The following is a 57,671-nucleotide window of genomic DNA, read 5'->3' as shown; positions in this document are numbered from 1 at the left end:
CTGGTCAACGCCGGCATGGGCCTGGCCCTGGTGCCCCGCTGCGCCAGCAGTGTGGTGTTCAAGAACGTGGTGTTCCGCGACATCGACCTGGGCGAAGGCGCGCAGAGCGAGTTGCACCTGATCTGGCGCGAAGACAATGACAATCCGGCGTTTGGGATGTTGCTGGAGGGGATTCGCAATGCGGTGCGCGAGGGGTGGGGTTGAGTGGCGATGACCGACACGCCATGGCGATCATTGCTGGCACTTGGTCATGATTTGTAAAGGGCCAGCAAGGCGCGTCCCTTTTAATTGCAGGACGTTTCCGAGACAATCCCCGCCGCCTTGCGCCTGCTGAAATCGGTGGCTAGTCTGCGGCCCGTCACTGCTTATCGGTGATCGGGTTTAGTCGCCCGTATTCTGAACAGGCGCATGCTCCCATGAGGCTTTATGGTAGCTGTGCGCAGGGCGCCCTCGGGCGCGCCGGGTTCCTGTTCTGACCGGTCGACTAACCTGCGTACAGCCGCCACCTTCGTTTAGTCGCGAAAAGTGTCGGCTCCTTGATATTCAGACAGGAGCTACACCATGAACAAAGTCCTACCCGACCCACCTATCGATCCCGCCAAAGACCGCGCCGCCTTCAACCGCGCCATCGACCATTACCTGCCCACCCAAGGCTTTCACACCGTCAACGAAGACCTGAGCTTCGAAGACGCGCTGCTCTACACCGCCAGCTTGCTGGAAAGTGCTTCGGCCACCGCGCTCGATTGCGGTGAGCACTTGGCAAGCCCCGAGCGGGCGAAGATCCTGGCGGTGTGGCATTTGCTGGAAATCGCCAAGACCACGGTGGATCGCTCCATCGAGTGTAGGAACACTTCAAACGTCACTGCCTGAACGAGCTCAAAACGGTGGGAGGGGCTTGTTCCCGAGGGGGGTCAGTTAATACCTCTGTGGCTGCCCCATCGGGGGCAAGTCGAATCGTCGCACCGCCCCTCCCACATTTGGATCGCGAGCCATCAGCCAGATACGCGCAAGCAAGCCCGCCCACCACACTGGCAGCGGAGCACCAAAGCCCCGATGCAGTCACCCAATCCTGTCGAATCCTTGCCTGATCCTCTGGACTTGAGGCCAATCGGATAGATACCCCTTGCGCGGTGGTCTAGAGTTCGACGATGGGCGACCTGCGGTCGCACCCCCTATAAGAAACGTGCACCACCCACCGATGATCAGCAGGTAAGCCTCCCATGGAATTACGTATCAACAATAAGGCCTATCAGGTCGATGCCGACGCGGACACGCCCTTGCTGTGGGTGATTCGCGATGATCTGGGCCTGACCGGCACCAAGTACGGCTGTGGCCTGGCCCAGTGCGGCGCGTGTTCCGTGCTGGTGGACGGCAATGTGGTGCGTTCGTGCGTGACCCCGGTAGCCGGCGTGGTTGGGCGCGAAATCACCACCATTGAAGCCATCGAGGCCGATGAGGTGGGCAAACGCGTGGTCAGCGCCTGGGTCGAGCACCAAGTGGCGCAATGCGGTTATTGCCAGTCCGGGCAGGTGATGGCGGCCACCGCGCTGCTCAAGCACACCCCCGCCCCCACCAAGGACCAGATCGACGCGGCGATGGTCAACCTGTGCCGTTGCGGCACCTACAACGCCATCCATACCGCCATGTATGACCTGGCAGCCGGGAAGGAGACCGCCTGATGAACACGCCTGAACTCATCCCTGGCGTGCCGTTGGGCGAGCCGATCAACCTGTCCCGTCGACGTTTCCTGGCCAGCACCGCCGTGGGTGCGCTGGTCATCGGTTTTGGTCTGCCGCTCGGCTCCGGCCGGGTACAGGCGGCCACCACCGCAGAGCGCGGCACCCAAGTGCCGGCATTTTTGGAGATCCGCCCCGACGGCACCGTACGCCTGCTCAGCCCCTTCATGGAAGGCGGCCAGGGCACCCACACCGCCATGGCGCAGATCGTCGGCGAAGAGCTGGATGCCGACCCCGCCACGTTTATCGTCGAAGCCGCGCCGCCGGGTGATGCCTACGTGGTGATGGACAACGGCATGCGCATCACCGGCGGCAGCATGTCGGTGCGCATGAGCTACCCGACCATGCGCCGCCTGGGCGCCCTCGCCCGCGCCATGTTGCTGCAGGCCGGTGCCGAACAGCTCGGCGTGCCAGTGAGCGAACTGACCACCCAACCGGGTCGCGTGGTGCACACCGTGTCCGGGCGTTCACTGGGGTATGGCGAGCTGGCCGGCCGCGCCCTGGACATGCCAGTGCCGGATGCCGCGAGCATTACCCTGCGCGACCCGAGCCAGTTCCGCTGGATCGGCAAGCCGGTCAAACGTGTGGACGCTTACGACAAATCCACCGGCAAGGCGCTGTACAGCATCGACCTGAAAGTCGACGACATGCTCCACGCCGCCGTGCAGCACGCGCCGCGCCTGGGCATGACCGTGGGCAGCCTGCGCAATCAGGCCCAGGTCGAAGCCATGAAAGGCGTGCATTCGGTGCACACATTGCCCGGCGCAGTGGCCGTGGTGGCCGAACGCTGGTGGCATGCCAAGCGCGCGGTAGAGGCGATCCAGGTCGACTGGCAGGAGCCCAGCGCCGATTCGAACGTACGCGTCATGCCCGCTGACTTTTCCAGCGATGGCTTTCGCGACTTTCTCGCGGCCCAGCAAGGCCCGGCCCGTGACGACGAAAACGAAGGCGATGTGGCGGCCGCGCTCAAAGGCGCCAAAACCCAGGTCGAAGCCAGCTACCACAACCAATACGTCAACCATGCGCAACTGGAGCCGCCGTCGGCCCTGGCGCGCTTCAACCCTGACGGCACACTGGACATCTGGTTACCCAACCAGGCCCCGGACATGTTCCGCGCCGACATCGCCAAACGCACCGGCCTGGCCCTTGAGCGCATCAACCTGCACTCGCCGTTGCTCGGCGGTTTTTTCGGCCGGCATTTCCTGTACGACTCGGCCAGTCCGTACCCGCAGGCCATCGCGCTGGCCAAGGCAGTGGGGCGTCCGGTCAAGTTGATCTGGAGCCGTGAAGAAGAGTTCCTGCGCGACGTGCTGCGCCCGGTAGCCGTGGTGAAGTTCCGCGCGGCACTGGATGCCGACGGCCTGCCGGTGGCCATCGAAGCGGTGAGCGCCACCGAAGGCCCCACCGAAGCCATCGCCGGTAAACAGGGCGATAAAATCGACCCGACCGCCCTTGAAGGGTTGTCAGGCAAGAGCTACGCGATCCCCAACAAACGCATCGCGCAGATCTACGTCAAAGGCCCGGCCATGCTCGGTTACTGGCGTTCGGTGGGCAATTCGCTCAATGACTTTTTCTATGAAGCGTTCCTCGACGAGTTGGCGGACAAGGGCGGTCGCGATCCCTACGAGCTGCGCCTGCACCTGCTGCGCGACAACCCGCGCCTGAGCACCTTGCTCAAGGCGGTGGGCGAGTTGTCCGGCGGCTGGAAGCGTGGCCCCTATACCGCCGAAGACGGCACACGGCGCGCCCGTGGCGTGGCCATGGCCTCGCCGTTCGGCTCCCACGCGGCGGTGATCGCCGAAGTGTCGATTGAACACGGCCAGGTCAAGGTGCATCACATCTGGGAGGCCATCGACCCCGGCAGCATCGTCAACCCGGCGATTGTCGAGGCGCAGGTCAATGGCGCCGTGGCCTTGGGCTTATCGCAAACCTTGTTGGAAGAAGCGGTGTACGTGGACGGCAAACCAAGGGCGCGCAACTACGACCTTTACCCGATCCTGCCGCCATCACGCATGGCACAGGTGCACGTAAAAATCGTCGAGAGTGGCGAAAAGATGGGCGGTATTGGTGAGCCGCCGCTGCCCGCCGTGGCGCCGGCGGTGGTCAATGCAGTGGCGCAGTTGACCGGCCAGCGTATTCGTAGCCTGCCCCTGAGCCGACACACTTTCAGCTAACCGAGCGAGACCGCCCATGAACACCCGTCGATTCGCAAGAACCGCAGGCTGGCTCGCGCTGCCCTGCGTGGTCGCCGCAGGCCTGCTGGCCTGGTACGTCACCCGTCAACCCGGCACACCGTTCGAACAGCAACAGGCCGCTTTCGACCCGGCCCTGGTCAGTCGCGGCGAATACGTCGCGCGCCTCAGCGACTGCGTGGCCTGTCACAGCCTGCCAGGCAAGGCACCGTTTGCCGGCGGGCTGGAGATGGCCACGCCGCTGGGGGCGATCCACGCCACCAACGTCACCCCGGACCACAGCACCGGCATCGGCGCCTACAGCCTGGCCGACTTTGACCGCGCGGTGCGCCATGGCGTGGCACCGGGCGGACGCCGGCTCTACCCGGCCATGCCCTACCCGTCCTACGCCAAGCTCAGCGATGACGATATACGGGCGATGTACGCGTTTTTCATGAAAGGCGTGCAGGCGGCCAACCAGCCCAACATCCCCAGCGACATCCCGTGGCCGCTGAATATGCGCTGGCCCATCGCGCTGTGGAACGGCGTGTTCGCGCCGACCACCACTTACGCCGCCGACCCCAACAGAGACGCGCTGTGGAACCGTGGCGCCTACATCGTCCAAGGCCCCGGCCACTGCGGCAGTTGCCATACGCCGCGCGGCCTGGCGTTCAACGAGAAAGCCCTGGATGAATCCGGCAAGCCGTTCCTCGCCGGCGCCCTGCTCGACGGCTGGTATGCACCCAGCCTGCGCCAGGACCCCAACACTGGCCTGGGTCGCTGGAGCGAGCCGGAGATTGCGCAGTTCCTCAAGACCGGGCGTAACAAACACGCGGTGGTCTACGGCTCGATGACCGAGGCGTTCAACAACTCCACCCAGTTCATGGCCGACGACGACCTGGCCGCCATCGCCCGCTACCTCAAGTCACTGCCCGGCGACCCGCAGCGTGACGGTACCCCCTGGCAATACGTGAGCGCCGAGGTGCGCCAGGACAGCCCCGGCGCCCACACCTACGCCACCCGCTGCGCCTCTTGCCATGGCGCGGACGGCAAGGGTCAGCCCGAATGGATGCCACCGCTGGCCGGCGCCACCTCGGCCCTGGCCAAGGAAACCGCGTCGGCGATCAACATCACCCTCAACGGCTCCCAGCGCGTGGTGGCGGCGGGTGTGCCCGACGCGTATCGCATGCCGGCGTTCCGTGAGCAACTGTCCGACCGGGAGATCGCCGAGGTGCTGACGTTTGTGCGCAGCACCTGGGGCAATCAAGCTGGCGCGGTGGACGCGAAGGCGGTGGGCACGTTGCGTGGGCACACCGACCCGGCCAGCAGCAGCCCGATCATCCTGCATATGCGCTGACCCCTAGCTGCGCAGGGCGGTCAGGATCTCTGCGCGGCACACGTCAAGGATTTCGTCGGCCAACGGCGAATCGTCCGGGCAGGCCCGCGACAGCATGATCGCGCCGACGGCATGCGCCAGGGTGTCGAGCATTTTGGCGCGCACGTCTTGCGCGGACTCATCGGCACTCGCCGGGCAGTTCGCCACAAGCTTGGCCAGCGTGCCTTCCACGCCGTCGGCAAAGGTCGCCTTCAACGCATCGGACTGGCGCGCCGCGTCGGCGCACAACGCGGCCAGGGTGCAACCGTTGCCCCTGTCGTCGCGGTGTTCCCTGGACACATACCGGGTGATGAACTGCTCCGCGTCGACCCCTTCGGCAAGCGTCTGGGAGTGCGCCAGGCTGTTTTGCGCCGCCTCCGCCATCAAATCCGCCTTGGACCCGAAGTGCTTGTAAAAGCCGCCCTGGGTGAAACCGGCGGTGGCCATCAACTCGGCTACCCCCACCCCGTCATAGCCTCGCTCGCGAAACAGCTCGGCCGCCGTGTGCACGATATGCGCGCGGTTGGCAGCCGATTGCGCCTTGGTGATTTTCATGGACTGTCCCTCTGCCGCTTGAAACAAAGGCCTGAGCATACTCTGATTACGATCATAATCATAACCGTTGACAGTTTTGATTATGACCGACATCATAAAACTGTCGACGCAAATCATTTGCCGGCACGGCGCAGATCGCCCGCATCCCTAACGAGGTTTACTTCTATGAGCAGCTCCAAGACCGTTCTTATCACTGGCGCCTCCACTGGCATCGGCGCCACCTACGCCGCGCGGTTTGCCCAGCGTGGCCACAACCTGGTGCTGGTGGCTCGCGACAAAGGTCGGCTCGACGCATTGGCCACCCGGTTACGCGAGCAACACAACGTCAACGTCGATGTGATCCAGGCCGACCTGACCCAAACCCGCGACCTGAAGACCGTGGAAACCCGCCTGCGCGATGACGCCGCCATCGGCATCCTGATCAACAACGCAGGCGCCGCGCAATCCGGCAGCTTTGTCGAGCAATCCACCGACAGCGTGGCGCAGTTGGTCGCGCTCAACACCACCGCCCTGGTGCGCCTGGCCAGCGCCATTGCCCCACGTCTGGCCCAGGCCGGCGACGGCGCGATTATCAACATCGGCTCGGTGGTGGGCCTGGCGCCGGAGTTCGGCATGACGGTCTACGGCGCGACCAAGGCATTTGTGCTGTTCCTGTCCCAGGGCTTGAGCCTGGAACTGGCGCCCAAAGGCGTCTATGTGCAAGCGGTGCTGCCGGCCGCCACGCGCACCGAGATCTGGGACCGCGCGGGCATCGACATCAATACCCTCAGTGACGTCATGGAAGTGGGCGACCTGGTCGACGCGGCACTGGTCGGCTTCGACCGTCGCGAGCCGGTGACCATTCCACCACTGCAGGACGGCGCCCGTTGGGATGCCCTGCAGGGCGCGCGCCAGGGCCTGCTTTCGCAGATCAAGCAATCCGACGTGGCCGAGCGTTATCTGGTCAACGTGTAATCCCCACCGCCCTCACCGCGACGTCCTGAGAGTTGAATCACCATGAAGGCATTTTTGATCGACCGTTACGGCAAGCACCCCGGACGCATTGGCGAGGTTCCCGCGCCGTTGGTGGGTGAGCGTGATGTACTGGTCCAGGTGCAGGCCGCCAGCGTCAACCTGCTCGATGCGAAAATCCGCAGCGGCGCGTTCAAGCTGATCTTGCCGTACACCTTCCCACTGGTATTGGGCAATGACCTGGCCGGCGTGGTGGTACAGGTGGGCGCTGCGGTAAGCGGCTTCAAACCCGGTGACGAGGTGTACGCCCGCGTGCCCGATAACCGCATCGGCACTTTCGCCGAGCGGATCGCGGTGCGGGAAGACGCGCTGGCGTTGAAACCCGAGAACCTCAGCCAGGAACAAGCCGCCGCCCTGCCCTTGGTCGCACTGACGGCCTGGCAGGTGCTGGTGGACACCGCCAAGCTGAAAAAAGGCCAGAAGGTGTTTATCCAGGCCGGCTCCGGTGGCGTCGGCAGCATCGCTATCCAGCTTGCCAAACACCTGGGGGCTTTCGTCGCCACCAGCACCAGCACCGCCAATGTGCAATGGGTCAAGGCGTTGGGCGCGGACGTGGTCATCGACTACACACAGCAGGACGTCTACCGCGTTCTGCAGGACTACGACGTGGTCCTGAACAGCCTGGGCGCCGATGAACTGGAAAAATCCCTGGGCATTCTCAAACCGGGGGGCCGCCTCATTTCCATCTCGGGCCCACCGACGCCGCAGTTTGCCCACACGCAAAAGCTGCCTTGGGTGCTCGGCATGGTCATGCGCCTGCTGAGCAGTGGAATCCGCCGCAAGGCGCGTAGAAAATCGGTCGAGTATGACTTCGTGTTCATGCGTGACAGCGGTGCTCAACTGAGCCAGATCAAAACGCTGGTGGAAGCCGGCGTCATCACCCCGGTAATCGACCGCGTGTTTGCCTTCGACGCGACCGCCGATGCGTTGAGCTATGTAGAACAGGGGCGATCGAAGGGCAAGGTGATCGTCCGGCTGAGCTGATCACGTCTCACGTTGCGAGGTTTATTCGGATAGCGAGCCACGCCCATTCAGCGCTGCGGCGAAATGGCGCACACCGGCGGTTTTACTCCGCGCCCCGATTGCGGCTAAATGTGCGCCCCCTTCGCGTCGGCGTCCGTCATGGCTTCGTTCAAACGCATCAGCCCCTGGGTCGCCTGCCTGGCCCTGCTGCTGAACATGCTGGCAATGCCGCTGAGCCGCGCCATGCAGACGCCGGACATCAGCTTGATGCTGTGGGGCGGCTTTTGCTCCGGTGGCACGTCACAGATACTGCCGCCCGGCTTCGACAAGCTGATCGACCCGCTCAAATCCGGCCCGTCCAGCTCCGCGATGAAACATGGCGATTGCTGCTGCGGCCATGGGGGGCTGGCGGCGCTGCCGTCCGACCATTACCGGCACTTCCTGCCGCGCTACACCGCCGATACCGCCTTCGACAACCCTGTGTTGCCCACGCTGCACCCCAGGGTTCGCTGGCCGAGCCTCAGCCCGCGCGCCTCCCCTGTCGCCTGATCGCCTCTAAACCCTGTGTTTTCGCCATTCCGTCGAGGGTGGCTAAACGTCCTTGAAGTTTTTCGGTCATCAGGAAACGTGTCCTATGCCTGCTCCATTTACGCTGCCTCGCGCAAAGCGCGCGGCTGTGCCCTGCTCATTGTTATCGCTGCTGTGGGTGTTCAACCCGCTGGCCCATGGGGCCGAAGACTCGGCCCTGACCCTCGGTACCGTGTCCGTCAGCGGCAGCTCCGACGCCAGCGGCCCCTTGAGCACCAGCGCCGTGCTCAGTTCGGTGGATATCCTCGGTGCCGACATCCTCGAAAAGATGCCGGTCAACTACAGCTGGGAGCTGTTCAGCCGTGCGCCGGGGGTAATGCTCACCGAGTTCAACCAAGGCACCACCTCCGGCAAGATCTCCTTTCGCGGCTTCAACGGCGAAGGCGAAGTCAATGCGGTGAAACTGCTGATCGACGGCATCCCCAGCAACAGCAACGACGGCAACATGCCGTTCATGGACATGATTTTCCCCCTGGAACTGGACAGCATCGAAGTGGTGCGCGGCACCAGCGATGCGCGCTACGGCCTGAACAATATCGCCGGCAACGTCAATATGCTCACGCGCACCGGCGGCGAGTACACCAAGGCGCGGGTGCGTTACGGCAGCTACAGCACTCAGGAGACGCAACTGGCCAAAGGCATCGAGGGCAGCAACTGGACGCAGAACTACTTCTTCGCTTATCAGAAGTCCGACGGCTACCGCGATCACGCCACGGCTGACAAATTCTCGATGTCCGGCAAGTGGTTCTACACCCCGGACGACAATCGCTACCGCATCGGCCTGATCGCCCGCCACTACGAAACCGAGGCTCAGGAGCCCGGCTACCTGAGTGAAGACGACGCACGCCACCACCCCACCCTGACCAACCGCTACAACGCCACCGACAAAGGCACGCGGCGCATGAATCAGGTCAGCCTGCACCTGGACACCGACGTGACCGAGACCCTGGCGTGGTCGGCCAAAACCTACGTCAACACCTTCGACGATCGCCGCTGGACCCAGTACTGGCGCACCAGCGCCCAGCAGGAACGCGATGCCTATGAAACCCAGTACGGCGCCCTCACCTCCCTGACCTGGCGCCCGCAAGTCAGCTGGCTGTATGACTTCGCCCTGGAAGGCGGCACGGACATGCAGCAGCAGCAAAACAACAGCGAGCGTTACCGCACGCAGCAGCGCGCGCGCCTGGCGCAAACCCGCGACCAGCGCTTTGACTTCGACACGTACGGCGCCTACGTCCAGGCCGAAATCAAACCGTTTGAAACCTTGAAGATCATCCCGGCGTACCGGGTGGACAAGATCCAGGGCGACTTCACCAACCAAATGACCGGCCAGGATTACGCCATCAATGACTATGGGCTGATCAAACAACCCAAGCTCAGCGTGGTGTATTCACCCTGGACGGTCGCCAGTGTCTATGCCAACTGGGGCCGCACCTTCCAGGTAGGCACAGGCGCTGCGGCCTATAAGGTTCCACCCCGGGACACCGACCTGGCCCCCTCCCTCAACGAAGGCTGGGAAACCGGCATCAAGTTCACCCCCGCCGAGTGGCTCGACGGCCGCGTGGCCTACTGGCAACAGGAAGCCAGCGGCGAAGTCAGCCGTCGACTCAACGACCCGAGCGGCGAGTCGGATAACGTCGGCCAGACCCGGCGCTGGGGCTATGACGCACAACTGAACCTGCACCCCAATGAACGCACCGAGATCTGGATGGCCTACGCCTGGCAATACTCGAAAATCCTCGCGCCCAGCTCAACCCTGCCCAACAGCAAAGGCCAGGAAATCGACCACATTCCCCATCACCTCTACAACGCCGGCGTGAGCTACCAGGCCACGCCCGCCCTGCAAGTGACGGCCTGGATGAACGGCCAGACGAACTACTACCTGGAGCGCGAGAACACCAAGGGCACTTACGGCGGCTACGTGTTGATGAACCTCGGCGCGACGTATCAAGTGACCGAGTCCGTCAGTGTCGACGTGCAACTGAAGAACCTCACCAACCGCTACTACGAGTACGTCTGGTACGACCCGGACGGTGCCAAGGCCTCGTTGCATGCACCGGGTGATGGTCGAGCGTTGTATACGGGGGTGACGCTGGATTTCTAAGCCCCATAGCCGCTCAAGCGCAAGGGCTTGAGCGGCACCACGGCCAAATGACAATCCTCACGCTATACACACCAGCGCATCGAGCAACACTCAGGCTGCACGTGCTCTGCCGGCAACGGCTGCCGACGCGGCCACCATCGCCCGCAACAACACGGCACACCCCGCCGCCAGGTCATCCGGGGCGGCGTTTTCGATTTCGTTGTGGCTGATGCCGCCTTCGCAGGGCACGAAAATCATCCCCGCCGGGCCCAGCTCAGCGACGAAGATCGCGTCGTGCCCCGCCCCGCTGACGATATCCATGTTCGACAGGCCCAAACCATTCGCCGCGTCGCGCACCGCCTCCACACAGACTTTGTCGAAATACAGCGGCGGAAAATCAGCGGTGGGTTGCATCTCAAAGCTCAAGCCATGCTTGGCGCAGGTGTCATCGATCACCTTTCGCACCTGGGCGATCATCGAATCCAAGCGAGCCGGCTCCAAATGACGGAAATCCAGCGTCATGCGCACCTCGCCTGGAATGACGTTGCGCGAACCGGGATACGCCTGCAGGCAACCGACCGTGCCACACGCATGGGGTTGATGCCCCAACGCCGCCGCATTCACCGCCGCCACCACCGCCGCCGCGCCCACCAGGGCGTCCTTGCGCAGGTGCATCGGCGTGGGCCCGGCATGGGCTTCGACGCCGCGCAGGGTCAGGTCGAACCATTTTTGCCCCAGGGCGCCGAGGACCACGCCGATGGTTTTCTTCTCATCCTCAAGAATCGGGCCTTGCTCGATGTGTGCCTCGAAATAGGCGCCGACCTTGTGCCCGCTCTCGGCACGGGTGCCCGCGTACCCAATGGCATTGAGTGCTTCACCAACGCTGACGCCATCGGCATCGACCTTGGCCAGGGTATCGGCCAGGGTGAATTTCTCGGCGAACACCCCTGAGCCCATCATGCAGGGCGGAAAACGCGAGCCCTCTTCGTTGGTCCACACCACCACTTCCAACGGCGCCTCGGTTTCGATGTTCAAGTCATTGAGTGTGCGCAGCACCTCCACACCGGCCAATACGCCGAAGCAACCGTCGAACTTGCCGCCCGTGGGCTGAGTGTCGATATGGCTGCCGGTCATCACCGGCGGCAGGTCGGGGTTGCGCCCTGGGCGGCGCGCGAAGATGTTGCCAATGCCGTCGACGGTCACGCTGCAGCCGGCGGCCTCGCACCATTGCACAAACAGGTCACGCGCCTTGCGGTCGAGGTCGGTAAGGGCCAGGCGGCACACACCGCCCTTGGGCGTGGCGCCGAGTTTGGCCAGGTCCATCAGCGACTGCCACAGGCGGTCGCGGTTGATGTGCTGATGGGTCGATTGCAGAACGTCGAGGGCAGCGTTCATGGAGTTCTCCTCAGGCAATGTTTCTTATGAATTGACTTTGACGACCACCGGGCTGGCCCCGTGCCTGGCGCTCAGGCCGTAATAAAGCACGCCACCCAGGGCCGAACCGGTAAACCAGCCATAGCTGTAGAACCAGCTGAACGCATCACTGCCCAGGGACAGCAAGGTCAGCACCACCGGCACACCGAAGGCAAGAAACCCCTTCCAGTTCCATGCCGGGTACACGTCATCGCGGTACAGACCGGCGAGGTCCAGTTGCTGTTTGCGGGTGATGAAGTAGTCCACCACCATGATCCCGGCGATGGGCCCCAGCAGGCTTGAATAGCCCAGCAGCCAGTTGGAATACACCGTTTCCAGGCTCACGTCCGAGACGATCAGCCCAAGTTTTTTCAGCAACTCGTGCCCCATCAACAGCAGCCCCACAAGGCCGGTGAGGATCACTGCGGTGGTGCGGTTGATCAGCTTGGGCGCAATGTTCTGGAAATCGTTGGTGGGCGAGACGATGTTCGCCGCCGTATTGGTCGACAGGGTGGCGATGATGATCAGCGCCATGGCGACGGCCACCCACACCGGGCTCTGGATATGGCCGATCAGAGTCACCGGGTCGGACACACTCACGCCCACCAGTTTCACCGACGCGGCGGTCATGATCACGCCGAGGGCGGCGAACAGGAACATGGTCAGCGGCAGGCCGAAAATCTGCCCGAGAATCTGATCCTTCTGGCTTTTGGCGTAACGGCTGAAGTCAGGAATGTTCAGCGACAACGTGGCCCAGAACCCCACCATCGCCGTGAGGCCGGCCATGAAGTAGCCGGTGAGGCTCGCACCTTCGGGACGCTTGGGCGGGATCGCCATCAGCTCGCTGATCGACACATTGGGCATCGCCCACACCAGCAGACCGATCCCGACCGCCACCAGCAACGGTGCCGACAGGGTTTCCAGGCGCTTGATCGACTCGGCACCCCGCAACACCACCCACAGATTGAGGGTCCAGAACAGCATGAACCCGATGACTTCACCGGTGCCGCCGAGGGCCTTCCACCCTTCAAAAATCGAGCCCAGGAACAGGTGAATCGCCAGCCCGCCAAACATCGTCTGAATACCAAACCAGCCGCACGCCACCAGAGCGCGAATCAGGCACGGTACGTTGGAGCCAAGAATGCCGAACGACGAACGCAGCAACACCGGAAACGGAATACCGTACTTGGTGCCGGGGAAAGCGTTGAGGGTCAACGGGATCAGCACCACGATATTGGCCAGCAGAATCGCCACCAGCGCTTCGCCCACCGACAATCCAAAGTAGGCGGTCAGCACCCCGCCCAGCGTGTAGGTGGGCACGCAAATCGACATGCCGACCCACAGTGCGGTGATATGCCATTTGTTCCAGGTCCGTTCATGCACCTTGGTCGGTGCCATGTCGTGGTTGTAGCGAGGGCTGTCGAGGACGTCGGGGCCGGCGTCGAGTTCGTACAGGCCGTTGCGTTCAATGACTTGCGATCTGTTCTGTTGCATGGCCGCTCCACGGTTTTTCGAATTATTTTTGCTCACCTGCAGGGTTGATGCAGGTGGCCGGAGTACCTCGTAAACAACATGACATCACGGGCCCGGCCAGCCGTCACTGCACTCAATAACCGTGCCGAAAACTGCCGCCACACCCAAACCGCTTATATAACGTGCTGATGTTAATCAGCTTTCCGACTGACCCTGCGGTACTTGCCACGCGACTCAGGCTGGATAACGTGGAAGTTGCCCGAACTGTCAGGACTCAATCTGGTGCAACACCATTATTTTTATTTAGCCGGCGCGTCAAGGGGCATATCTCAAGCGCCTGATTTGCAATAAGAAATGTTGCTCATATTGGGAACCTGTCAAGTGCGTCAAAATGGTGAGCGCTCGCTACATTTTGGTGATTTTTATGTTTTATCCTTATAAATCAATAAGATACAAACAATATAAGCTTATAAAAAATCTACTTGCCCAATCGAAAAACTCGGGCTAGTTTCTATTCCTGTCACCGATGACAGGAATTAACCACACCTCGGTGAGCCGCATTACAACACTTAGAACTGGCACCAGCCGGTCAAGCCTGTGAGGAACTCGACATGTCGCTGTTGATCCGTGGCGCCACCGTTATTACCCATGATGAAAGTTACCTGGCCGATGTGTTTTGCGCAGACGGTCTGATCCGCGCTATTGGCACCGACCTGGATATTCCCGCCGGCACCGAGATACTCGATGGCAGCGGCCAATACCTGATGCCCGGCGGCATCGACCCCCATACCCATATGCAATTGCCCTTCATGGGCACCGTGGCCAGTGAAGACTTTTTCAGTGGCACGGCGGCGGGCTTGGCGGGCGGCACCACGTCGATCATCGACTTTGTGATTCCCAACCCGCAGCAGTCGTTGATGGAAGCGTTCCACCAGTGGCGTGGCTGGGCCGAAAAATCGGCGTCCGACTATGGTTTTCACGTGGCGATCACCTGGTGGAGCGAGCAGGTGCGCGAGGAAATGGCCGAGCTGGTCAGCCATCACGGCATCAACAGCTTCAAGCATTTCATGGCCTACAAGAACGCGATCATGGCGGCGGACGACACCCTGGTCGCCAGCTTCGAGCGCTGCCTGGAACTGGGCGCGGTGCCCACCGTGCATGCGGAAAACGGCGAGTTGGTGTACCACTTGCAGCGCAAACTCATGGCCCAGGGCCTCACCGGGCCGGAAGCGCACCCGCTGTCACGCCCCTCCCAAGTGGAAGGTGAAGCGGCCAGCCGCGCGATCCGTATCGCCGAAACCATCGGCACGCCGTTGTACCTGGTGCACGTGTCTACCAAAGAGGCGCTGGATGAAATCACCTATGCCCGCGGCAAAGGCCAGCCGGTGTACGGCGAAGTGCTCGCCGGTCATCTGTTGCTCGACGACAGCGTGTATCAACACCCGGACTGGCAGACCGCCGCCGGCTACGTGATGAGCCCGCCGTTTCGCCCGCTTGGCCACCAGCAAGCCCTGTGGCACGGCCTGCAATCGGGCAACCTGCACACCACCGCCACCGACCACTGCTGCTTCTGCGCCGATCAAAAAGCCGCCGGCCGTGACGACTTCAGCAAGATCCCCAACGGCACCGCCGGGATCGAAGACCGTATGGCGCTGTTGTGGCACGAAGGCGTCAACAGTGGGCGCCTGTCGATGCAGGCATTCGTCGCGCTGACCTCCACCAACACCGCCAAAATTTTCAACCTCTACCCACGCAAAGGCGCGATCCGCGTCGGTGCCGACGCCGACTTGGTGCTGTGGGACCCGCAGGGTACGCGGACCATTTCCGCGGCGACGCACCACCAGCAGGTCGACTTCAACATCTTCGAAGGCAAGACCGTACGTGGCGTGCCGAGCCATACCATCAGCCAGGGCAAGCTGGTCTGGGCCGATGGCGACCTGCGCGCCGAGCGCGGTGCAGGGCGCTATGTGCAGCGGCCGGCGTACCCGTCGGTGTTTGAGCAGTTGAGCAAGCGGGCCGAGCATTCCCGGCCGGTTGCTGTGAAGCGCTGAAGCAGCCGAAGAGGCCAGCCCAGGCCACAAAAAACCAATGCCCGCCAGAGGCAAAAAACCGTGAGGCCACCACCGTGATCCAGACCCTGACCCACCTCCCCCATCCGCGCGAGGATGGCGCCACCCTCGCCAGCCATTTCACCGACCTGGCGCCGCCCCTCAACGCTCGCCAGGCCACACTGGAAGCCTCGCGCTGCCTGTATTGCTACGACGCGCCGTGTGTGAACGCGTGCCCCAGCGAGATCGATATCCCGTCGTTCATCCGCAATATCCACACCGAAAACGTGCAAGGCGCGGCGCAAAAAATCCTTTCGGCCAACATCCTCGGCGGCAGTTGCGCGCGGGTCTGCCCTACAGAAATCCTTTGCCAGCAGGCGTGCGTGCGCAACAACGCCGAAGAGTGCGCGCCAGTGCTGATCGGCCTGCTGCAACGCTACGCCGTGGACAATGCGCAATTCACTGAACACCCGTTCCAGCGTGCCGCGCCGACCGGCAAACGCATCGCGGTCGTGGGCGCCGGGCCTGCGGGTTTGGCCTGCGCCCATAGGAGCGCGCTGCACGGCCACGACGTGGTGATCTTCGAAGCGCGGGAAAAGGCCGGCGGTCTCAATGAATACGGGATCGCCAAGTACAAACTGGTGGATGACTTCGCCCAGAAGGAGCTGGATTTCCTCCTGCAAATCGGTGGCATCGAGATCCGTCACGGCCAGCGCCTGGGTGACAACCTCACCCTGAGCGAGCTGCACCAGCAATTCGATGCGGTATTCCTTGGCCTCGGCCTCGCCGCGAGCAAACACCTGGGGCTGCCCCACGAAGATGCCCCCGGCCTGCTCGCCGCCACCGACTACATCCGCGAACTGCGCCAGGCCGAGGACTTGACCCAACTGCCGCTGGCCGACCGCTGCATCGTGCTCGGCGCGGGCAATACCGCCATCGACATGGCTGTGCAAATGGCCCGTCTCGGCGCGCGTGACGTGAACCTGGTGTACCGCCGCGGCCTGGCGGACATGGGCGCTACCCAGCATGAACAGGACATCGCCAAGGCCAATCAGGTGCGCCTGCTGACGTGGGCACAACCGGAGGCCGTCCTGCTTGACGACCAAGGTCACGTGCGCGGCATGCGCTTTGCCCGCACCCATCTGCAAAATGGCCGCCTGCTGCCCACCGGCGAAACGTTCGAACTGGCCGCCGATGCGATCTTCAAGGCCATCGGCCAAGGCTTTGACGGCTCGGCGCTGCACGACCCTCTGGCCGCGCAACTGGCGCGCGTGGGCGAGCGGATTTTCGTCGACGAACAGCTGCGCACCAGTATTCCCGGGGTCTACGCCGGCGGTGATTGCGTCAGCCTCGGCCAGGACCTCACCGTGCAAGCGGTGCAACACGGCAAGCTGGCGGCCGAAGCCATGCACGCCCAACTCATGCTGAATGTGGAGGCTGCGTAATGGCCGATCTCTCGATTGTCTTCGCCGGTATCAAAGCCCCCAACCCTTTCTGGCTGGCCTCCGCGCCCCCCACCGACAAGGCCTACAACGTGGTTCGCGCGTTTGAAGCCGGCTGGGGCGGCGTGGTGTGGAAGACCCTGGGTGAAGACCCGGCGGCGGTCAACGTGTCATCGCGTTACTCGGCGCACTACGGCGCCAACCGCGAAGTGCTGGGCATCAACAACATTGAGCTGATCACCGACCGCTCTCTGGAGATCAACCTGCGGGAAATCACCCAGGTCAAAAAGGACTGGCCCGACCGTGCGCTGATCGTGTCGCTGATGGTGCCGTGCGTGGAGGACGCCTGGAAAAACATTCTGCCCCTGGTCGAGGCCACCGGCTGCGACGGCATCGAGCTCAACTTCGGCTGCCCCCACGGCATGCCCGAGCGCGGCATGGGGGCGGCGGTGGGCCAGGTGCCGGAGTATGTGGAACAGGTGACGCGCTGGTGCAAGACCTATTGCTCGCTGCCGGTGATCGTCAAGCTCACGCCGAACATCACCGACATCCGCGTGGCGGCACGCGCGGCGTATCGCGGCGGTGCGGATGCGGTGTCGCTGATCAACACCATCAACTCCATCACCAGCGTGGACCTGGAGCGCATGGTCGCCCTGCCCACGGTCGGCAGCCAAAGCACCCACGGTGGTTACTGCGGCTCGGCGGTCAAGCCGATTGCGTTGAATATGGTCGCGGAAATTGCCCGCGACCCGCAGACCCACGGCCTGCCGATCTGCGGCATCGGCGGCATCGGCAACTGGCGCGACGCTGCGGAATTCGTCGCCCTGGGCTGCGGTGCGGTGCAGGTGTGTACGGCAGCGATGCTGCATGGGTTTCGCATCGTAGAAGAAATGAAGGACGGGCTGTCGCGCTGGATGGACAGTCAGGGTTACACCAGCCTGCAGGACTTTTCCGGGCGCGCGGTGGGCAACACCACCGATTGGAAATACCTGGACATCAACTACCAGGTGATCGCCAGGATCGATCAAGCGGCGTGCATTGGCTGTGGCCGTTGCCATATCGCCTGTGAGGACACCTCGCACCAGGCCATCGCCAGCTTGAAGCAGGCGGACGGCACGCATAAGTACGAGGTGATCGATGACGAGTGCGTGGGCTGCAACCTGTGTCAGATCACCTGCCCGGTGGCCGATTGCATCGAGATGGTGCCCATTGATACAGGCAAGCCGTTTTTGAATTGGACGCAGGATCCGCGCAACCCCTACCGGGAGGCGGTGTAGGTCGGCAGACCGCAAGCGGGGCCCTGAGCCTCACCACGACACTCAGGGTTCCAATCCAATCCCGCGCAAAATCACTGCCGTCACGGTCTGGATCGCCTTCTCGAACTGCATGTCCGACAACGGCTGGTGATCGTTCAGGATCTTCACCTGATGATCAAAGTCGGCGTAGTGCTGGGTCGACGCCCAGATCATGTACAGCAGGCTCGACGGTTCCACCGGCAGGATGCGTTTGTCTTCCACCCATTGTCGAATTTTCGCTTCTTTCATCTTGGCCCAGTCGTACAGGCTTTCATCCAGCGCCTCACCCAGGGTGGGCGCGCCGTGGATGATTTCGTTGGCCCAGACCTTCGAGCCATACGGCCGCGTGCGCGAGCGCTGCATCTTGGCGCGGATGTAGCTGCTGAGCACCACCCGCGGATCATCGAAGGTTTCGAAACTCAGGGCGTCCTGCTTCCACACCTCCAACAGGTCGAACAGCACTGCGCTGTACAGCTCGCTCTTGGTGGTGAAGTAGTAATGCAGGTTGGAACGCGGCAGTTGCGCCTGTTCGGCGATGTCGGCCATGGCGGTGCTGCCATAGCCTTTTTCGGCGAAGACTTTCTCCGCCGCCAGCAGGATTTTTTCGACGTTGACCCGACGAATTCCGATCTTGTGATTGCCCATAAGGGCTCCCTGACAACTACTTGGCTCGAAGACTACCACCCGCTCTAGATCGGGGCGACAGGCGCAGTCGAAACTTCGTACACTGCCCGCCCCACATCGTTGATTGGTATTGAACAATGTTGATCAAAAAATCCCTCACCACCGTTGCCCTGCTCGTTTCCCTGCTGGGGGCCTCGGCAGCGTTTGCTCATGCTCACCTCAAAAACTCGGAACCGGCCGCCGACAGCAGCGTCGCGGCGCCCAAAGACCTTCGCCTGACCTTCAGCGAAGGCATCGAAGCCACGTTCACCAAGGTTTCCCTGAGCAAGGACGGCACCGAAATCGCCATCAAGGGCCTGGAAACCCAGGGCGCCGACAAGAAGGTGCTGATCGTCACCCCGGCCGCACCGTTGGCCGCCGGCAATTACAAAGTGGTGTGGAACGCAGTGTCGGTCGACACCCATAAGAGCAACGGCGAATACAGCTTCAAGGTCGGCCAATAAACGATGGCGACACTGTTGGTGCTGTGCCGCTTCGTGCATTTCAGCGTGGTGTTACTGATGTTCGGGGCCTGTGTCTTCAGGCCCTGGCTGTTGGGCACAACGCCGCAGCCACGGCTCGACCGCAACCTGCTGCGCGTAACCCGCGTGCTGGCCTGGACGGGCCTGGTTTCCGGGGTGGCGTGGTTGCTGCTGATCACCGCGAGCATGGCCGGCAGTTGGGAGGCCGCGCTGCAACCGGCCACGGTGCAGCTGGTGCTCGGCAAGACGTTCTTTGGCCAGGTATGGCGCTGGCATGTGCTGCTGAACCTGCTGCTGGTGATCGCACTGATCAGACCCTGGCCCGCCTTGCGCTTGCCAGTGCTCGGGCTGTTGCTGGCGACCTTGGCCCCGGTCGGCCATGGCGCCATGCTCGATGGGCTCAGCGGGCGCTTGTTGATCCTCAACCAAGTGGTGCATCTGGCGTGCGTCGGCGCGTGGCTGGGGGGATTGTTGTTGCTGATGTTGATTCTGCGGCAAACGCCGGGGCCTGCGCTGGAGCCGATCCTGCGGCGCTTCAGTGGCGTGGGCTATGGCTTGGTCGCGGGCCTGCTGATCAGCGGCATGATCAACGTGCGCGTACTCACCGGGCAGTTGTGGCCCACGCCTTTGTTCAGCGGGTTTGCGCTGGTTCTGTTGATCAAGGTGATGCTGGTGCTGGGCATGCTGGCCTTGGCACTCCTGAACCGATTGCGCCTTGATAGCTGCGAACAGCGCCTGGGCAGCTTGAAGGCCAGCGTGATACTCGAATGGTCACTGGGTGTTTGCGCAGTCGCCGCCGTTTCACTCCTGGGCACCTTGCCTCCGATGGTTGTTGCCGGCTAATCCTGGCGATCTCAAGTTCGAATGCGGGCCACTGTAGGACGGGCCGTGGCCACTTTTGAGCGTTGATCACCAAGTCATCGTATAACTTCTGCTTGACACTCCCCGAAAACCCCGCAAATATCGCCTCCAATGTTGTACGACGACGTATAACAAACAATAAAAACAACAAAAGAAAGGGAGCATCACTGTGCGTCAATTCGTCCGCAATTCCTCCGCGCGTCTCGGTCTTGTCAGCCTCGGCAGCCTGGCCTTCACCCTGCCCCTCAGCGCCCACGCCGACGGTTTTGTCGACGACGCCAAGGCCACGCTGAACCTGCGCAACGCCTACTTCAATCGCAACTTCACCAACCCGGCCAACGCCCAGGGCAAGGCCGAAGAGTGGACGCAGAGTTTCATTCTCGATGCCAAGTCCGGCTTCACCCAAGGCACCGTGGGCTTCGGGCTTGACGTGCTGGGCCTGTATTCGCAGAAGCTCGACGGCGGCAAAGGCACCGGCGGCACGCAGTTGCTGCCGATCCACGACGACGGCCGCCCCGCCGATAACTTCGGGCGTCTGGGCGTGGCGCTGAAGACCAAGCTGTCGAAGACCGAATTGAAAGTCGGCGAATGGATGCCGGTGCTGCCGATCCTGCGTTCCGACGATGGCCGCTCCCTGCCCCAGACCTTCCGCGGGGGTCAGGTGACTTCCAACGAAATCGCCGGCCTGACCCTCTACGGCGGCCAGTTCCGTGGCAACAGCCCGCGCAACGACGCGAGCATGGAAGACATGTTCATGAACGGCAAAGCGGCGTTCACCTCCGACCGTTTCAACTTCGGCGGCGGCGAATACACCTTCAACGACAAGCGCACCCAGGTAGGCCTGTGGTACGCCGAGTTGACCGACATTTACCAGCAACAGTACGTCAACTTCACCCACAGCCAGCCAGTGGGCGACTGGACCCTGGGCGCCAACCTGGGCTTCTTCAACGGCAAGGAAGACGGCAGCGCCCTGGCCGGCGACCTCGATAACAAGACCACCTTCGCCCTGCTCTCGGCCAAATACGGCGGCAACACCTTCTACGTGGGCCTGCAAAAACTCACCGGCGACAGCGTGTGGATGCGGGTCAACGGCACCAGCGGCGGCACCCTGGCCAACGACAGCTACAACTCCAGCTATGACAACGCCAAGGAAAAATCCTGGCAGTTGCGCCATGACTTCAACTTCGCAGTGCTCGGCGTGCCGGGGCTGACCCTGATGAACCGCTATATCAGCGGCAGCAATGTGCACACCGGGGCCATCACCGATGGCAAGGAATGGGGCCGCGAGTCGGAGCTGGCCTATACCGTGCAGAGCGGTGCGTTGAAGAACCTCAACGTGAAGTGGCGCAACGCGACCATGCGTCGGGACTTCAGCACCAATGAGTTCGATGAAAACCGGATCTTCATCAGCTACCCGCTTTCACTGCTTTAACCGGGGGAGAAAGCACCCTGGCCTCCCTTTGTGGCGAGCGGGCTTGCCCGCGTCGGGGCGCGGCGTGTTGGGGCTGCTGCGCAGCCCAGCGCGGGGCAAGCCCGCTCACCACAAAGAGTCTGTTCACCACATAGAGCCTGCTCACCACGACCACCAGGGGCTTACCGGGGACTCCGTCCATCGCACACCGCATTTTTGAACAATCGCGCGTTGACAACCTGAGGCGCCCTAACAATACTTCGGCATAGTCATACGACAACCTACAACAAAAAATTGGAATCTCCATGACCACCATCGCCCCAGTTCCCTTCAACCGCCTCCTCCTCACCGGTGCCGCCGGCGGCCTCGGCAAAGTGCTGCGTGAGCGTCTGCGCCCTTATGCTCAGGTACTGCGCCTGTCGGACATCGCCGACATGGCCCCGGCGACCGACGCCCGCGAAGAAGTGCAGCCCTGCGACCTCGCCGACAAACAAGCGGTGCACCACCTGGTCGAAGGCGTCGATGCCATCCTGCACTTTGGCGGTGTGTCCGTAGAGCGTTCCTTCGAAGAAGTGCTGGGCGCCAATATCAGCGGCACCTTCCATATCTACGAAGCCGCGCGGCGCCATGGGGTCAAACGCGTGATTTTCGCCAGTTCCAACCATGTGATCGGCTTTTATAAGCAAACCGAAACACTCGATGCCCATTCGCCTCGCCGCCCGGACAGCTACTACGGCCTGTCCAAGTCCTACGGCGAAGACATGGCCAGTTTCTACTTCGATCGCTACGGCATCGAGACCGTGAGTATCCGCATCGGCTCCTCGTTCCCGCAGCCGCAGAACCGCCGAATGATGCACACCTGGCTGAGCTTCGACGACCTCACCCAACTGCTCGAACGCGCGCTATACACGCCGGACGTCGGCCACACCGTGGTCTACGGCGTGTCGGACAACCTCGACACCTGGTGGGACAACCGCTACGCCGCGCACCTGGGTTTCGCGCCCAAGGACAGCTCGGAGGTGTTCCGCGCCCAGGTCGAAGCCCAGCCTCCCGTGGCCGCCGATGACCCCGCAGCGGTCTATCAAGGCGGCGCGTTCTGCGCGGCCGGGCCGTTCGGTGACTGACATCACACCAGGGAGTGAGTGGCCATGAACGCCGAACTGATCGTCGACGCCCGCAATACCGTGGGCGAATGCCCGGTATGGGTGCCTGAAGAAAATGCGCTGTATTGGGTGGATATCCCCAACGGCGGGCTGCAACGCTGGAACGCCGGCAGCGGCCACGTCGCCGCCTGGAAAGCCCCGCAGATGCTCGCTTGCATCGCTCGCACCGATGCGGGTAATTGGGTTGCCGGCATGGAAACCGGCTTTTTCCAACTCACCGCACACAACGACGGCAGCCTCGACAGCACGCTGCTGGCCGGCGTGCAGCACCCGCGCCCGGATATGCGCCTCAACGACGGCCGCTGTGATCGCCAGGGCCGCTTCTGGGCCGGCAGCATGGTGCTGAACATGGGCCTGAATGCGGCCGAGGGCACGCTCTACCGCTATGCATCCGGCGCCCTTCCCCATGCGCAGTTGGACGGGTTCATCACCCTTAATGGCCTGGCCTTCAGCCCCGATGGCCGCACGATGTACGCCTCGGACTCGCACCCGTTGGTGCAGCAGATCTGGGCGTTCGATTACGACATCGACACCGGCACCCCGTCCAACCGCCGCGTATTTGTCGACATGCAGCCGTTCCCGGGCCGCCCCGACGGTGCCGCCGTTGACGCCGACGGCTGCTACTGGATCTGCGCCAACGACGCCGGTCTGATTCACCGTTTCACCCCCGATGGCCGCCTGGACCGGTCAATTGCCGTGCCGGTGAAAAAACCCACCATGTGCGCCTTTGGCGGCAGCCGCCTGGACACCTTGTTCGTCACCTCCATCCGTGACGACCAAAGCGACCAGTCCATCGCCGGCGGCGTGTTCGCCCTCAACCCCGGCGTCAAAGGACTACCCGAACCCTGTTTCACCCTCTAGCTGCACCGCTGCGCCTTGAATACAACAATAAAAACTCAGGAATGACATCCCATGGACTTCAAACGCACCTTGCTCGCCGCTGCATTTCCACTCGTCGCCACCCTCAGCAGCGCCGCCCACGCGCTGGAAATCAAATTCGCCGACATCCACCCCGCCGGCTACCCCACCGTCGTCGCCGAAGAAAACATGGGCAAGGCCCTGACCAAAGCCAGCAACGGCGAACTCACCTTCAAGTACTTCCCCGGCGGTGTGTTGGGCTCCGAGAAAGAGGTCGTCGAACAGGCCCAGGTCGGCGCGGTGCAGATGACCCGCGTCAGCCTGGGCATCGTCGGGCCGGTGGTGCCGGATGTGAACGTGTTCAACCTGCCGTTTGTATTCCGCGACCAGGCGCATATGCGCAAGATCATCGACGGCGAAATCGGCGATGAGATCCTCGCCAAAATCACCGACTCCGAGTTCGGCCTGGTGGCCCTGGCCTGGATGGACGGCGGCACACGTAACCTCTACACCAAAAAGCCCGTGCGCAAGATCGAAGACCTCAAGGGCATGAAGATCCGCGTGCAAGGCAACCCGATTTTCATCGAAGCCTTCAACGCAATGGGCGCCAATGGAATCGCCATGGACACCGGCGAAATCTTCAGCGCCTTGCAGACCGGCGTCATTGACGGCGCGGAGAACAACCCGCCGACGATGCTCGAGCACAACCACTACCAGAACGCCAAGTACTACACCCTCACCGAGCACCTGATCCTGCCCGAGCCCATCGTGATGTCGAAAATCACCTGGAACAAACTCACGCCTGACCAGCAGGACATGGTGAAAAAAGCGGCCAAGGCCGCCCAGGCCGATGAGCGCGTGCTGTGGGACGCCAAGTCCGCCAGCAGTGAGGAAAAACTCAAGAAAGCCGGCGTCGAGTTCATCAGCGTCGACAAAAAACCTTTCTATGACGCCACCGCCCCCGTGCGTGCCAAGTACGGCGCGCCCTACGCCGACCTGATCAAGCGTATCGACGCCGTTCAGTAACGCCCTCCCCTCCTGCAAAGGCCCGGCGCGTTTGGTACTCACGCGCCGGGTTACGGTGAACGCCATGAAGAATTTACTGCTGCGCATCAACGACCGCATCTACATGACCTGCATCTGGGTCGCCGGCCTCTCGGTTCTCGGCGTCGCACTGATCATTCCCTGGGGCATCTTTGCCCGTTACATCCTCGGCACCGGCGCCAGTTGGCCGGAGCCCACCGCAATTCTGCTGATGCTGGTGTTCACCTTTATCGGCGCGGCCGCCAGCTATCGCGCCGGCGCGCATATGTCGGTCGCGATGGTCGTTGACCGTCTGCCGGCCACCCAGCGCCGCCTCGTCGGCATCTTCTCGCAACTGTTGATGGCGACCATCTGCCTGTTCATGGCCATTTGGGGCACCAAGCTGTGCCTGTCCACCTGGAACCAGTTCATGAGCGCTATCCCTACCCTGCGCGTGGGCATCACCTATATGCCGATCCCGATTGGCGGCGTACTGACGCTGATCTTCGTGGTGGAAAAACTCCTGCTCGGTGACCAGAGCAACCGGCGCGTGGTGCGCTTTGACCTGGTGGAAGAAAGCGAAGGGGCTGCCTGATATGGACGCATTGATTTTGTTGGGCAGCTTTATCGCCTTGATCGTGATCGGCATGCCGGTGGCCTATGCCCTTGGGCTGTCGGCACTGATTGGCGCGTGGTGGATCGACATTCCGTTTCAGGCCCTGATGATTCAGGTGGCCGGCGGGGTGAACAAGTTTTCGCTGATGGCGATTCCGTTCTTTGTCCTGGCCGGGGCGATCATGGCCGAGGGCGGCATGTCGCGGCGGCTGGTGGCGTTTGCCGGGGTGCTGGTGGGCTTCGTGCGCGGCGGCCTGTCGTTGGTGAACATCGTAGCGTCGACGTTTTTTGGCGCGATTTCCGGCTCGTCGGTGGCCGATACCGCGTCGGTCGGCTCGGTGCTGATTCCGGAAATGGAACGTCGCGGCTACCCGCGGGAATTCGCCACGGCGGTGACCGTCAGCGGCTCGGTGCAGGCGCTGTTGACGCCGCCCAGCCACAACTCGGTGCTCTACTCCCTGGCGGCCGGCGGCACGGTGTCCATCGCCTCGCTGTTCATGGCCGGCGTAGTGCCGGGGCTGTTAATGAGCGCGTGCCTGATGGTGCTGTGCCTGATCTTCGCCAAGAAACGCGACTACCCCAAGGGCGAAGTCATCCCCCTCAAGCAGGCGTTGAAGATTGCTGCCGATGCGCTGTGGGGCTTGATGGCCATGGTGATCATCCTTGGCGGCATCCTGTCGGGCATCTTCACTGCGACTGAATCTGCCGCGATCGCCGTGTTGTGGGCGTTCTTCGTGACCATGTTCATCTACCGCGACTACAAGTGGAACGAGCTGCCCAAGCTGATGCACCGCACGGTGCGCACGATTTCCATCGTGATGATCCTGATCGCCTTCGCCGCCAGCTTCGGCTACATCATGACCCTGATGCAGATCCCGGCGAAGATCACCACGCTGTTCCTGACCCTGTCGGACAACCGCTACGTGATCCTGATGTGCATCAACGTCATGCTGCTGTTGCTCGGCACAGTGATGGACATGGCCCCGCTGATTTTGATCCTCACCCCGATTCTGCTGCCGGTGGTGCTGGGTATCGGCGTCGACCCTGTGCACTTCGGCATGATCATGCTGGTGAACCTCGGCATCGGCCTGATTACGCCGCCGGTGGGGGCGGTGCTGTTTGTCGGCGCGGCGGTGGGCAAGACTACCATCGAGAAAACCGTCAAGGCGCTGCTGCCGTTCTACGGTGTGCTGTTCCTGATCTTGATAGCCGTGACCTACATCCCCGCCCTGTCGCTGTGGCTGCCGAGTGTGGTGCTGTGATGATTGAGCTGGAAGATAACCTGACCCACCTGAGCCTTAACCCGGCCGTGGGTGGGAGCCTGGTCAACTGGACCGTGCGCGCCAGCGGGCAACCGCTGTTGCGGCATAACGACCCGCACAGCGAACTGCCGGGCAAGCTGGGCTGCTATCCCTTGGCGCCCTGGTCCAACCGCATTGCCGAAGGGGGGTTCGCCAACCCCGACGGCTGGCTGGCCCTGACGCCTAATAGCCCCACCGACCCCTTTGCGATCCATGGTTCAGCCTGGCAACAGGCATGGACGGTGGTCAGCCAGACAACGGATGAAGTGGTGCTACAGGTGCTGTGCGCGACGCCGTTTGCCTATCGGGCCGAGCAGCGGATTCGGTTGAACAATGGCGAACTGAGTATCGCGTTGCGCGTGACCCATCTGGCCGAAAAAGCCGCGTGGCACGGACTTGGACTGCACCCCTACTTCCCGCGCCAACCGGGGACGCGGTTGCAGGCCAGGGCCGCGCAGGTGTGGATGAGTGAGGCGAGCAAGTTACCTACGGAGTTGGCGGCGATTCCGGATGCCTGGGATTTCCAGGCGCTGAAAAACCTGCCCGAGGGCCTGGTGGACAACGGCTTTTGCCAGTGGGACGGGCGTTGCCGGATCGAACAGCCCGAGCTGGGCTATGCCCTGGACTGCCAGGCCAGCGGCGCCGATTACTTCCTGCTGTACTGCCCGCCAGGGTTGGGGTTCTTTTGCATCGAGCCGGTGAGTCATCCGGTGAATGCCCATCACCTGCCAGGCAGGCCAGGCCTGGCGTTGCTGGAGCACGGCCAATCCGCGCAGCTGGATTTCACCTTGAAATACAGCCGCCTCCCCTAATCGCTCGCCGGTCTGTCAGGGAGGGCTGTTTTTCAGGCGCCCGGCGGTGTCGATGCTCACCACCACCGACAACCCCGGCCGCAACAGCTCGCTCTCGGCCTGATTCGGGTCCACCGTAATGCGCACCGGCACCCGCTGGGCAATCTTCACAAAGTTGCCGGTGGCATTGTCCGCCTGCAACAGGCTGAACTCCGAACCGGTGGCCGGAGAAATATGCTGCACCGTGCCATGAAACGTGCGGTGGTTCAGCGCATCCACGGTGAACGTCACCGGCTGGCCGACCTGCACGTTGTGCATCTGGGTTTCTTTCATATTGGCGATCACCCACAGCTGCTTCGGCACCAGGGCCATCAACTGTGCGCCGGAGTTGACGTAGGCGCCCAGGCGCACACCAATCTGCCCCAACTGACCGTCACGCGGCGCGGTGATGCGCGTGTTGGACAGGTCAATGCGCGCCAGCTCCACCGCCGCATCGGCACTGGCTACCGCCGCTTCCAGGGAGCCACGATTGACGATCACCGTCTGCAGGTCCTGCCGGGCGATTTCCAGGCTGGCCTGGGCCTGTGCCACAGCGGCGATGGTCTGGGCATTGGCGGCACGGGTCACGTCCAACTCACGCTTGGACACCGAGCCGTCGCTGATCAGCGCTTCGTTGCGGCGCAGGTCGGCGGTGCTTTTACGCGCCTGGGCCTGGCTGTCGACCAACGCGGCCTGGCGCAGTTTGATGGTGGCTTCGGCACTGTTGCGCTGCTGCACCACATTCGCCAAGGCGGCCTTCTGCACCGCCAGTTGCGCCAGCGCCTGGTCGAGGCGCTGTTTGTAGATGCGATCATCCAGGCGCACCAGCAAATCGCCGGCCTTGACGTACTGGAAGTCCTGCACCGGCACTTCAAACACATAACCGCTGAGCTGCGGGCCAATGATCGTCACCTGGCCGCGCACCAGGGCGTTTTCGGTGGTTTCCACCGCACTGCTGAACGGCGGCAATTGCCAGGCATACAGCACGATCAACACGCCGACGATGGCAATCGCGGCAAAGCCCAGGGACGACAGAATGCGCACCCGCAGCGAGCGCGGTTGCGTCACCGTAGCGCCGGGCGGCGTGCTGCCTTCGGGGGTGGATGCGATGGCGGTGGTGGTGGTGGTCGTTGAAGGTTCGGTCATGAAGAGGCGCCGCTGGGTTGAACGGGAGGGGCTGCTTTGGTTGTGCTCATCAGCCACAGACTGCGGATAAAAATCCAGGTCATGGTCAGCATCGCGATAATCGCAATCAGCATGAAGACATCGTTGTACGCCATCACGTTCGCCTCACGGGTCGCCGCGGTGGCCAGGCTGCGAATGCCCATGAGGTTGCGCAGCTCCGGGTCGGCGACGAGCCCGCCATAGGCCGAACCGCCGCTCTGCACCCGCGCGGCCACACGTGGGTCAAGCAGGGTCAGGTGTTCGACGATCATGCTGGAGTGATACTTCTCACGCACGACCTGGAACGTACCGAGCAACGCTGCGCCAATCAGGCCGCCGAGGTTCTGGCAAATGCCGAACATCACCGAAAAGCTCACCAGATTGCGCGGGTTCGTCAGCACGTTTTTCGTGCCCAACACCATGGTCGGCCCCAGAAAAAACGTGCCGCCGAAGCCTAGCAGGAACTGGCTGATGTAGAGGTTCTGCGGACGCGTGAGGTTGCTGGAGAAACTGTCCATCACCGAGCCCACCGCCATCAGCGCCAGGGAAATCACCAACGGCATCAGCAGGTGCGCCGGGTTGATGGTCAATGCGCTGACCAGCAGCCCGCTGATCGCGCCGGCCAGCATCACCACGTAGAGGGTGTGCATCTGCTCATAGCTCATGTTGAGCATCTGCATGAACCCCACCGCCCCGGTGGACTGCTCGGACAGCACCATACGGATCAAAATCACCGCCAGGGCCAGGCGGATCATGGTGCCGCTGCCCAGCCAGCGGGTCATCAACATCGGGTTGGCGCGGTTATGCTCGATGGCCAGACCGGCCATGATCAACACCAGGGAACAGGCCGACGCGACGCCGATCCACGGCGCCTCCAGCCACCAGTCGATACGCCCCAGGGACAGCACCGCACACAATAGCGCGACGCCACTGGCCAGGATGCCGAAGGTGAGGAAGTCGAGTTTTTCAAAGGTCTTGAAACGGTCGCCCGGCGGCAGCTTGAGCAAAAACACACAACCCAGGCAGATCAGCGCCATGCCCAGTTCGAACAAGTACAAGCCTCGCCATTCGGCGATTTGCAGCAAGTCTTCAGAGAACAGACGCGCCAGCGGCAACGCCAACTGCGCCGTACCCAACCCCAGCACCAGCGATTTGAGCCGCCACTTGGCCGGGAACGCCTGGATCATGTAGTACAAACCCAACGAACTGAGCGCCGCGCCGACCATCCCGTGAGCGGCCCGCACGGCAATGGCCGAGTTGAGGTCGTTGACGAACAAATGGCCGAAGGTCACCAGCGCGTACAGCACCAGGAACACTTCGGTAAACGCACGCAGGCCGAATTGCTGGCGGAACTTCACCAGTAGCAGGTTCATGCACACGTTGGTCATTACATAGGCGGCGGGCAGCCAGGCCATTTCGGCGGTGGTCGCGCCGAGGGCGCCTTGCAGGTATTGCAGGTTGGCGATGACCAGCGCGTTACCCAGGCCACCGGTGATGGCGACCAGCACACCGACGAGCGCATACAGCCAGCGCTTGTGCGTGGGGTGCCACGGCGTTGACGGCGAGCCGGGCAGGCTCGGGCGTTCGTGGGGTTCCCAGGTGTGGGGGGTGTATTTGTTCATTCGATGACCTGGATGGGCCGACGGGTGCGGTCGGTGAAATCATTATTCAGAGTAGTAAAGCTGAGGGGGGTTCATCTTGTCATGTCTGGGGGGATGGGGGGTGGGGGGTGGGGGGTGGGGGGTGGGATGGGGGGCATATCCGTTATTTGTGTGATGGCGGCTTAGGGTTCCGCTCTTACAGCGGGTCACTTTGGAAAAGCCCCAAAGTAACCAAAGCGAGTACATATCCGTTGCTGCGGTCACGGCCACTTAGGGTTCCGCTTTTACAGCGGGTCACTTTTGGAAAGAGCCCAAAAGTAACCAAAAGGCTCTTGCCCCAACACTCGGCACCTCGCTCAGGCTCGGTGTGCCCTCACTCCGGTTTGAATCCGTGGGCCGCCGCCACGCGCCATCCATGGCGCGGGGCGGCTAACCCGGCGTCCTGCCGGGTTACCCACGGATTCAAACCTGCGTTCGGCCAGCGTGTTTGACGGGGCGCCTGAGATCAAAAGCAAGATCAAGAGCAGAAGCAAAGCAAAGCAAAGCAAAGCAAAGCAAAGCAAAGCAAAGCAAAGCAAAGGCAGACCGGGGGCAGCTGATACACCCGCCCCCACAACCGGTCGGCTCTAAGGCCGCCGCGCTCTTGCTTTTGATCTCGGATCGCCCCGTTAAACACGCTGGCCTCACGCAGGGTTTGGCGCGTGGGTAACCCGGCAGGACGCCGGGTTAGCCGCACTGGGCCATGGATGGCCCATTGCGGCGGCCCACGCGCCAAAGCCTGCGGGAGGGCATGCCGAGCCCAGGCGAGGCACCGAGTGTTGGGGCAAGAGCCTTTTGGTTACTTTTGGGCCTTTCCAAAAGTGACCCGCTGTAAGAGCGGAACCCTAAGCAGCCGTGACCGCAGCAACGGATATGTACACATTCCAACCCACGACCTGGTCGGCCCAGAGGCCGCCGCGCTTTTGCTTTTGATCTCGGATCGCCCCGTCAAACCTGCGTAAGGGCATGCAGAGCCCAAGCGAGGCACCGAGTGTTGGGGCGAAGGCCTTTTGGTTACTTTTGGGCCTTTCCAAAAGTGACCCGCTGTAAGAGCGGAACCCCAAGTGGCCGTGACCGCAGCAACGGATATGTACACATTCCACCCCATGACCTGGTCGGCCCAAAGGCCGCCATCGAGCCCAATTGGATCGTCGCCCCCCCCTCCAAATCAGATCCAACCCAGCCAACTCCAATAGGTCGCCGCAAACACCAACATCAACCCATACCCCACCAGCGTCACCAACACCCCCACCTTGGCAAACTGCCGCGCCGTAAACGTCCCGGTCCCCAGGCACACCATATTCTGCGGCGCATTGATCGGCAGGATAAACCCATAGCTCATCACAAACCCCAACAGCATCGTCATGCCCAACCGACTGAACTCCCCCGGCAAGGTCTGCAGCACCGCAATCAAGATCGGCAATAACGCCGAGGTCAACGCCGTGGCGCTGGCAAACCCCAGGTGGATCACGATCAAAAACGCCCCAAGGATCGCAAACACCCCCAACGGCCCCACCTGATCCAGCCCCGTGTGCGCCACGACAGCAGCGCCCAGCCACTGCCCGGCCTGGGTGGTCAACAACGCGGTACCCAGGCTGATGCCCACACCGAACACAATCACCGTGCCCCACGGAATTCGCGATTGCACATCTTTCCAGGTCATCACGCCGATGCCCGGCAACAACAAACACACCAAGCCTGCGTAGGTAGTCGAGGTGGTGTCGAAGTTGTGCAGGCGCCCCTCCGTCGCCCAGGCCAGCAGCAGTAACAACGACACGCTGAGCAGGCGTTTCTGCGGTCCGGTCATCGGGCCGATGTCCAGCAACGATTGCGCCACTGCCTCCTTGCCACCAGGGATGCTATCGGTTTCCGGCGGCAGTAGTTTGAGCACCAGAAACAGCAGCACCGCCGACATGATCAGCGCCCACGGTGCGCCGGCAATCAGCCAGTCGATCCACGACACGCGCTGGCCAAGCATTTTGTCCATAAAGCCCACGGTGAGCAGGTTCTGCGCGGCGGCGGTCTGGATGCCGACGTTCCAGATGCTGGTGCCCTGGGCCACCACGATCATGATCCCGGCGGCGATGTTCGAACGTTTGTCGACGCCAAAAGCGGCGATCACGCCCATCATGATCGGCACCACGCAGGCACTGCGCGCGGTGGCGCTGGGCACCACCAGGCTGAGCAGGATGGTCACCGCAATCGCTCCCAGCAGGATTCGGCGAGTGCTGGTGCCGACGCGGCTCAAGGTGACCAGGGCGATGCGCCGGTCCAGGCCGGTGTGGGTCATGGCCGCCGCGATGAACAGCGCGCCCGCCACCAACGCCAACGCCGGGTTGGAGAACCCGGTGAGGGCCATGCTGATGGCCGGGCTGGTGCCGATCAGGTGCGTGGGGTCCTGCAGGGACGGCGCGGTGCCGAGCAAAAACGCCATGAGCGAGGTAATCATGATCGCGCTGGCCTCGTAGGACACCGCCTCGGTGATCCACACCACCACCGCAAATGCCAGGATCGCCAGCATCCGCTGGCCCGCCACCGGCAAGTCAGCAGGCAGCGGCAACAACAGCACACCGGCCATCACCAGCACGGCGACCACCAGGCCCAGGGGCAACTTGAATGATTCAGTGGTTGTTGCGGGGGCGTTCATGGATGCTCCGGCGCTTTGAATTGAGGCCGACAGCATGCGGCAACGCATTTCAAGGCGTGTTGACGGGTATCAACGCACCCGCCCCATCGGTCGGCAGACCCGCCTCAGCACCGCATCCACCTGTTCGGCAACGCTCAGTAAACGGCTGTCGCGCCTGAACCCTCCAATCAGTTGCAACCCCGCCGGCAGCCCGGCGTTTGGGCACACCAACGGGATGTTCAGTTGCGGCAAGCCGAACGCCATCCAGCACTTGATGAAATCCGACGGTCCGGTGGCACCAAGGCCCAGCGGGGCGACGATGCCACAGCTTGCGCCCAGCACCGCGTCAAACGGTTTGAACAGCGCTTCGAGCATGGGCGCCAGCGTTGCCAGACGGTTCTTGGCCGCTGACTCTTGCTCCCAACGGGTCGAGCGCGCCCGCGCAAACATCTCCAGCACTTCGGGGCTGAGTTTGTCCGGATCCATCGCCATCTCGGCGGACAATGACCGGGCGCCCTCGCAATCATTGATTAACTGATGATCATCAAACACGCCAGCGAACGCTTGCGGCAACACGACGTCGGTCACCCGATGACCTGCCGAGCGCAGCGCGTCCACGGCGGCTTCCAGTGCGTCAGCCACGTCGCTGTCAACCTGATCCCAGCGGGCGGTACGACAAAACCCCAACGACAGTGGATGAGCGACCGGAACCTGTGCCGGCAACCCCGGAATCAGCACGTCGGCCAGCAGGCGAAGGTCTCTGACCGAACGTCCATACCAACCGGCCGTGTCGAAACTGGGCGCCAGGGGTTTCACCCCTTCCAGGGACACCAAACCGTAGGAGGGTTTGAAGGCGTATACCCCGCAGTAGGCCGCAGGCTTGATCAACGAGCCGGCCGTCTGGGTGCCCAAGGCGATGGGGAAAAAACCGGCGGCCATCCCCGCGGCCGAGCCGGCACTGGAGCTTCCCGGCGTTCTGCGCGGGTCATGGGGATTGCAGGTGGGGCCGGTGTGCATGTAGGCAAATTCGGTGGTGTGGGTCTTGCCCATGACGACGGCACCGGCCTGGCGCAGCAGCGAGACGACCTGTGCATCACGCGATGGGCGATTGCCGGCATGGATCGGGGAGTGGAAACAGGTGGGGTGATCCGCGGTGTCGTAGTTGTCCTTGACCCCCACCGGGATCCCGGCCAGAAGGCCCTTGGCAGGTGCTGCGCCGCAGTGGCGTGCCTGGGCACGCAAAGTGCCGGGGTCAAGCGCTACAAAGGCTTGTATCGTCGGTTCCAACCGCTCGACACGTTCAAGAAAATGCTCAAGCAGCGCCTCTTCGCTAACAGCCCCCGAACGTACCTCCTCTGCAAGGCCGGTAGCGTCTGAATGATAAAAGTTGTCCATACCGCTCCTGTTTTTATCGATCTCTTGCGGGAAAATTCCACATCGCACACAGCAATACGCAAGAAGCCTGGATGGCTTTTATCGAGAAAAACAGCGGGTAATTTTTGTGCCGAGCCCAAGCGATTTTGATCAATCGAGGCTCAAGAAACGGCTGTGCTAGCCCAGCAACTGACTCAGCACCGCCCGCAACTTCCCAGGCTTGACCGGTTTGTTCAACAGCGGCGCGTCCAAGCGGCGCAACGCGCGACGGCATTGGTCGGTGCGGTCGGCAGTGATGATCACGGCGGGGATTTTCTGGTCAAAGTGCTCGCGCAACCTCCTGACCACTTCGCAGCCCACCACCCCGTGATCCAAGTGATAGTCCGCCAGGATCAGCTCCGGCGCCCTGCCCTGCAACGCCAGCAACGCGCCGGCCTGGTCGGTGGCCGTGACGACTTCACAGCCCCACTGGCCGAGCAGTGCGTGCATGCTCTCAAGGATGCTGACTTCGTTGTCGATCACCAGCAGACGCCGGCCCGGCAACGGGTTGCCCGTGGTCGGTTGCACCGGCAGTTGGCTGATCGCCGGGGGCATCTCGGCGCTCAGGGGCACTTCGATGCTGAACATCGAGCCGCGCCCCGGCCAGGAGCGCACGGCGATCGGGTAGCCCAGCACCTCGGCGATGCGCTCGACAATCGCCAGGCCCAGCCCCACGCCCTTACGGTCAGACGCGCGGCCCACATCCAGCTGATTGAACTCGAGGAAAATCGCTTGCAAACGGTCGGCCGCAATACCGCGTCCGGTGTCCCACACTTCCAGGCGCAGGCAGTCACCACGCCGGCGCGCGCCGAGCAAAATGCAGCCTTCCTCGGTGTAGCGGCAGGCGTTGCTGAGGAAGTTACGCAAAATCCGTGTAAGCAGGCGCAGGTCGGTTCGCACCGCATAGCCCGCCATGCGCACACGCAGGTTGAGGCCGGCGGCCTGAGCCACCGATTGAAACTCCGAGACCAGCGGCGCAAACACCTCATCCAGCCGATACAGGGCCACGTCCGGCTTGACCGCCGCCTGGTCCAGGCGCGAGATGTCGAGCAAATCGGTGAGCAGATCCTCAGCGCCTTCCAGGGCCTGGTGAGTGCGCTCCACCAGCACCTGCTCGACGCTGGGCAGGGTGCGCTCGCGCAGGGTGGCGATCAGCAGCCTCGCGGCGTTCAGCGGTTGCAGCAGGTCGTGGCTGGCGGCGGCGAGGTACTTGTCTTTGCTGCGGTTGGCGGCCTGGGCGGCGTCGCGGGCATCGCGCAAGGCTCGCTCAACCTGCTCGCGCTGAGTGATCTGCTGTTGCAGGTTGCGGTTGGCTTCCAACAGTTCGTCGGTACGCGCAGCAACGCGCAGTTCCAGTTCATCGTTAAGGCGAATGTAGCGGTTGCGCTCGGCTTCCAGTTCGTCCAGCCGCGCGGTCAGTTCCGGGTAATGGCTCTTGCGCGCCGAGTGGTTGCCCAGTCCCAGTAACCCGGCAAGGGCACGTTGCTGGTCGTCAGAGCGCTTCGCCATACACGACCTCGACGTCACGCTGGCTGGACTCACGGGGGTTGGTGAGGATGCACGGATCGTCCATCGCATGCTGGGACAGAAACGGAATATCCGCCACCCGCACCCCATGCAGGCCCAGGGTTTCATGGAAGCCAATCGCGTGTTTCAGCGCGATCAGGTGGTCCACCAGTCGCCCCCGGATCTGCCGGTGGCTAAGGCCCCGGCAGTCGATGCCGAAGGTCTCGGCAATGACCTTGAAACGCTCCGGCGCCGAGTTGTAGTTGAAGGCCACCACATGCTCCACCAACACCGCGTTGCATAACCCATGGGGTAAGTCGAGAAACCCGCCCAGGCTGTGGGACATGGCGTGCACGGCACCAAGGATCGCGTTGGAAAACGCAAGGCCGGCCTGCATGCTGCCGAGCATGATTTTTTCGCGCAGGGCGATGTCGGCGGGGTTGGCGATCATCTGCACCAGGTTACCGTTGATCAGGCGCATGGCCTCCAGGGCGTGCGGATCGGTCAACGGGCCGTGGCCGGTGGACACGAACGCCTCGATGGCATGCACCAGCGCATCGATGCCGGTACAGGCCGACAGGAACGGGTCCATGCTGGCGGTGGTTTCCGGGTCGATCAGCGACACATCCGGCACCACTGCCTTGCTGACGATGGAGAACTTCATGCGTTCCTGCTGGTTGGAGATGATCACGAACTGCGACACATCCGCCGAGGTGCCCGCGGTGGTGGGAATCAGGATCAACGGCGGGCTGGGCACGCGAATGGTGTCCACCCCTTCGAACTCAAGAATGCTGCGCCCATGGGCGACCACAATGCCGATGGCCTTGCCGCAGTCCATGGGGCTGCCGCCACCGATGGCCACGATCACATCGCAATGGTTCTCGCGGTACACCTCGGCGCCGAGCATGACCTCTTCGACACGAGGGTTGGGCGACACGGCGCTGTACAGGCAGTAGTCGATGCCGATGGCTTGCAGACTGGCTTCCACATCCGCCACCCAACCGGCGGCGATCACACCGGGGTCGCTGACCACCAGGACCTTGCGCGCACCGAAGGTCTTGGCGTAATTGCCCACGTTATGCCGGCAGCCGGCGCCAAAGATGATTTCAGGCGAGACGAATTTACGCAGGAGGCTCAGATTGGGGCTCATTGGAAAGCCTGTTTTTATTATTTTGGAAGATGCGCTCCACACTAACCCATCCGGGGGCGAATGCAATCAGACCAAAGGGTCATTCCCAAAACGGCCCCGGCCAGCACGCGGCTGGCCGGAGATGGATCAACGGCTGGCGAAGTACATGGTCACTTCAAAGCCGATACGCAGGTCGGTAAACGCGGGTTTAGTCCACATGGGGCATGTCCTCTTGTTGTGCCGGAAGATTCCGGTAGAGGCATTAATGCATGGGGAGATGGGTGTGCGAATGCTACTTTCGAAGGAGTGACTGCACTGCATTGGTCGCGGATATCCGGGAACAAAATGTGGGGCGTGCTCGCGAATGCGCTGGTCAGTTGACGGTTGCATCAACTGACACGCCCTCTTCGCGAGCAAGCCCCACAGGTGTAACCGCGTCGGGTTAGAAGAAGCCCAGCGGATTGATGTCGTAGCTCACCAGCAGGTTCTTGGTCTGCTGGTAATGATCCAGCATCATCTTGTGGTTCTCACGCCCCACGCCCGACTTCTTGTAGCCGCCGAACGCCGCGTGCGCCGGGTACAGGTGATAGCAGTTGGTCCACACACGCCCGGCCTTGATCGCCCGACCCATGCGGTAGGCGCGGTTGATGTCGCGGGTCCACAGGCCGGCGCCCAGGCCGAACTCGCTGTCGTTGGCAATCGCCAGGGCCTCGGCCTCGTCCTTGAAGGTGGTCACACCCACCACCGGACCGAAGATTTCTTCCTGGAACACGCGCATTTTGTTGTGGCCCTTGAGCAGGGTCGGCTGGATGTAATAACCGCTGGACAAGTCGCCTTCCAGGCGCTCGGCCGCGCCGCCGGTGAGCAGCACTGCGCCCTCTTCCTGGGCGATTTTGAGGTAGGACAGGATCTTGTCGTATTGCTGCTCGGACGCCTGGGCGCCGACCATGGTCTCGGTGTCCAGCGGGTTGCCGCGCTTGATCTTGACGATTTTTTTCATCACTTCGACCATGAAGGCGTCGTAGATCGACTCCTGCACCAGCGCCCGCGACGGGCAGGTGCACACTTCGCCCTGGTTAAAGAACGCCAGTACCAGGCCTTCGGCGGCTTTTTCGATGAACGCAGGTTCGGCCTGCATGATGTCTTCGAAGAAGATGTTCGGCGACTTGCCGCCCAGCTCCACGGTGGACGGAATGATGTTCTCGGCGGCGCAATGCATGATGTGCGCGCCGATCGGCGTGGAGCCGGTAAAGGCGATCTTGGCGATGCGCTTGCTGGTGGCCAGCGCCTCCCCGGCTTCCCGGCCAAAGCCCTGGACGATATTGAGCACGCCCGGCGGCAGCAGGTCGTTGATCAACTCGGCAAACACCATGATCGACAGCGGCGTCTGCTCGGCCGGCTTGAGCACGATGCAGTTGCCGGCGGCCAGGGCCGGGGCGAGTTTCCAGGCGGCCATCAGCAGCGGGAAGTTCCACGGAATGATCTGCCCGACCACGCCCAGGGGCTCGTGGAAGTGATAGGCCGCGGTGTGTTCGTTGATCTCGGCGGCGCCGCCTTCCTGGGCGCGGATGCAGCCGGCGAAGTAACGGAAGTGGTCAGCGGCCAGAGGCACGTCGGCGTTGAGGGTTTCGCGCACGGCCTTGCCGTTGTCCCAAGTCTCGGCCACTGCGAGCACTTCAAGGTGCTGCTCGATGCGGTCGGCGATTTTCAGCAGCACCAGGGAGCGGTCCTGCGGCGAGGTCTTGCCCCAGGCGTCGGCGGCGGCATGCGCGGCGTCGAGCGCCTTGTCGATGTCGGCGGCGTTGGAGCGCGGGAACTCGGCGATCACTTCACCGGTGACCGGCGAGGTGTTGGTGAAGTACTCACCGCTGAGCGGCGCAACGAACTCGCCGCCGATGTAATTGCCGTAGCGCGCTTTGAAGCTGACGATAGCGCCAGGGGTGCCAGGTTGTGCGTAGATCATGCTGAAGCCTCTGTCTGGGTCCGGGCCTGTCGGTCAACAGGCGATGACCCGATAGTAAAGAGCCCCCGCTGCCGGGCGAATGCGCCGTTGGCAGGGGGGCTCTTGTCATTTGGTCGTAGGTTTAGTGCTTGGCGACCAGTTCTTTGGGCAATTTGAAGGTCCAGAGCATGCCGCCCTGGTTGAAGTCCTTGATGCGCTTGGCCACTTCACCGCCCCACAACGGCACCGCGCCGCCCCAGCCGGAGAGCACCGACACGTACTGTTCGCCGTCCATCTCCCAGGTCACAGGCGAGCCGAGGACGCCGGAGCCGGTCTGGAATTCCCAGACCTTCTCGCCGGTCTTGGCGTTGAATGCCTGCAGGAAACCTTCCGGCGTACCGGTGAACACCAGGTTGCCCTTGGTGGTCAGCACCCCGCCCCACAGCGGCGCGAAGTTCTTGTGGCGCCAGACTTCCTTGCCGGTCTTAGGGTCGATGGCACGCAGTACGCCGATGTAGTCTTCGTTCAGCGGCTTGATGGTGAAGCCCGCACCGAGGAACGCCGCGCCTTTTTTGTAGGCGATGCCTTCGTTCCAGATGTCCATGCCCCATTCGTTGGACGGCACGTAGAACAGACCGGTGTCGCGGTTATAGGCCATCGGCATCCAGTTCTTGGCACCGAGGAACGCCGGCGCGACGAACACCGAGGTGCCCTTGGTTTCGCTGCCCGGCGCGCCTGGGCGGCTGGCTTCGTTGTAGATCGGCCGGCCGTTCTTATCCAGGCCGGTGGCCCAGGTGATCTTGTCGACAAACGGGAAGCCACGGATGAACTTGCCGTTGGTACGGTCCAGCACATAAAAGAAGCCGTTCCGGTCGGCGGTGGCCGCGGCTTTGATCTCTTTGCCGCCTTCGGTGTAATTGAACGACACCAGTTCGTTCACGCCGTCATAGTCCCAACCGTCGTGGGGCGTGCTCTGGAAGTGCCACTTGATGGTGCCGTCGTCCGGGTTCAGCGCCAGGCGCGACGACGAATAGAGGTTGTCGCCAGGGCGCAGGTGCGAGTTCCACGGCGCCGGGTTGCCGGTGCCGAACAGCAACAGGTTGGTTTCCGGGTCGTAGTAACCGCCCAGCCATGGCGCGGCACCGCCGGTCTTCCACAGGTCGCCGGGCCAGGTCTTGCCCGCCTCGCCGCCGGAAATGCCGTTTTCCACGGCCTTGCCGTCCTTGTACACGTAGCCCATATGGCCTTCCACCGTCGGGCGGCTCCACAGCAGGTCACCGTTTTTCGGGTCATAGGCTTCGATCTTGCCCACCACACCGAACTCACCACCGGCGACACCGGTGATCAGTTTGCCGTTGATCACCAGGGGCGCGGCGCTGATGGAGTAGCCTTCCTTGTGGTCCGCGACCTTCTTGCTCCACACCACTTTGCCGGTGTCTTTGTTCAGGGCCACCAGCTTGGCGTCGAGGGTGCCGAAGAACACCAGGTCGCCATACAGCGCCACGCCACGGTTGATCACGTCACAGCAGGGGCGGATGTCATCGGGCAGACGCGCATCGTACTGCCAGAGTTTCTTGCCGGTGCGGGCATCCACCGCGAACACCCGCGAGTAGGAACCGGTGAGGTACATCACCCCGTCCTTGATCATCGGCTGCGCCTGCTGGCCGCGCTGTTTCTCGCCGCCAAACGAGAATGCCCAGACCGGGCGCAGGTCCTTGACGTTGTCCACGTTCAGCGTATCGAGGGGGCTGTAGCGCTGGCCCTGCACGCCGAGGCCGTTGGTGACGATCTGCTCGGGGTTTTTCGGGTCCTGGAGGATGTCCTGGTCGGTGACGGCGGCCGTGGCCTGGCCGGACAACAGGATGGCACCGAGCAACACACTCAAGGCGAAGGGTTGGCGACGTGCGGGTTGGGTCATGACGGCTACCTCTGCGGTTTTTGTTATACCCGGGAAATTTTCCCGGTCTGGTGCAGATTCTTGGGCGCAGGGGCGGTTGTCACAATTGACCGCTGTATCGAAATTGCTAGTTCCTTAGTAGCGGGTGTCGACCCGCTGCATCTGCTCACGCTCGTAGCGCGGGTAAAGGTGGCTGACGCTGCGGATCAATTCATAGCGGCTCAGGCTGATCGCGGCGAAGCGCTCGGGGATGGGACTGCGGATCATCTCGGCCATGTCGCTGCCATGGGCGGCACCGTCGAGCAGCAATTGATCGAGCCAACTGAGGTAGTCGCGCATCTGTGCGAAGGGTTGCGCATCGCCTGCCACGGGGCCGTGGCCGGGCACGACCAGCGTCCAGGGCAAGGCTTGCAGGGTGTCGATATCCGCCTGCCACGCTGCCAGCCCGGGGCTGTTGGGGGTGGTGAGCGCGCGCTGGTAAAACACCAGGTCGCCGGCAAACAACACGCCGGTACGCTGGTCGAGAATCGCCAGGTCGGCGCCGGTGTGGCCGGTCAGTGCCAGCAGGCGCAGGTCGTGCTGCCCGATGCTGAGCACGCCGGGCGCCAGCACCTGGGTGGGCAACACCACCTCGGTGCCGCGCATCCAGTCACCGACCATGCGATAGAGGTTCTCCGCCATGCTGTCGCCCTGTTCGTGCAGCAGCCGCGTGGTGTCGGCCAGGGCGCCAATCGGCACATCCTTGAACGCCTGATTGCCCAACGCGTGGTCGGGATGATGATGGGTAATCAACACCTGCACCACCGGCCTGGGGGTGACCCGCGCGATGGCCTGGCGCATGGCCTCGCCGTAGCGCCGCGACGGCCCGGTGTCGATCACCACCACGCCGGCCTCGGTGACGATGAACGCCGTGTTGACGATATTGCCGCCATTGGCCTTGGCGAAGTTGTGGGTGCTGCCTTCGAACAGCCAGGTGTCATCGGCGATCAGCCGGGGTGTGAGGGCGTAGTCCAGGTCCGCCAGGGCGGGCAGGCTCACGCTCAGGCACAACAAGAGAATCCAGCGCATGCCGCGCTCCTTCTGGTCAGGGGATGGCCGCGTCGAACTCGTTGCCGCTGTTGTCACGCAGCACCAGGCGGGTGGGGCCCGGCGCGTCGATGTCGAAGGCCAGAGTGGGGTTTTCGCTGACCGCCGGGAACAGTTCCAGCTCGGCCAGCACCTGATCGTCCCTGCCACGCAGTTGCGCGTGGTTGATGAAAAACTCCGGGATGCCGCTGACCATGCCGTTGTCCATCGGGTGCGCCACCTGCACGCGCACCCGGCTGAATTCACCACGGGGGTAGCGCCCACCGAGCACCTCGCCGATGTGCTCTTCCCAACCCGGCTGGGTGCGCACCACGCTCGGCGCCGTGCAGCCACCGCCAGCGGCGTCGATCAGGGTCGAGCCGACGTGCCACACGCCGTCGTCCGTGAGCACCGCCGCGCGCAGGGGCGTGGCCTGCTCGATGCGGATACGCAGCGACAGCCAGGGCAGCACGCCGGCTTTGGGCTGAAAATCGACAATTTTCGGTAACGGGTTGAGCTCGGCCCAGGCGAGAATTCTGACCACCTTGCCCTTAAAGGCACGGGCATCGATTTCCAGCGGCACCTGGCGCGCATCTTCGGCGAACGGCGGCGCCAGCAGCTTCACTCGTTCGTCGAACACAAACGGGGCATCGGCCAGAAACTGCTTGTGGTAGAACGCCCACATCACCGAAGGCACCGGGTCCTTGCCGGGATCAATGTCCACGGCGTGGGCCGCCAGCGGCAACAGACAGACCAACGCACACCACAGTCGCCCCTTCATCGCCTGCTCCTATTGATACATCTCGGGCACTTCGTACTGCAGGCCGTAATCGCGGTAGATGCGTTGCACCGCGCCCTCGCGAATCAAGGCTTCGAGCGCCTCTTCCACGGCGTAGGCCAACTGGCGATTGCTTTCGTGCACCGCCATGCCGATCTCCCAGCGCTGCTTGCCCATATTGGGGTAGGCGTTTTGCGCCAGGGCCAGTTGCGGGTCGTGGGCCTCGTGCACCTGCCAGTCGATTTCGCCACGCATGGCCATCACCGCGTCGACTTCGCCGGCCTTCATCGCCGCGAATGCCTGGGGCACGTCGGGGTAGTGACGAGTCTTGCCGGCGAGCATGCCGTTGAACACGGAGGTGAGGTAGAACGACGGCACGCTGTCGACCTCGACGCCAATCGGGTGCTGCTCGAACACCGCCACGCTGGCCACCTTGTCCAGGCGGCGGCGGTCGTAGGCCACCTGCCATTGTTCGTTCTGGTACGGCCCGAACATCACCACATGGCCATTTTCCAGCTCGCCCTGGTCGTTGCGTTTTTGCGCGTAGGCGTGATCGTAGGGCGCGCGCATCATCAGGTCGGCCAGTTGCTGGTTATGCAACGGGCTGCCGCGCCAGATGTAGTCGCGCAGGTCGTCGTCGAGTTTCTCGCCGGCCGGCGCCCAGATCAGCGCCAACCGCACCCCCAGCGCCTTGGCCAGGGCCTGGGCCAGTTCCACGTCCACCCCCCGTGGCGTGCTGCCGTCCAGGAAGCTGTAGGGGGCGAAGTCTTTGTACACCGCCACTTTGATCTCGCCGGCGGCGATCATCTGGTCATAGCTGCGCACCTGTGCCTGTGCCGTCTGGCAACACAGCAGGGCCAGGCCAAGCACATAAGCGAACAGGCGCATGGCTTACTCCTCGACGCGCACGGAGTCCAGGTAGGTACGCACGGCCCACAGCGCTTCCTGGCTCAGGTAATCGGCCATTTTTGGCATATACACCCGGCCGTCGCGCACTGCGCCATGGCGCACGCGCTCGACAAACCACTCATCACCGGCCTCGCCCGCATCCAGCATGCGCAGGTCAGGGGCGATACCGCCGGACTTGGCTTCCAGGCCGTGGCAGGCGGCGCAGTTCTGGTTGTAGGCCGACGAGCCGATTTCCACCGCCTTGTCATGTTCCGGCGAGGTGCGATACGGATTCACCGCCGCCCAGCCGTCGGCATCGACCGGCACACCGGCGTCCTTGATCGATGTCAGGCCCTTGGTTTCCACCGCTTGCGGCACCACGTTGCCATGCGCCCAGGCGGAGCTGGCGCCGAATACACTGACCAACAGGCCGGCCACGAGCCAGGCATTGTGTTTTGTTGTCATTATTTTTGCCCTCAGGATTGCACGCAAAACCTCATTGCAGAGGCTATGGCAACCATCTTAGAAACCCCCATGCATGGGCCGTATGCTGCTTTGGTGGCCGCCCTCTCCTCCCTTGGTAGTAGGGCTTGTGGGGCACGCCTAAAACAGCGGCGGCGCGGGAAGTCTTCCCGGCCACGGCGGGACTTTTTCCGTATCCGCGCACCACCCGGACGCACCACCCTGTGCAGGCCAAAACCTCCACTGGGAACTGCAACCATGACAACAACAAGATCGCTACCCGCCCGTTCACCGTTGAGCCTTGCCATGCAGGCGATCCTGCTGGTCGGCAGCCTGTCCTTGAGTGCCTCCGGCTTCGCCGCCGCCGAGCCTGCCAAGCCGACGCGCAACGTCACTTGGGAAGACATCGCCAACGACCACCTGACCACCAAGGACGTGCTGCAATACGGCCTGGGCACCAACGCCCAACGCTGGAGCCCGCTGGCCCAGGTCAACGACAAGAACGTATTCAAGCTCACGCCGGCCTGGTCCTATTCGTTCGGCGATGAGAAGCAACGTGGCCAGGAATCCCAGGCCATCGTCAGCGACGGCGTGGTGTACGTCACCGGTTCCTATTCCCGCGTGTTTGCCCTTGATGCCAAGACCGGCAAGCGCCTGTGGACCTACAACCACCGCCTGCCCGACAACATTCGTCCGTGCTGCGACGTGGTCAACCGGGGCGCGGCGATCTTCGGCGACAAGATCTACTTCGGCACCCTCGACGCGCGCCTGATCGCCCTGGACAAAAACACCGGCAAAGTGGTGTGGAACAAAAAATTCGGTGACCACGCCGCCGGCTACACCATGACCGGCGCCCCGGTGCTGATCAAAGACAAAGTCAGCGGCAAAGTGCTGCTGATCCACGGCAGCTCCGGCGATGAATTCGGCGTGGTCGGCCAGCTATATGCGCGCGACCCGGACACCGGCGAAGAAGTGTGGATGCGTCCGTTCGTGGAGGGCCATATGGGCCGCCTCAACGGCAAGGACAGCACGCCGACCGGCGACGTCAAAGCGCCGTCGTGGCCGGATGACCCGACCACCGAAACCGGCAAGGTCGAGGCCTGGAGCCACGGCGGCGGCGCGCCCTGGCAGAGCGCGAGCTTTGATGCCGAAACCAACACCATCATCGTCGGCGCCGGCAACCCCGGCCCGTGGAACACCTGGGCGCGCACCTCAAAAGACGGCAACCCCCACGACTTCGACAGCCTCTACACCTCCGGCCAGGTCGGCGTCGACCCGAGCACCGGCGAAGTGAAGTGGTTCTACCAGCACACCCCGAACGATGCCTGGGACTTCTCCGGCAACAACGAGCTGGTGCTGTTCGACTACAAGGACAAGGACGGCAAAGTGGTCAAGGCCACTGGCCACGCCGACCGCAACGGCTTCTTCTACGTGGTGGACCGCAACAACGGCAAGCTGCAGAACGCCTTTCCGTTTGTCGACAACATCACCTGGGCCAGCCATATCGACCTGAAAACCGGCCGCCCCGTGGAAAACCCAGGCCAGCGCCCGGCCAAACCCTTGCCGGGTGAAACCAAGGGCAAACCGGTGGAAGTCTCGCCGCCGTTCCTCGGCGGCAAGAACTGGAACCCCATGGCCTACAGCCAGGACACCGGCCTGTTCTACATCCCGGGCAACCAGTGGAAAGAGGAATACTGGACCGAAGAGGTCAACTACAAAAAAGGTTCGGCTTACCTGGGCATGGGCTTCCGCATCAAGCGCATGTATGACGACCACGTCGGCACCTTGCGCGCAATGAACCCCACCACCGGCAAGGTGGTGTGGGAGCACAAGGAACACCTGCCGTTGTGGGCCGGCGTATTGGCCACCAAGGGCAACCTGGTGTTCACCGGCACCGGCGACGGTTTCTTCAAGGCCTTCGACGCCAAGACCGGCAAGGAACTGTGGAAATTCCAGACCGGCAGCGGCATCGTCTCGCCGCCGATCACCTGGGAACAGGATGGCGAACAGTACCTCGGCGTCACCGTCGGCTACGGCGGCGCGGTGCCATTGTGGGGCGGCGACATGGCCGAGCTGACCAAGCCGGTGGCACAGGGCGGCTCGTTCTGGGTGTTCAAGATCCCGAGTTGGGATAACAAGACAGCCCGGAAGTAACCCATCAGCAAATGCCGGGCCGCGCTTTTTGTGGTGAGCGGGCGGTGCGACGATTCGACAAGCCCGCTCACTACAGGATCTCCAGAGGTCTCACGATGAACTACCTGCCCTTGTTACTCCTGCTCACCCTGCCCCTGGCCCACGCCGACGACGGCGACGACGTCCCGCTGATCATCAACGGCTGCACCCTCGCCGAACACAGCCAGTGCCCCGGCGCCAACCTCAAGGGCGCGAACCTGCGCAATCAAAACTTGAGCAAAATGAACCTGGCCGGCGCCGACCTGCGCGATGCGGATCTGCGCCACGCCAACCTCGACCTGGCCAACCTGGAAAAAGCCCAACTGCAAGGCGCCAACCTCACCCGCGCCAGCCTGCAACAAAGCAACCTGCGCCTGGCGGACTTCACCGGCGCCACCTTAATGGCCGTGCAAGGCTGGGGGCTGTTCGCCCAGGGCGCGCAGTTCAAAAACGCCAACCTCAGCGCCGCCTACCTGCAATTCGCGCGGCTCTCGGGAGCAAAACTGCACAACGCCAACCTGCGCGCGGCCGACCTGGAAATGACCTGGCTGAGCAAAGCCGACCTGCAAGGCGCCGACCTCAGCGACGCGAACCTGCAGGAAGCCAAGTTCGGTGAAAGCAACCTGGAACAAGCGACCCTCACGGGCAGTCGCCAGCACTACGCGAACTTCCAGGACGCCAATATGCAAGGCTGCAAGGACTGCCCCACCACCTGGGACCGCTGACACATCGACGTTGCGTCAGTCCGTTAAACGCTGGAAAGGCCAAAAAATAGGTGTGCTGAGCGGGCTTACCCTGCGTGGCAGGCCCGCTCACCACCACAGCAACCCAAGTTGAACCCACCCCGTAACCACGATGCGAAGCGAGCCGCTCTTGCTCTTGATCTTGATCTTGAACTTGATCTTGCTCTTGCTTGTGATCTCAGGCGCCCCATCAAACACGCTGGCCGAACACAGGTTTGAATCCGTGGGCAACCCGGCAGGACGCCGGGTTAGCCGCCCCGCGCCATGGATGGCGCGTGGCGGCGGCCCACGGATTCAAACCGGAGTGAGGGCACACCGAGCCCAGGCGAGGTGCCGAGTGTTGGGGCAAGAGCCTTTTGGTTACTTTTGGGCTCTTTCCAAAAGTGACCCGCTGTAAAAGCGGAACCCTAAGCCGCCCTCACACAAATAACGGATATGCCCCCCATCAGCCGCAACCCCACCGGCCCCAACCCCCGCTCACCCCGCCACCCGCACCACCCCCATATCAATCCCCAAATGCACCAGTTCAGCATGGGAACTCACCTGCAACTTGCTCTTAAGCAACGTCAGATGATTGGACACCGTCTTACTGCTGATATTGAGCTGCTCAGCAATCGAGCGAGTCGGCGTCCCCCTGGCCAACATCAGAAAAATCTCCAACTCCCGCGGCGTCATGCCCTGCAAACGCTGATCGCTGGCGGTGTAGGCCAGCTCAGTCGCCAGCGCCTGCTCAATATAAGCGTGCCCCTCGAGAATCCGCCGCACCGCCTCGATCAACACCTCAGGCGCCGAGCTTTTGGTCAGGTAGCCGGCAGCCCCCACGTCCAGGGCCTGGCGCACCAGCGGCAACTCGTCGTGCATGCTGAAAAACAGCACACGCAACTGCGGCAGACGCTGGCGCAAACGGCGCGTAGTTTCCAGACCGCTGATGCCCGGCAGGCCGAAGTCCATGATCACCAGGTGCGGCACCGCCTCCTGCACCCGGCTCAAGGCTTCTTCGCCACTGGCCGCTTCGCGCACCTCGATGGTCGGCAACAACGCCCGCAACAGGCTGGCATAGCCCTGGCGCACCACCGCATGGTCATCCACCAACAAGATATTCATGTGGCCTCCAATGGCATGTTCAACGCCAGCGCCCAACCGGCGCCGGGGTGGCTGAGGATCTTCAGTTCGCCGCCCAGGCAACGCGCGCGCTCGGCCATGGAATACAAGCCCACGCCAGGACGTTGGGGCGTCTGCGCACCGCGCCCGTTGTCGCGCACCCACAGACGCAGGCGCGAGCCGCGATGCTGCAGGCGCACGTGCACCTGGCTGGCGTCGGCGTGACGCAGGATGTTGGTCAGGGCTTCCTGGAGCAGGCGGTAAAGATGGGTCTTGTTGGCGCCGGACAGCGCCGGCAGATCGGCACTGACCTGCAAGTGGCACGGGATGCCATGGCTGGCCTGCCACTGCGTCACCAGCATTGAAAACGCCTGCGCCATGGGCAGGTGTTGCAGGGCCACCGGGTAGAGGTCGTGGACCAACGCGCGAAAACCCTGCTGCAAGTGCTCGCAGTGCGTCTCCAGCAACCCCACCGTGCGCATGAGCGCCTCGGGCCGATCAGCCACCAGGCGCAACAGGCACGCCTGGGCGCGGATACCCGCCAGGTACTGGCCAAGGTCGTCGTGCAGGGTCTGGGCCAGGTGGGTGCGCTCCTGCTCCTGCACCGCGAGCAGGGTCTGGGTGAGCTGGGTGTTGTCGGTGCGCGCCTGCTCCAGGGCGTCGGTCATGCGGTTAAAGTGCAGTGCCAATTGCCGCGCTTCCGGTGAGCCACTGCTGCGCAGACGCACATTGAGCTGGCCGGCGCACACCTGTTGCAGGGCACGCAGCAGTTCATCGAGCACGCCCATGCCGCGGCGCACCGCCCAACGGATGGTCAACAGGCTCAGGGCCAGCGCCAGGGCGCACAGGCCCAGCAATTGTTGCAGGGAGTCCCAGACCTCATCGATCTCATCCCGAGGGTCGACCGCGATGGACACCCGGCGCCCATCCGGCAAATCCAGCACCTGAGCACTGCGCCGTGCCTCGGTAAACAACAGGCGTCCGAGCCAGGCATCCAGGCCATCCGGCGTGGCGGCCTGCACGGTTTCACCGGGCTTGAGCCAGTGCACGCGCACATGGCGCAGGCTGGCGGTGAGCTTGGGTTGCAGGCTGGCGGGGTCGCGCTCGGCGGTCTCGCTCAGGTAATGCACCACCGCTTCGGCCGATTGCAGCTCACGCTCCACGTCCGCCAGGGCCTGGTGCAGCAACAGCGCCGTGCAGGCGCAGGTGACCAGGGCGAAGAAGCCGCACACCCACAGGTTGATCCGCGACAAGGCCGACAAGACGCGCATGCTGGTGTAGCTCCTGAAGAGGTCCGGTGGTGATCCATGCTAAGACCGCACACCCTGCGCGGGGCTACTACCTTGGTACTGGCTCAGCGGTACTTTCTGCATATTTGCAGAGCCTTTGAGGGTTCCTATGCTGGTGCTACCTGTCATGGAGTGCCTTATGCGCCAGCTCGCCCCTTACGCCGTGATCTATCTGCTGGCGATTGCTTGCGCCGCCGGGGTAGCCACCGCCAGCCAGGCCGCCGAGCCCTTGCAGGTGCAGATCGGCTACCTGGGCTATCGCCCGGATCCGGGACCATTGCTCTCCAATGTGATTGCCGAACCCGTCGATGCCGGCCAACGCGGCGCCGAACTGGCGGTCATCGACAGCAACAGCACCGGGGCGTTTCTCAACCAACGCTACAGCCTGGTCAGTGCCACGGTCGACACACCGGACGCCCTGCTCAGCGCAGCGCAGGCCCAGCACGCCCAGGGCCTGCGCCTGTTCGTGGTGAACGCACCCGCCGCCAGCCTGCGCCAGCTCAGCGCCGCCCTGCCCGACAGCCTGCTGTTCAACGCCGGCAGCCCCGATGACAGTCTGCGCAGCACCGACTGCCTGGGCAACGTGCTGCACACCTTGCCCAGCCGCGCCATGCTCGCCGACGCCCTGGCGCAGTTTCTGGTGCTGCGCAAATGGCAAAAGGCGTTGCTGATCGTCGGCCCCACCGATGACGACCAGGCCTACGCCGCCGCCCTGCGCCGCGCCGCCAAGCGCTTCGGCGTGCAACTGGTGGCGGAAAAAGCCTGGCGTTTCGATAACGACCAACGCCGCAGTGCCCAGGCGGATATGCCGCTGTTCACCCAGACTGCCGAATACGATGTGGTGCTGGTGGCCGACGAGCGCGGCGACTTCGGCGAGTACGTGCCCTATCAAACCTGGTACCCGCGCCCCGTCGCCGGCACCCAGGGCCTCACACCCACCGGCTGGCACAAAACCGTCGAGACCTACGGCGCCGCCCAATTGCAAAAACGCTTCGAAGCCCTGGCCGGGCGCTGGATGAACGACCGCGACTTCGCCGCCTGGATGGCCGTGCGCAGCCTCGCCAGTGCGGTGAGCAAGCTGCGCCAGGTCGAGCCCATGGCGATCCGCCAACTGGAAATCAGCGAGCAATTGCCCCTGGATGGCTTCAAGGGCCGCAAGCTCAGCTACCGCCCGTGGAATGGCCAGTTGCGCCAACCGATTCCCATCGTGCAACCGCGCGCCCTGGTGAGCACCTCACCCCAGGACGGCTTCCTGCACCCCACCAATGAAATGGACAGCCTGGGCTATGACAAGCCTGAGGTGACCTGCCGCTATCCCTGATCGCTGCCAACAATAATAAGGAATCCGCCATGCGCCGCACCCTGCTCTCATGCGCCCTGCTGCTTGCCGCCGGGCACGCCGCGGCCAGCACCGCCTGGGTCTCCAACGAGAAAGACAACAGCCTGAGCCTGATCGACATGCAGACCCTGCAAGTCACCGACACGCTCAAGGTCGGCCAGCGCCCACGGGGCCTGTTGCTGTCCCATGACAACAAGCTGCTGTACATCTGCGCCAGCGACTCGGACCGCGTGCAAGTGATGGACGTGGCCACGCGCAAGATCATCAAGGAACTGCCCTCGGGCAAAGACCCCGAGCAATTTGCCCTGCACCCCAATAACCGCTGGCTGTATGTGTCCAACGAGGATGATGCGTTGGTCACGGTGATCGACACCGAGACCGCCAAGGTGCTCGGCCAGATCAACGTAGGCGTGGAGCCCGAGGGCATGGCCGTCAGCCCGGATGGCAAATGGGCGGTGAACACCAGCGAAACCACGAACATGCTGCACTGGATCGACACCAGCACCCAGACCCTGGCCGACAGTACTCTGGTGGACCAGCGCCCACGCTTTGTCGAGTTCAACAGCGATGGCTCGCAGCTGTGGGCCTCGGCGGAAATCGGCGGCACCGTGACCATTCTCGACGTGGCCAGCCGCGCGATCCTCAAGACCCTGACGTTCAAGATCAAAGGCGTGCACCCGGACAAGGTGCAACCGGTGGGGATCAAACTCAGTGCCGACGGCAAATACGCCTTTGTCGCTTTGGGCCCGGCCAACCATGTGGCGGTGATCGATGCCAAGACCTTCGAGGTCCTCGACTACCTGCTGGTGGGCCGTCGCGTGTGGCAAATGGCGTTCACCCCGGACCAGAAGCAATTGCTGGCCACCAATGGCGTGAGCGGCGATGTGTCGGTGATCGATGTGGACAGCCTCAAGGTGGTCAAGTCGGTGAAAGTCGGGCGCTACCCCTGGGGTGTGGTGGTGACGCCATGAGCGCCCTGGAGGTCAGCGCGTTGAGTTTCGCCTATGGCCCGCGCCAGGCGCTGAGCGAGGTGAGTTTCAGCCTTGCGGCGGGGCAATTTGCGGCGCTGCTGGGGCCTAATGGCGCCGGCAAATCGACGTTGATCGCCCTGCTGACCCGGCTGTATGACCTGCAATCGGGGGACATCCGCGTGGGCGGGCATTCCCTGCGCGAGGCACCGCGCGCGGCCCTCAAACAGCTGGGCGTGGTGTTCCAGCAAAGCACCCTGGACCTGGACTTGAGCGTGGAGCAGAACCTGCGTTACCACGCCGCGCTGCATGGTTTGTCGCGGCGCCAGACCGACACGCGGGTGGAGGCCGAACTGGCGCGCCAGGCCCTCACCGAGCGCCGCCGCGAAAAAGTCCGCGAACTCAACGGTGGGCACCGCCGTCGGGTGGAAATCGCCCGGGCCTTGCTGCATGAACCGCGCGTGTTGTTGCTCGACGAAGCCAGCGTCGGCCTCGACCCCGCCAGCCGTCTGGCCCTCAACCGCCATGTGCGCAGCCTGTGCGCCGAACACGCCATGAGCGTGCTGTGGACCACCCACCTGCTCGATGAAGTGCAGGGCGACGATGCGCTGATGATCTTGCATCAGGGCCGTCTGGTGGCCAGCGGGCAAGTCGATGCGCTCACCCAGCAACAGGGCGGCGACTTGGGCAGCCTGTTCGCCCGACTGACCCGCCCCACGCCGACGGAGGCCGCGGCATGAACGCGTACTGGCAATGCCTGCGCGGCATCGTGCTGCGCGAGTGGCTGCGCTTTGTGTTGCAGCGCACGCGGTTTCTCAGTGCCCTGGTGCGCCCATTATTGTGGCTGGTGGTGTTCGCCGCCGGGTTCCGCGCGGCCTTGGGCATTTCGGTGATCGAGCCCTACGACACCTACATCCCCTACGAGGTCTACATCATTCCCGGACTGGCCTGCATGATCCTGCTGTTCAACGGCATGCAAGGCTCGCTGTCGATGGTCTACGACCGCGAGATGGGCAGCATGCGCGTGCTGCTGACCAGTCCGCTGCCGCGCACGTTTTTGCTGTGCAGCAAACTGTTGGCCACGGCATTGATTTCACTGTTGCAGGTGTACGGGTTCCTGGCGATCGCCTGGGTCTATGGTGTGCAACCGCCGGCCATGGGGTTGTTGATCGCCCTGCCCGCGCTGCTGCTGGTGGCGTTGATGCTCAGTGCCCTGGGCCTGCTGCTGTCCAATGCGATTCGCCAATTGGAGAACTTTGCCGGGGTGATGAACTTCGTGATCTTCCCGCTGTTTTTCCTGTCGTCGGCGCTGTATCCGCTGTGGAAGATGCGCGACTCCAGCGAGTGGTTGTACTGGCTGTGCGCGATCAACCCGTTCACACACGCCGTGGAGCTGGTGCGCTTTGCTCTGTACGAACGCTTCGCCGGGCTCGCGCTGGCGGTGTGCCTGGGTTTGACATTGCTGTTCACACTGTTGGCGGTGCTGACCTTCAACCCCCAGCATGCGGCGTTGCGCAAAAAGGGCTGAGGGCGGCAAAACTACTACCTTAGTACTGGTTTTGCTGTCTATCGTCGCATTCCCAAGGCGGCGGGACTCACGTGTAATGGTGGCATAACGATAAGGATTGCCCTGCCATGCCTCCTGCCCGACTGCCCCTGTTGGCGTTGCTGTGCCTGCTGTGCTTCAACGCCCAGGCCGACACCCCCTTATTTTCCGCCGAAGGCTATCGCATCAGCCTGTACCGCAGCCCCACCCCCGAGCAATTACCAGGCGCGACTATCGTCGATACCCCGGCCCTGCAAGCGCTGCTGAACCAGACGCCGGCACCGGTGCTGATCGACGTGTACCGGCGCCAATGGCTGCAAGGCCGTTTCATTGAAGACCAACCCCACGCCAACCTCCCCGGCAGCCATTGGCTGGCCAATACCGGCGACGGCGACCTCTCGCCGGAATGGCAAGGTTACTTCGTGCGCCACCTGTATACGTTCACCGACGGCGACCTGACACGCCCGCTGGTGTTCTACTGCCGCTCCGATTGCTGGCTGAGTTGGAACGCGGTAAAACGTGCCGCCAACCTGGGCTATACCTCTGTGTATTGGTATCGCGACGGCTTGGATGCGTGGGAAGCGGCAAAACTGCCAGTGACGGCTGCGACACCCGAACCGTTTCAATAAAAAACCACAACAAGAAGGTGAACGGCCATGTACAAAATCCTGATAGCCGACGATCACCCGCTGTTTCGCGAGGCGATCCACAACGTCATCAGCGACGGTTTTCCCGGCAGCGAAGTCATGGAAACCGCCGACCTGGACAGCGCCCTGGCCCTGACCCAGGAACACGACGACCTCGACCTGATCCTGCTGGACCTGAACATGCCCGGCATGCACGGCCTCAACGGCCTGATCAACCTGCGCAACGAATCGCCGACCATCCCGGTGGTGATCGTCTCGGCCGAACAGGACAAACAGATCGTGCTGCAAGCCATCACCTATGGCGCCGTAGGTTTCATCACCAAGTCCTCGCCCCGTCTGCAAATGACCGAGGCGATCCAGCAGATTCTCAACGGCAACGTGTACCTGCCGCCGGACATCATCCGCACCCAGAAACCCGGCATTCACCGGCGCCTCAACGAAAACCCGGGCTTTGCCCCGGAGCTGTTGCAGGCCCTGACGCGCAAGCAGTTGCTGGTGCTGGAACGCATGACCAAAGGTGAATCGAACAAGCAGATCGCATACACCCTGGAGATTGCCGAAACCACGGTGAAGGCCCATGTGTCGGCGATCTTGCGCAAGTTGAATGTGCATAACCGGGTGCAGGCGATCTTGAGTGCCGGGGATATCGATTTCGGGTCTTATCTGCGTCGCTGACCCCAGACTACCGATGAGCGAAATGTGGGAGGGGCGTGCCCTCCCCCATCTGATCTGCAGTGGCGCTTGAGTGAATGGGCCTGCACGGTTCACTTGCCCAACAAGTGACTCATGGCGGTCTTGAGCTTCATCGGCCGCACTGGCTTGTGCATCAAGGTGTGCCCCAGCTCGCGGATCTGCTGCTTGAGCTCATTGCTGTAGTTGGCGGTGATCATCATCGCCGGGATCGCACTGGCGCGCCGGGCATTGATGCGCGCCACCGCGTCCACGCCGTTCTGATCATCGTCCAGATGGTAGTCGGCGATCAGCAGGTCGGCTTCGGCATGGTAGTTGTCCACCTGCCGCGCCAGGTCTTGCTCCGACAAGGCGGTGACCACCCGACAGCCCCAGCCTTCGAGCAAGGTGCGCATGCCGGCGCAGATCGCCGCGTCATTATCCAGCACCCACACCCGCGCCCCTTGCAGGCGTTCGAGCATGGGTTCGCTCATGGCCGGCATCGGCAACGACTTGGGCGCGGTGGCGCTCAACGGCACTTCCACCGAGAACATCGAGCCCTTGCCCGGCCAGGATTTGACGCCGATACGGTGGCCGAGAATGCCGGCGATTTTCTCGACGATCGCCAGTCCCAGGCCCAAACCGCGGTCCTGGTCCGGCCGCTGCACATCGCCGCGCTTGAACTCCTGGAAAATTTCCTCCAGTCGCTCCTCGGCGATGCCCATGCCGCTGTCCCACACCTGAATTGACAAACGCTGATGCTGGCGCCGGCACCCCAGCACGATGCGCCCCTGATAGGTGTAGCGAATCGCATTACTCAGCAGGTTGCGCAGGATCCGCGCCAACAACTGGATGTCGCTGCGCACCAGTGCCGAGCAGCCGATAAAGTGCAGTTCCAGGCCTTCGCTGCGGGCCAGTTCGGTGTACTCCACGGCCAGGTTTTCGAGCAGTTCGCTCAAGGCAAACGGCGCGATGTCGGCCTTGATCACCCCGGCATCCAGCTTGGAAATATCCACCAGAGTGCCCAACAGGTTTTCCACGTCTTCCAGGGAATTGCTCACGTTGCGCACCAGCTTTTCGCTGGGGCGCTCCAGCAACGCACTGGTGAACAGGCGCGCGGCGTTCAACGGTTGCAGCAGGTCATGGCTGACGGCCGCGAGGAATTTGGTTTTGGACAGGTTGGCCTGCTCGGCCTCCAGCTTGGCGTCGCGCAGGCGCGTTTCCATGCGGCGGCGCTCGTCGATCTCCTGCAATAGCTGGTCGTTGAGCGCGGTGAGTTCCGAGGTGCGCTGGGCCACCCGCTGCTCCAGGTGCAGATACGCCTGGTGCAGCGCTTCGGCGGTGCGGCGGCGCTCGGTGATGTCGCGGATCAGCACAAAGATGCCCACCACTTCGCCACTGGCCAGCATATTCGGCACGTAGGAGCGCAGCATGTAGCGCTCCTGGTTGTTGATGTTGGTCTCGGCAAATTCAAAGGTCACGCTCTCGCCGGCCAGGGCCCGCGCCACATAGGCGTCCAGGCGCTGGCAATGCTGCTCGCTGTGCACTTCGCGCAGGCTCTGACCGAGCATCATGCCGCGCGGCCAGCAGTACCATTCCTCGTAGACTTTATTGGTGAACTCGTAGACCAGGTCGGCGTTCAGGTAGCCGATCAGGGCCGGCACGTTGTCGGTGATCAGGCGAATCCAGCGCTCGCTTTCCTGGGCTTTCTGCGCGGCCACCTGTTCGCCGCGCAGGGTTTCGGCGCGCAGCCGGGCATTGATCAGCAAGTGGTTGCTGGCCTTGAGTTCGGCCATCGCCTGGTTCAGCGCATCGGTGCGTTCACGCACTTGCTCGGCCAGCACCACCGAATGCTGGAAGGTGGTGTACGGGTTATTGCCCTGACTCATGCCGGACTCGATGCGCTCGATCAGCGCCGCGTTGATCCGTGCCAGCTTGTGGTTGTCCTGTTGCAGTTGGGCGACCTGAGCGAGCAGCTCAGCGGCGGCCTCGGGCAATGGCGACCCCGGTAAAGGTTTGGTTGATATGCATGCCATTGAACTGTTCTCCGTAGGTGTTGAAACCCAGCACCCGTTTGGCTTGCAGGAAGCTGCCGATCTGCTCCAGGTTGCCCGCGTCTTCCAGTTCCAGGCGGCGCAGGAAGCAGTCGCAGCCGATGGTCAGCAACAGCTCGCCGAGGCGTGACTGCAGGCCCTCGAACAGGTTTTCCAGGTTGGGCAGGATCGGTCCGGGCTTCATCACGGTCAGCACGATGCCGTTTTCCACGGCGCAGTAGAAACTCAGGCTCAGGTCTTCGTGCACCTGTTGGATCGCGCGTACGTAGTACTGGTCATGGATACGCACTGCCAATGGGTGGGCGGCGAAGGTGCGGTGGTCGAGCTCGGCCACGGGTACGCCGATGTGCCGGGCGTACTCCTCGGCGGCGGGTTCGGCATTGAGTTCGTACACGCGGCGCGAGGGGCTGTCGGCCCCGGTCACCACCAGCTTCTCCGCACGCGGCAGGATGTGGTGGGTGGTGAACACTTCGAAGTCCAGCCAGGTATTGACCAGCACCACCACCGCCGCGCCGCTGTGGAACGCGCCGTTGAAGTACACATGGGTGTGCGTGAGAAAGTTGTCGTCACCGGCCGAACCGCCGAAGTGCGGGATGTCCCCAAGCGCGGCGCTGAGGGCGGCGAGCACCATCTCTTCGCGGCTGGACAGGCCGTCGAGTAAGGTCAGGGCGAAGGTGTTGCCCTTGATCGGCGCGAGCGTATTGCTGCGACAACCGCCGACCAGGCGTTCGACCATGTGCTGGGCATCGATCAGGCTGAAGCGCTCCACCTGGTCGATCAGTTCGGTGGCGATGGAAAAATGCGCGTGGTTAAAGCCCACAGCCGTGACGCAATTGCGCCCGTAGCCCTGGGGCGTGATCTCGCCGGCGCTGGTGCACCCGACCACGCGCACATTGCCGAAGCAATGTTGCAGGGCATTGCCCAGGGCCTCAAGGTCGTAGGACGCCGAGCAAAAAAACAGCACAAACCCGAGGTACGGATGCAGCAGCTGCCGCGCCAACTCTTCGGCGGCCTGCCCGGCATCCGCTGCCTGGGACATGCCACTGACTACGCCTTCACTGTTGTGCATCGTGAACTCCCCCTCTGAGGCATGAGTGTACGAAGGGCCGGGGGTGGGACCTATGCTACTTGGGTACTGGGTGGGGGGATGCGATGGGAGTAGGCAGCGCCCGGCGGTACAGCGCAATGGCGCTCAAACAGCGGGAGGGCTTACACCCTCCCACCGTTGAAGGCATTACCAGGTCAAGACGGCACCCACCGCAAAGGTATCGGT

50 protein-coding genes and 1 pseudogene (2 of these 51 cut by a window edge) are annotated in these 57,671 nt (G+C 62.9%); 29 read left to right on the top strand and 22 right to left on the bottom strand.

Annotated features, from left to right (window positions below; genetic code table 11):
- The 5 genes from KZX66_RS16995 to KZX66_RS16975 form a co-directional block, all read left to right on the top strand.
- Positions 1-204, top strand: partial view of a LysR family transcriptional regulator gene (locus KZX66_RS16995; RefSeq protein WP_248081493.1) — the final stretch only. 696 nt of this gene lie to the left of the window's left edge; the window shows 204 of its 900 coding nt (coding positions 697-900); its start codon lies beyond the left edge, outside the window; it ends in the stop codon at positions 202-204.
- Between the two features lie 357 nt (positions 205-561).
- The gene (locus KZX66_RS16990; protein ID WP_248081491.1) at positions 562-870 is read left to right on the top strand and encodes a hypothetical protein; all 309 of its coding nucleotides are present in this window, start codon (positions 562-564) and stop codon (positions 868-870) included.
- A gap of 350 nt (positions 871-1,220) precedes the next feature.
- The gene (locus KZX66_RS16985; RefSeq protein ID WP_248081489.1) at positions 1,221-1,679 is read left to right on the top strand and encodes a (2Fe-2S)-binding protein; all 459 of its coding nucleotides are present in this window, start codon (positions 1,221-1,223) and stop codon (positions 1,677-1,679) included.
- Entirely contained in the window at positions 1,679-3,910 is a 2,232-nt protein-coding gene (locus tag KZX66_RS16980) for a molybdopterin cofactor-binding domain-containing protein (RefSeq protein WP_248081487.1), read from the top strand. The genes KZX66_RS16985 and KZX66_RS16980 overlap by 1 nt, the downstream gene beginning before the upstream one ends.
- Before the next feature lie 16 nt (positions 3,911-3,926).
- Positions 3,927-5,264 carry a cytochrome c gene (locus tag KZX66_RS16975; RefSeq protein WP_248081486.1) on the top strand — a complete coding sequence of 446 codons (1,338 nt, stop codon included), beginning with the start codon at positions 3,927-3,929 and terminating at the stop codon, positions 5,262-5,264.
- A gap of 3 nt (positions 5,265-5,267) precedes the next feature.
- Here KZX66_RS16975 and KZX66_RS16970 read toward each other — a convergent pair whose 3' ends face one another.
- On the bottom strand, positions 5,268-5,837 hold the full coding sequence (locus tag KZX66_RS16970) for a TetR/AcrR family transcriptional regulator (RefSeq protein ID WP_248081484.1): 570 nt from the start codon (positions 5,835-5,837) through the stop codon (positions 5,268-5,270).
- 165 nt (positions 5,838-6,002) lie between these two features.
- On the opposite strand from KZX66_RS16970, the gene KZX66_RS16965 reads away from it, so the two are divergent.
- From KZX66_RS16965 to KZX66_RS16950, 4 genes are all read left to right on the top strand, one after another.
- A complete protein-coding gene (locus KZX66_RS16965) occupies positions 6,003-6,791 on the top strand; it encodes an SDR family oxidoreductase (RefSeq protein ID WP_248081482.1) in 789 nt (262 codons plus the stop codon).
- 42 nt (positions 6,792-6,833) lie between these two features.
- A complete protein-coding gene (locus tag KZX66_RS16960; RefSeq protein ID WP_248081479.1) occupies positions 6,834-7,832 on the top strand; it encodes an NADP-dependent oxidoreductase in 999 nt (332 codons plus the stop codon).
- Positions 7,833-7,970: 138 nt separating this feature from the next.
- Positions 7,971-8,360 carry a DUF2946 family protein gene (locus tag KZX66_RS16955; protein ID WP_248081476.1) on the top strand — a complete coding sequence of 130 codons (390 nt, stop codon included), beginning with the start codon at positions 7,971-7,973 and terminating at the stop codon, positions 8,358-8,360.
- A gap of 85 nt (positions 8,361-8,445) precedes the next feature.
- Entirely contained in the window at positions 8,446-10,503 is a 2,058-nt protein-coding gene (locus tag KZX66_RS16950; RefSeq protein ID WP_248081474.1) for a TonB-dependent receptor, read from the top strand.
- A gap of 90 nt (positions 10,504-10,593) precedes the next feature.
- Here KZX66_RS16950 and KZX66_RS16945 read toward each other — a convergent pair whose 3' ends face one another.
- Together KZX66_RS16945 and KZX66_RS16940 are read right to left on the bottom strand one after the other, a co-directional pair.
- Positions 10,594-11,877, bottom strand: a complete 1,284-nt coding sequence (locus KZX66_RS16945; RefSeq protein WP_248081471.1) for a Zn-dependent hydrolase — start codon at positions 11,875-11,877, stop codon at positions 10,594-10,596.
- A gap of 24 nt (positions 11,878-11,901) precedes the next feature.
- Positions 11,902-13,389, bottom strand: coding sequence for an NCS1 family nucleobase:cation symporter-1 (locus KZX66_RS16940; RefSeq protein ID WP_248081468.1), 1,488 nt, complete (start codon positions 13,387-13,389; stop codon positions 11,902-11,904).
- Positions 13,390-13,979: 590 nt separating this feature from the next.
- Between KZX66_RS16940 and hydA the strand changes: the two genes are divergently transcribed.
- From hydA to preA, 3 genes are all read left to right on the top strand, one after another.
- The gene (gene hydA / locus KZX66_RS16935) at positions 13,980-15,419 is read left to right on the top strand and encodes a dihydropyrimidinase (RefSeq protein WP_248081465.1); all 1,440 of its coding nucleotides are present in this window, start codon (positions 13,980-13,982) and stop codon (positions 15,417-15,419) included.
- A 74-nt stretch (positions 15,420-15,493) separates the two neighbouring features.
- Positions 15,494-16,861, top strand: a complete 1,368-nt coding sequence (locus KZX66_RS16930; protein WP_248081462.1) for an NAD(P)-dependent oxidoreductase — start codon at positions 15,494-15,496, stop codon at positions 16,859-16,861.
- Positions 16,861-18,135, top strand: a complete 1,275-nt coding sequence (preA, locus tag KZX66_RS16925) for an NAD-dependent dihydropyrimidine dehydrogenase subunit PreA (RefSeq protein ID WP_248081459.1) — start codon at positions 16,861-16,863, stop codon at positions 18,133-18,135. The genes KZX66_RS16930 and preA overlap by 1 nt, the downstream gene beginning before the upstream one ends.
- 42 nt (positions 18,136-18,177) lie before the next feature.
- Here the strand turns inward: preA and KZX66_RS16920 are convergent, their stop codons facing one another.
- A complete protein-coding gene (locus KZX66_RS16920; protein ID WP_248081456.1) occupies positions 18,178-18,798 on the bottom strand; it encodes a TetR/AcrR family transcriptional regulator in 621 nt (206 codons plus the stop codon).
- 116 nt (positions 18,799-18,914) lie between these two features.
- On the opposite strand from KZX66_RS16920, the gene copC reads away from it, so the two are divergent.
- From copC to KZX66_RS16875, 9 genes are all read left to right on the top strand, one after another.
- On the top strand, positions 18,915-19,280 hold the full coding sequence (gene copC / locus KZX66_RS16915; RefSeq protein WP_248081454.1) for a copper homeostasis periplasmic binding protein CopC: 366 nt from the start codon (positions 18,915-18,917) through the stop codon (positions 19,278-19,280).
- A 3-nt stretch (positions 19,281-19,283) separates the two neighbouring features.
- Positions 19,284-20,141: a copper homeostasis membrane protein CopD gene (gene copD / locus KZX66_RS16910; protein ID WP_248081453.1), complete on the top strand. Its 858-nt coding sequence runs from the start codon at positions 19,284-19,286 to the stop codon at positions 20,139-20,141.
- A gap of 187 nt (positions 20,142-20,328) precedes the next feature.
- Positions 20,329-21,591, top strand: coding sequence for an OprD family porin (locus KZX66_RS16905; protein WP_248081451.1), 1,263 nt, complete (start codon positions 20,329-20,331; stop codon positions 21,589-21,591).
- 284 nt (positions 21,592-21,875) lie between these two features.
- Entirely contained in the window at positions 21,876-22,694 is an 819-nt protein-coding gene (locus KZX66_RS16900) for an NAD(P)-dependent oxidoreductase (protein WP_248081448.1), read from the top strand.
- A 24-nt stretch (positions 22,695-22,718) separates the two neighbouring features.
- The gene (locus tag KZX66_RS16895) at positions 22,719-23,594 is read left to right on the top strand and encodes an SMP-30/gluconolactonase/LRE family protein (protein WP_248081446.1); all 876 of its coding nucleotides are present in this window, start codon (positions 22,719-22,721) and stop codon (positions 23,592-23,594) included.
- Positions 23,595-23,645: 51 nt separating this feature from the next.
- On the top strand, positions 23,646-24,617 hold the full coding sequence (locus KZX66_RS16890; RefSeq protein ID WP_248081443.1) for a TRAP transporter substrate-binding protein: 972 nt from the start codon (positions 23,646-23,648) through the stop codon (positions 24,615-24,617).
- Between the two features lie 64 nt (positions 24,618-24,681).
- The gene (locus tag KZX66_RS16885) at positions 24,682-25,209 is read left to right on the top strand and encodes a TRAP transporter small permease (RefSeq protein ID WP_248081441.1); all 528 of its coding nucleotides are present in this window, start codon (positions 24,682-24,684) and stop codon (positions 25,207-25,209) included.
- A gap of 1 nt (position 25,210) precedes the next feature.
- Positions 25,211-26,491, top strand: a complete 1,281-nt coding sequence (locus tag KZX66_RS16880) for a TRAP transporter large permease (RefSeq protein ID WP_248081439.1) — start codon at positions 25,211-25,213, stop codon at positions 26,489-26,491.
- Entirely contained in the window at positions 26,491-27,342 is an 852-nt protein-coding gene (locus KZX66_RS16875; protein ID WP_248081437.1) for an aldose 1-epimerase, read from the top strand. Before KZX66_RS16880 ends, KZX66_RS16875 begins: the two co-directional genes overlap by 1 nt.
- 15 nt (positions 27,343-27,357) lie before the next feature.
- Here KZX66_RS16875 and KZX66_RS16870 read toward each other — a convergent pair whose 3' ends face one another.
- From KZX66_RS16870 to pedF, 13 genes are all read right to left on the bottom strand, one after another.
- Complete coding sequence (locus KZX66_RS16870; protein ID WP_248081434.1) at positions 27,358-28,506, bottom strand: HlyD family secretion protein; 1,149 nt, start codon at positions 28,504-28,506, stop codon at positions 27,358-27,360.
- Positions 28,503-30,146, bottom strand: coding sequence for an MFS transporter (locus KZX66_RS16865; RefSeq protein ID WP_248081432.1), 1,644 nt, complete (start codon positions 30,144-30,146; stop codon positions 28,503-28,505). The genes KZX66_RS16870 and KZX66_RS16865 overlap by 4 nt, the downstream gene beginning before the upstream one ends.
- A gap of 1,186 nt (positions 30,147-31,332) precedes the next feature.
- Positions 31,333-32,811: a DASS family sodium-coupled anion symporter gene (locus KZX66_RS16860; protein ID WP_248081430.1), complete on the bottom strand. Its 1,479-nt coding sequence runs from the start codon at positions 32,809-32,811 to the stop codon at positions 31,333-31,335.
- A gap of 69 nt (positions 32,812-32,880) precedes the next feature.
- Positions 32,881-34,185: an amidase gene (locus KZX66_RS16855; protein ID WP_248081428.1), complete on the bottom strand. Its 1,305-nt coding sequence runs from the start codon at positions 34,183-34,185 to the stop codon at positions 32,881-32,883.
- A gap of 156 nt (positions 34,186-34,341) precedes the next feature.
- Positions 34,342-35,712 carry a hybrid sensor histidine kinase/response regulator gene (locus KZX66_RS16850; RefSeq protein ID WP_248081427.1) on the bottom strand — a complete coding sequence of 457 codons (1,371 nt, stop codon included), beginning with the start codon at positions 35,710-35,712 and terminating at the stop codon, positions 34,342-34,344.
- Positions 35,696-36,859, bottom strand: coding sequence for an alcohol dehydrogenase-like regulatory protein ErcA (ercA, locus tag KZX66_RS16845; protein ID WP_248081424.1), 1,164 nt, complete (start codon positions 36,857-36,859; stop codon positions 35,696-35,698). The genes KZX66_RS16850 and ercA overlap by 17 nt, the downstream gene beginning before the upstream one ends.
- A gap of 126 nt (positions 36,860-36,985) precedes the next feature.
- Entirely contained in the window at positions 36,986-37,057 is a 72-nt protein-coding gene (gene pqqA / locus KZX66_RS16840) for a pyrroloquinoline quinone precursor peptide PqqA (protein WP_010209364.1), read from the bottom strand.
- A gap of 223 nt (positions 37,058-37,280) precedes the next feature.
- The gene (locus tag KZX66_RS16835) at positions 37,281-38,801 is read right to left on the bottom strand and encodes an aldehyde dehydrogenase family protein (RefSeq protein ID WP_248081421.1); all 1,521 of its coding nucleotides are present in this window, start codon (positions 38,799-38,801) and stop codon (positions 37,281-37,283) included.
- Positions 38,802-38,922: 121 nt separating this feature from the next.
- A complete protein-coding gene (locus KZX66_RS16830) occupies positions 38,923-40,698 on the bottom strand; it encodes a PQQ-dependent methanol/ethanol family dehydrogenase (protein WP_248081418.1) in 1,776 nt (591 codons plus the stop codon).
- Between the two features lie 114 nt (positions 40,699-40,812).
- Positions 40,813-41,745 carry a quinoprotein relay system zinc metallohydrolase 1 gene (locus tag KZX66_RS16825; RefSeq protein ID WP_248081416.1) on the bottom strand — a complete coding sequence of 311 codons (933 nt, stop codon included), beginning with the start codon at positions 41,743-41,745 and terminating at the stop codon, positions 40,813-40,815.
- Positions 41,746-41,761: 16 nt separating this feature from the next.
- Positions 41,762-42,523, bottom strand: coding sequence for a quinoprotein dehydrogenase-associated SoxYZ-like carrier (locus KZX66_RS16820; protein WP_248081413.1), 762 nt, complete (start codon positions 42,521-42,523; stop codon positions 41,762-41,764).
- 9 nt (positions 42,524-42,532) lie between these two features.
- Positions 42,533-43,408 carry a transporter substrate-binding domain-containing protein gene (locus KZX66_RS16815; protein WP_248081411.1) on the bottom strand — a complete coding sequence of 292 codons (876 nt, stop codon included), beginning with the start codon at positions 43,406-43,408 and terminating at the stop codon, positions 42,533-42,535.
- 3 nt (positions 43,409-43,411) lie between these two features.
- Complete coding sequence (pedF, locus tag KZX66_RS16810) at positions 43,412-43,873, bottom strand: cytochrome c-550 PedF (protein ID WP_248081408.1); 462 nt, start codon at positions 43,871-43,873, stop codon at positions 43,412-43,414.
- 303 nt (positions 43,874-44,176) lie between these two features.
- Between pedF and exaA the strand changes: the two genes are divergently transcribed.
- Positions 44,177-46,024 carry a PQQ-dependent methanol/ethanol family dehydrogenase gene (gene exaA, locus KZX66_RS16805; RefSeq protein ID WP_248081566.1) on the top strand — a complete coding sequence of 616 codons (1,848 nt, stop codon included), beginning with the start codon at positions 44,177-44,179 and terminating at the stop codon, positions 46,022-46,024.
- 95 nt (positions 46,025-46,119) lie between these two features.
- Positions 46,120-46,767, top strand: a complete 648-nt coding sequence (locus tag KZX66_RS16800; RefSeq protein ID WP_248081406.1) for a pentapeptide repeat-containing protein — start codon at positions 46,120-46,122, stop codon at positions 46,765-46,767.
- Positions 46,768-47,262: 495 nt separating this feature from the next.
- Here the strand turns inward: KZX66_RS16800 and KZX66_RS16795 are convergent, their stop codons facing one another.
- The gene (locus KZX66_RS16795; RefSeq protein WP_248081404.1) at positions 47,263-47,889 is read right to left on the bottom strand and encodes a response regulator transcription factor; all 627 of its coding nucleotides are present in this window, start codon (positions 47,887-47,889) and stop codon (positions 47,263-47,265) included.
- Positions 47,886-49,148, bottom strand: coding sequence for a histidine kinase (locus KZX66_RS16790; RefSeq protein WP_248081564.1), 1,263 nt, complete (start codon positions 49,146-49,148; stop codon positions 47,886-47,888). The genes KZX66_RS16795 and KZX66_RS16790 overlap by 4 nt, the downstream gene beginning before the upstream one ends.
- Positions 49,149-49,314: 166 nt before the next feature.
- Between KZX66_RS16790 and KZX66_RS16785 the strand changes: the two genes are divergently transcribed.
- The 6 genes from KZX66_RS16785 (at position 49,315) to KZX66_RS16760 (ending at position 54,350) form a co-directional block, all read left to right on the top strand.
- Complete coding sequence (locus KZX66_RS16785; protein ID WP_248081402.1) at positions 49,315-50,496, top strand: ABC transporter substrate-binding protein; 1,182 nt, start codon at positions 49,315-49,317, stop codon at positions 50,494-50,496.
- A 29-nt stretch (positions 50,497-50,525) separates the two neighbouring features.
- Positions 50,526-51,485 carry a YVTN family beta-propeller repeat protein gene (locus tag KZX66_RS16780; protein WP_248081399.1) on the top strand — a complete coding sequence of 320 codons (960 nt, stop codon included), beginning with the start codon at positions 50,526-50,528 and terminating at the stop codon, positions 51,483-51,485.
- The gene (locus KZX66_RS16775) at positions 51,482-52,222 is read left to right on the top strand and encodes an ABC transporter ATP-binding protein (RefSeq protein ID WP_248081396.1); all 741 of its coding nucleotides are present in this window, start codon (positions 51,482-51,484) and stop codon (positions 52,220-52,222) included. The genes KZX66_RS16780 and KZX66_RS16775 overlap by 4 nt, the downstream gene beginning before the upstream one ends.
- Positions 52,219-53,010 carry an ABC transporter permease gene (locus tag KZX66_RS16770; protein WP_248081393.1) on the top strand — a complete coding sequence of 264 codons (792 nt, stop codon included), beginning with the start codon at positions 52,219-52,221 and terminating at the stop codon, positions 53,008-53,010. The genes KZX66_RS16775 and KZX66_RS16770 overlap by 4 nt, the downstream gene beginning before the upstream one ends.
- A gap of 107 nt (positions 53,011-53,117) precedes the next feature.
- Positions 53,118-53,657, top strand: a complete 540-nt coding sequence (locus KZX66_RS16765) for a PQQ-dependent catabolism-associated CXXCW motif protein (RefSeq protein ID WP_248081390.1) — start codon at positions 53,118-53,120, stop codon at positions 53,655-53,657.
- 27 nt (positions 53,658-53,684) lie between these two features.
- Positions 53,685-54,350, top strand: a complete 666-nt coding sequence (locus KZX66_RS16760; protein ID WP_248081387.1) for a response regulator transcription factor — start codon at positions 53,685-53,687, stop codon at positions 54,348-54,350.
- A gap of 89 nt (positions 54,351-54,439) precedes the next feature.
- On the opposite strand, the pseudogene KZX66_RS16755 reads toward KZX66_RS16760, so the two are convergent.
- From KZX66_RS16755 to KZX66_RS16745, 3 genes and pseudogenes are all read right to left on the bottom strand, one after another.
- Positions 54,440-56,041 (bottom strand): annotated as a pseudogene (locus KZX66_RS16755) (NahK/ErcS family hybrid sensor histidine kinase/response regulator); the annotation flags it as partial.
- A gap of 280 nt (positions 56,042-56,321) precedes the next feature.
- A complete protein-coding gene (gene nosP / locus KZX66_RS16750) occupies positions 56,322-57,467 on the bottom strand; it encodes a nitric oxide-sensing protein NosP (protein ID WP_248081385.1) in 1,146 nt (381 codons plus the stop codon).
- 165 nt (positions 57,468-57,632) lie between these two features.
- Positions 57,633-57,671: the end of a porin gene (locus KZX66_RS16745; RefSeq protein WP_248081382.1), read on the bottom strand. It continues 1,137 nt past the right edge of the window; only the last 39 of its 1,176 coding nucleotides appear in the window; its start codon lies off the right edge, out of view; its stop codon occupies positions 57,633-57,635.

Source organism: Pseudomonas sp. EYE_354 (assembly GCF_023148575.1).
Classification (GTDB): domain Bacteria; phylum Pseudomonadota; class Gammaproteobacteria; order Pseudomonadales; family Pseudomonadaceae; genus Aquipseudomonas.
This window is presented reverse-complemented; position numbering and strand designations above follow the sequence as displayed.

Excerpts from the sequence above, each read along its gene's own strand:
- KZX66_RS16760 (WP_248081387.1), top strand. The coding sequence starts at position 53,685 with ATGTACAAAATCCTGATAGCCGACGATCACCCGCTGTTTCGCGAGGCG.
- KZX66_RS16950 (WP_248081474.1), top strand. The coding sequence starts at position 8,446 with ATGCCTGCTCCATTTACGCTGCCTCGCGCAAAGCGCGCGGCTGTGCCC.
- hydA (WP_248081465.1), top strand. The coding sequence starts at position 13,980 with ATGTCGCTGTTGATCCGTGGCGCCACCGTTATTACCCATGATGAAAGT.
- KZX66_RS16895 (WP_248081446.1), top strand. The coding sequence starts at position 22,719 with ATGAACGCCGAACTGATCGTCGACGCCCGCAATACCGTGGGCGAATGC.
- KZX66_RS16770 (WP_248081393.1), top strand. The coding sequence starts at position 52,219 with ATGAACGCGTACTGGCAATGCCTGCGCGGCATCGTGCTGCGCGAGTGG.
- KZX66_RS16940 (WP_248081468.1), bottom strand. The coding sequence starts at position 13,389 with ATGCAACAGAACAGATCGCAAGTCATTGAACGCAACGGCCTGTACGAA.
- pedF (WP_248081408.1), bottom strand. The coding sequence starts at position 43,873 with ATGACAACAAAACACAATGCCTGGCTCGTGGCCGGCCTGTTGGTCAGT.
- KZX66_RS16990 (WP_248081491.1), top strand. The coding sequence starts at position 562 with ATGAACAAAGTCCTACCCGACCCACCTATCGATCCCGCCAAAGACCGC.
- KZX66_RS16970 (WP_248081484.1), bottom strand. The coding sequence starts at position 5,837 with ATGAAAATCACCAAGGCGCAATCGGCTGCCAACCGCGCGCATATCGTG.
- KZX66_RS16870 (WP_248081434.1), bottom strand. The coding sequence starts at position 28,506 with ATGACCGAACCTTCAACGACCACCACCACCACCGCCATCGCATCCACC.
- copC (WP_248081454.1), top strand. The coding sequence starts at position 18,915 with ATGTTGATCAAAAAATCCCTCACCACCGTTGCCCTGCTCGTTTCCCTG.
- ercA (WP_248081424.1), bottom strand. The coding sequence starts at position 36,859 with ATGAGCCCCAATCTGAGCCTCCTGCGTAAATTCGTCTCGCCTGAAATC.
- KZX66_RS16900 (WP_248081448.1), top strand. The coding sequence starts at position 21,876 with ATGACCACCATCGCCCCAGTTCCCTTCAACCGCCTCCTCCTCACCGGT.
- nosP (WP_248081385.1), bottom strand. The coding sequence starts at position 57,467 with ATGCACAACAGTGAAGGCGTAGTCAGTGGCATGTCCCAGGCAGCGGAT.
- KZX66_RS16880 (WP_248081439.1), top strand. The coding sequence starts at position 25,211 with ATGGACGCATTGATTTTGTTGGGCAGCTTTATCGCCTTGATCGTGATC.
- KZX66_RS16795 (WP_248081404.1), bottom strand. The coding sequence starts at position 47,889 with ATGAATATCTTGTTGGTGGATGACCATGCGGTGGTGCGCCAGGGCTAT.
- KZX66_RS16865 (WP_248081432.1), bottom strand. The coding sequence starts at position 30,146 with ATGAACAAATACACCCCCCACACCTGGGAACCCCACGAACGCCCGAGC.
- KZX66_RS16955 (WP_248081476.1), top strand. The coding sequence starts at position 7,971 with ATGGCTTCGTTCAAACGCATCAGCCCCTGGGTCGCCTGCCTGGCCCTG.
- copD (WP_248081453.1), top strand. The coding sequence starts at position 19,284 with ATGGCGACACTGTTGGTGCTGTGCCGCTTCGTGCATTTCAGCGTGGTG.
- KZX66_RS16815 (WP_248081411.1), bottom strand. The coding sequence starts at position 43,408 with ATGCGCCTGTTCGCTTATGTGCTTGGCCTGGCCCTGCTGTGTTGCCAG.
- KZX66_RS16875 (WP_248081437.1), top strand. The coding sequence starts at position 26,491 with ATGATTGAGCTGGAAGATAACCTGACCCACCTGAGCCTTAACCCGGCC.
- KZX66_RS16890 (WP_248081443.1), top strand. The coding sequence starts at position 23,646 with ATGGACTTCAAACGCACCTTGCTCGCCGCTGCATTTCCACTCGTCGCC.
- KZX66_RS16775 (WP_248081396.1), top strand. The coding sequence starts at position 51,482 with ATGAGCGCCCTGGAGGTCAGCGCGTTGAGTTTCGCCTATGGCCCGCGC.
- preA (WP_248081459.1), top strand. The coding sequence starts at position 16,861 with ATGGCCGATCTCTCGATTGTCTTCGCCGGTATCAAAGCCCCCAACCCT.
- KZX66_RS16975 (WP_248081486.1), top strand. The coding sequence starts at position 3,927 with ATGAACACCCGTCGATTCGCAAGAACCGCAGGCTGGCTCGCGCTGCCC.
- KZX66_RS16835 (WP_248081421.1), bottom strand. The coding sequence starts at position 38,801 with ATGATCTACGCACAACCTGGCACCCCTGGCGCTATCGTCAGCTTCAAA.
- KZX66_RS16785 (WP_248081402.1), top strand. The coding sequence starts at position 49,315 with ATGCGCCAGCTCGCCCCTTACGCCGTGATCTATCTGCTGGCGATTGCT.
- KZX66_RS16960 (WP_248081479.1), top strand. The coding sequence starts at position 6,834 with ATGAAGGCATTTTTGATCGACCGTTACGGCAAGCACCCCGGACGCATT.
- KZX66_RS16920 (WP_248081456.1), bottom strand. The coding sequence starts at position 18,798 with ATGGGCAATCACAAGATCGGAATTCGTCGGGTCAACGTCGAAAAAATC.
- KZX66_RS16850 (WP_248081427.1), bottom strand. The coding sequence starts at position 35,712 with ATGGCGAAGCGCTCTGACGACCAGCAACGTGCCCTTGCCGGGTTACTG.
- KZX66_RS16945 (WP_248081471.1), bottom strand. The coding sequence starts at position 11,877 with ATGAACGCTGCCCTCGACGTTCTGCAATCGACCCATCAGCACATCAAC.
- KZX66_RS16765 (WP_248081390.1), top strand. The coding sequence starts at position 53,118 with ATGCCTCCTGCCCGACTGCCCCTGTTGGCGTTGCTGTGCCTGCTGTGC.
- KZX66_RS16985 (WP_248081489.1), top strand. The coding sequence starts at position 1,221 with ATGGAATTACGTATCAACAATAAGGCCTATCAGGTCGATGCCGACGCG.
- KZX66_RS16820 (WP_248081413.1), bottom strand. The coding sequence starts at position 42,523 with ATGAAGGGGCGACTGTGGTGTGCGTTGGTCTGTCTGTTGCCGCTGGCG.
- KZX66_RS16965 (WP_248081482.1), top strand. The coding sequence starts at position 6,003 with ATGAGCAGCTCCAAGACCGTTCTTATCACTGGCGCCTCCACTGGCATC.
- exaA (WP_248081566.1), top strand. The coding sequence starts at position 44,177 with ATGCAGGCGATCCTGCTGGTCGGCAGCCTGTCCTTGAGTGCCTCCGGC.
- KZX66_RS16885 (WP_248081441.1), top strand. The coding sequence starts at position 24,682 with ATGAAGAATTTACTGCTGCGCATCAACGACCGCATCTACATGACCTGC.
- KZX66_RS16780 (WP_248081399.1), top strand. The coding sequence starts at position 50,526 with ATGCGCCGCACCCTGCTCTCATGCGCCCTGCTGCTTGCCGCCGGGCAC.
- KZX66_RS16830 (WP_248081418.1), bottom strand. The coding sequence starts at position 40,698 with ATGACCCAACCCGCACGTCGCCAACCCTTCGCCTTGAGTGTGTTGCTC.
- KZX66_RS16825 (WP_248081416.1), bottom strand. The coding sequence starts at position 41,745 with ATGCGCTGGATTCTCTTGTTGTGCCTGAGCGTGAGCCTGCCCGCCCTG.
- KZX66_RS16980 (WP_248081487.1), top strand. The coding sequence starts at position 1,679 with ATGAACACGCCTGAACTCATCCCTGGCGTGCCGTTGGGCGAGCCGATC.
- KZX66_RS16860 (WP_248081430.1), bottom strand. The coding sequence starts at position 32,811 with ATGAACGCCCCCGCAACAACCACTGAATCATTCAAGTTGCCCCTGGGC.
- KZX66_RS16800 (WP_248081406.1), top strand. The coding sequence starts at position 46,120 with ATGAACTACCTGCCCTTGTTACTCCTGCTCACCCTGCCCCTGGCCCAC.
- KZX66_RS16855 (WP_248081428.1), bottom strand. The coding sequence starts at position 34,185 with ATGGACAACTTTTATCATTCAGACGCTACCGGCCTTGCAGAGGAGGTA.